General features: G+C 63.1%; 21 protein-coding genes. 11 read left to right on the forward strand and 10 right to left on the reverse strand.

Going from position 1 to position 49,367, the window contains the following annotated elements; genetic code table 11:
* The 3 genes from EGM97_RS25330 to EGM97_RS25340 all read right to left on the reverse strand — a co-directional run.
* On the reverse strand, positions 1–21,876 hold a 21,876-nt coding region (locus tag EGM97_RS25330), incomplete at its 3' end, for a non-ribosomal peptide synthase/polyketide synthase (RefSeq protein WP_477788874.1).
* Between the two features lie 304 nt (positions 21,877–22,180).
* Positions 22,181–23,878, reverse strand: a complete 1,698-nt coding sequence (locus EGM97_RS25335; protein ID WP_238961655.1) for a cyclic peptide export ABC transporter — start codon at positions 23,876–23,878, stop codon at positions 22,181–22,183.
* 34 nt (positions 23,879–23,912) lie between these two features.
* Positions 23,913–24,956 carry a TauD/TfdA family dioxygenase gene (locus EGM97_RS25340; RefSeq protein WP_238961654.1) on the reverse strand — a complete coding sequence of 348 codons (1,044 nt, stop codon included), beginning with the start codon at positions 24,954–24,956 and terminating at the stop codon, positions 23,913–23,915.
* Between the two features lie 336 nt (positions 24,957–25,292).
* Here EGM97_RS25340 and syrB1 point away from each other — a divergent pair, with 336 nt between their 5' ends.
* The 3 genes from syrB1 to syrC all read left to right on the forward strand — a co-directional run bounded on the left by syrB1 (position 25,293) and on the right by syrC (position 29,363).
* On the forward strand, positions 25,293–27,137 hold the full coding sequence (gene syrB1, locus EGM97_RS25345) for a syringomycin E biosynthesis L-threonine--[L-threonyl-carrier protein] ligase SyrB1 (RefSeq protein ID WP_238961653.1): 1,845 nt from the start codon (positions 25,293–25,295) through the stop codon (positions 27,135–27,137).
* Between the two features lie 17 nt (positions 27,138–27,154).
* The gene (gene syrB2, locus EGM97_RS25350; RefSeq protein ID WP_238961652.1) at positions 27,155–28,090 is read left to right on the forward strand and encodes a syringomycin E biosynthesis L-threonyl-[L-threonyl-carrier protein] 4-chlorinase SyrB2; all 936 of its coding nucleotides are present in this window, start codon (positions 27,155–27,157) and stop codon (positions 28,088–28,090) included.
* 61 nt (positions 28,091–28,151) lie between these two features.
* The gene (gene syrC / locus EGM97_RS25355) at positions 28,152–29,363 is read left to right on the forward strand and encodes a syringomycin E biosynthesis aminoacyltransferase SyrC (protein ID WP_238961651.1); all 1,212 of its coding nucleotides are present in this window, start codon (positions 28,152–28,154) and stop codon (positions 29,361–29,363) included.
* 185 nt (positions 29,364–29,548) lie between these two features.
* On the opposite strand, the gene EGM97_RS25360 is transcribed toward syrC, so the two are convergent.
* The gene (locus EGM97_RS25360) at positions 29,549–29,890 is read right to left on the reverse strand and encodes a carboxymuconolactone decarboxylase family protein (protein ID WP_159285738.1); all 342 of its coding nucleotides are present in this window, start codon (positions 29,888–29,890) and stop codon (positions 29,549–29,551) included.
* A gap of 108 nt (positions 29,891–29,998) precedes the next feature.
* On the opposite strand from EGM97_RS25360, the gene EGM97_RS25365 reads away from it, so the two are divergent.
* The 3 genes from EGM97_RS25365 (at position 29,999) to EGM97_RS25375 (ending at position 32,532) form a co-directional block, all read left to right on the forward strand.
* Positions 29,999–30,904, forward strand: coding sequence for an AraC family transcriptional regulator (locus EGM97_RS25365; RefSeq protein WP_238961650.1), 906 nt, complete (start codon positions 29,999–30,001; stop codon positions 30,902–30,904).
* Positions 30,905–30,948: 44 nt separating this feature from the next.
* Complete coding sequence (locus tag EGM97_RS25370; protein ID WP_238961649.1) at positions 30,949–31,635, forward strand: HD domain-containing protein; 687 nt, start codon at positions 30,949–30,951, stop codon at positions 31,633–31,635.
* A gap of 534 nt (positions 31,636–32,169) precedes the next feature.
* Positions 32,170–32,532 carry a DUF6124 family protein gene (locus EGM97_RS25375; protein ID WP_238961648.1) on the forward strand — a complete coding sequence of 121 codons (363 nt, stop codon included), beginning with the start codon at positions 32,170–32,172 and terminating at the stop codon, positions 32,530–32,532.
* On the opposite strand, the gene EGM97_RS25380 is transcribed toward EGM97_RS25375, so the two are convergent.
* The 3 genes from EGM97_RS25380 to EGM97_RS25390 are packed head-to-tail and all read right to left on the reverse strand — an operon-like array spanning position 32,463 to position 34,041.
* Complete coding sequence (locus EGM97_RS25380; protein WP_477788875.1) at positions 32,463–32,933, reverse strand: DUF2790 domain-containing protein; 471 nt, start codon at positions 32,931–32,933, stop codon at positions 32,463–32,465. The genes EGM97_RS25375 and EGM97_RS25380 overlap by 70 nt on opposite strands.
* Positions 32,872–33,342, reverse strand: coding sequence for a cyanase (gene cynS, locus EGM97_RS25385; protein WP_238961646.1), 471 nt, complete (start codon positions 33,340–33,342; stop codon positions 32,872–32,874). The genes EGM97_RS25380 and cynS overlap by 62 nt, the downstream gene beginning before the upstream one ends.
* 39 nt (positions 33,343–33,381) lie before the next feature.
* Positions 33,382–34,041, reverse strand: coding sequence for a carbonic anhydrase (locus tag EGM97_RS25390; RefSeq protein ID WP_238961645.1), 660 nt, complete (start codon positions 34,039–34,041; stop codon positions 33,382–33,384).
* 110 nt (positions 34,042–34,151) lie between these two features.
* Between EGM97_RS25390 and cynR the strand changes: the two genes are divergently transcribed.
* The 4 genes from cynR (at position 34,152) to EGM97_RS25410 (ending at position 37,012) form a co-directional block, all read left to right on the forward strand.
* Positions 34,152–35,039, forward strand: a complete 888-nt coding sequence (cynR, locus tag EGM97_RS25395; RefSeq protein WP_238961644.1) for a transcriptional regulator CynR — start codon at positions 34,152–34,154, stop codon at positions 35,037–35,039.
* A 130-nt stretch (positions 35,040–35,169) separates the two neighbouring features.
* On the forward strand, positions 35,170–35,868 hold the full coding sequence (locus tag EGM97_RS25400; RefSeq protein ID WP_238961643.1) for an AzlC family ABC transporter permease: 699 nt from the start codon (positions 35,170–35,172) through the stop codon (positions 35,866–35,868).
* Positions 35,865–36,176, forward strand: coding sequence for an AzlD domain-containing protein (locus EGM97_RS25405; RefSeq protein ID WP_238961642.1), 312 nt, complete (start codon positions 35,865–35,867; stop codon positions 36,174–36,176). Before EGM97_RS25400 ends, EGM97_RS25405 begins: the two co-directional genes overlap by 4 nt.
* Positions 36,177–36,184: 8 nt before the next feature.
* A complete protein-coding gene (locus tag EGM97_RS25410; protein ID WP_238961641.1) occupies positions 36,185–37,012 on the forward strand; it encodes an AraC family transcriptional regulator in 828 nt (275 codons plus the stop codon).
* Between the two features lie 102 nt (positions 37,013–37,114).
* On the opposite strand, the gene EGM97_RS25415 is transcribed toward EGM97_RS25410, so the two are convergent.
* The 3 genes from EGM97_RS25415 to EGM97_RS25425 all read right to left on the reverse strand — a co-directional run bounded on the left by EGM97_RS25415 (position 37,115) and on the right by EGM97_RS25425 (position 40,254).
* A complete protein-coding gene (locus EGM97_RS25415) occupies positions 37,115–37,726 on the reverse strand; it encodes an aspartyl/asparaginyl beta-hydroxylase domain-containing protein (protein ID WP_047700989.1) in 612 nt (203 codons plus the stop codon).
* Positions 37,727–37,882: 156 nt separating this feature from the next.
* On the reverse strand, positions 37,883–39,253 hold the full coding sequence (locus EGM97_RS25420) for an MFS transporter (protein ID WP_238961640.1): 1,371 nt from the start codon (positions 39,251–39,253) through the stop codon (positions 37,883–37,885).
* Positions 39,250–40,254, reverse strand: coding sequence for a cupin-like domain-containing protein (locus EGM97_RS25425; protein WP_238961639.1), 1,005 nt, complete (start codon positions 40,252–40,254; stop codon positions 39,250–39,252). Before EGM97_RS25425 ends, EGM97_RS25420 begins: the two co-directional genes overlap by 4 nt.
* A 365-nt stretch (positions 40,255–40,619) precedes the next feature.
* On the opposite strand from EGM97_RS25425, the gene EGM97_RS25430 reads away from it, so the two are divergent.
* On the forward strand, positions 40,620–49,367 hold an 8,748-nt coding region (locus EGM97_RS25430; RefSeq protein ID WP_477788876.1), incomplete at its 3' end, for a non-ribosomal peptide synthetase.

Below are 49,367 nucleotides of genomic sequence, written 5' to 3' on the forward strand. Positions count from 1 at the left end.
ATCGGCGCTGAACGGGTCGGCGACGAACTTCTCGGCGGTCAGCTCCGGACGATTCAAATAGCCTTTCGCCACGCCGTCGCCACCGATGTACAACTCGCCCGCCACGCCGACCGGCACGGGTTGCTGGTTGGCGTCCAGGATGTAGACGCGGGTATTGCCAATCGGACGACCGATGGGAATACCGCCCTCGCCCACGCTTCTGATTTCGTGGGTGGTGGTGAAGGTGGTGGCTTCGGTCGGGCCATAGCCGTTGAGCAGGTGCTGCGGCGCGCCTTCCTTCAGCACCCGACCGATCACCGCCGGATCGAGCACATCGCCGCCGACGATCAGGTAGCGCAGTTGCTTGAACACCGGCAGCATGCCGTCGGCATATTGGTGGAACAGCCCGGCGGTCATCCACAGCACACTGACCCGCTGCTCCGTCAGCAACTGGGCAAACCGCGCCTGGGTCAACAGCACATCCTGCTCGACCACCACCACGCAACCGCCGTTGAGCAACGGCGCCCAGACGTCCAGGGTACTGGCGTCGAAGGCCGGGTTCGAGGCGAATGCCACCCGATCCTGAGCCGTGAAATCCGCATAACCGTTGTTGATCACCAGGCGATTGATCGCCCGGTGCGGCACCAGCACACCCTTCGGCGTACCGGTGGAACCGGAGGTGTACATGATGTAGGCGACCGACTCGGGGCTCTGGGACAGGCCCGGATTGTCGGACGACTCGTCCAGCGCCAACGAGTCCAGGTCGACGCGCAGCGCACCGTGGGGCACCTCCATGCCCGTCAGCGTCAGCACCCAACGGGCGCCGCTGTCCTGCACCATGAACTGCTGGCGCTCCAGCGGCGCGCCGGTGTCCAGCGGCACGTAGACCGCGGCGCACTTGAGCACCGCCAGTTGGCTGACCAGCAGCTCGATCGAACGGGCCAGTCCCAGTGCCACGCTGTCGCCCGGCTGCACGCCGAGGTCAAGCAGATGGCGGGCCAGGCCGTTGGCCTTGGCGTTGAGCTCTCTGTAGCTCAGGCAATCCCCATCCTGCACGACGGCAATGGCATGGGGACGGGCCTCGACCTGGTCCTCGAACAGGCCGTGGACAGTGCTGTCCTGCGGATAAGGGCGCGTGGTGGTGTTGAACTCCGTCACCACCTGACGAAGCTCGGCTGCCGACAGAATCGACAAGCTGTTCAGCGAGGCCAACGGCGTCTGCTCCAGGGCAGCCACCAGGTTTTCCAACGCCACGTTCATATAGCCACAGATCCGCTGTGCGCCGATCTGCGGCACCGCCAATACGCTCAGATGGAAGCCTTCGCCCAGGTCGTCCACCGACAGGGTCAGCGGATAGTTGGTGCGCTCTTCGTTGCTCAGCGTCTCGATGCCCTCCCAACCGGCGAGGGCCTGGCTTGAGCTTGCCAGGTCGGCGCTGTGATGGGCGCTGTGGCGATAATTGAGCAGCGCACTGAACAGCGGCATCGGCGCGACCACGCCGCTGCAACGCTGGGCAAGCGCGAGCGAGGCGTGTTCATGGCCCAGCAGGCCGGTCAAGCGGGCATGAATGGCCTTCACGCCGTCACGCACACCCTGGGTACCCACCTCCACCCGCAGCGGCAAGGTGTTGATGAACATGCCCAGCGCCCGGTCGGCACCGTCGCCACCCTGCATCCGGCCCATCAGCACCGTGCCGAATACCACATCGTCCTTACCGGACACCCGGCCCAGCAATTGCGCCCAGGCCAGGTGAACCAGACTGGCCGCACTGACCCCCAATTGCCGGGCCTGAGCCCGCAGGCGCAAGCTCAACGAAGCATCGACCGGCCGACGGGCTTCTTCGACATCCCGTCCATCGCCCTGAACATCCCGGACACCGAATGGCAGGGTCGGCTCGTCCACGTCACCGAGCATTTCCCGGAAGAAACCCTCGTGCTCCTGTTCGCTCACGCCCAGGCGGGCCTGCGCCACATAGTTGCGATACGGCACGGCCGCTGGCAGTGGAGCCGTCTTGCCCAACAGATGCGCCTGCATCTCGTGCTGCACCACTTCCATGGCCGTGTGATCCAGTGCCATATGATGGAACAGCAACACCGCAACCCAACGCCGGTTGATCGTATCCTCAGCAAAAGCCAGGCGCAGCATGGGCGCCCGGGTGATGTCGAGGCGGTAATGCCGCGGGTCGAAACGCTCCTGCAACTGTGTCGCGATGTCCCCCGCCTCGACCGCCGGTGTTACCTCTTCCACCGCCAGCTGCGCGTTGCGCCAGACGACCTGTACAGGCTCATCGAGGCCTTCCCAGACCACGGACGTGCGCAGGATGTCGTGCCGCTCGATGACATGCCCAAGCGCATCCACGAAGGCTGCCAGTCGGTCGCGGTTGCGCAGGTCGAACAGGATTTTCAAGACATAGGGGTCGCCTTGTTCGGCGCTCAAGTGGTGATAGAGGATGCCCTCTTGCAGCGGTGCCAGGGGGTAGATGTCCTGCACGTTGCTCGCGCCGCCCGGTACGGTCGCCACGATACGGTCAATCGCGGCCTGCTCCAGCGTCACCAGCGTGAGCATGGCCGGGGTGATTCGCTCGCAACCGGTGACGATCAGGTTCGTCGCTACATCGACTTCCTTGCCACTGCCAACGGCGGCCGCCAGCGCCGCCAGGGTCGGCTGGCTGAACAGAACGCGCACGTCGGCGCTCAGGCCGGCCTGGCGCATACGCTCGATCAGCGTCACCGCCAGCAGCGAATGACCGCCCAGTTCGAAGAAGTGGTCATGCCGCCCGACCTGCTCGATCTTCAGCACGTCGGCCCAGATCTGCGCCAGGGTGATTTCGACGTCGCCTTGCGGGGCTTCGTATTCGCGAGTGACATAGGCCTCGGCATCCGGCGCCGGCAGTGCGCGGCGATCCAACTTGCCGTTGGCAGTCAGCGGCAGTGCTTCAAGCTGTACATAGGCCACCGGCATCATGTAATCCGGCAATTGTGCGTGCAGGTGATTACGCAAGGCCTCGATGGCTACTTCCGCCTGCGGGTCATGCAGTGTGAAGTACGCCACCAGACGTTTCTCACCCGGTGCATCTTCACGCGCCAGGATGACCGCTTCCCTGATGCTCTCGTGCTCGCCGAGCCGGGCTTCGATCTCGCCCAGCTCGATCCGGAAACCACGGATCTTCACCTGATCGTCGTTGCGCCCCAGGTAATCCACGGCGCCGTCGGCACGCCAGCGCGCCAGGTCACCGGTGCGGTAGAGCACGGCCGATGGATCGGCGCTGAACGGGTCGGCGACGAACTTCTCGGCGGTCAGCTCGGGACGGTTCAGGTATCCCTTGGCCACGCCATCGCCACCGATGTACAGCTCGCCCGCCACGCCGACAGGCACGGGTTGCTGGTTGGCGTCCAGGACGTAGACACGGCTGTTGCCAACCGGACGGCCAATGGGAATACCGCCCTCGCCCACGCTTCTGATTTCGTGGGTGGTGGTGAAGGTGGTGGCTTCGGTCGGGCCGTAGCCGTTGAGCAGGTGCTGCGGCGCACCCTCCTTCAGCACGCGGCCGATCACCGCCGGATCGAGCACATCGCCGCCAACGATCAGGTAGCGCAGTTGCTTGAATACCGGCATCAAACCGGCCGCGTATTGATGGAACAACCCGGCGGTCATCCACAGCACGCTGACCTGCTGCTCCGTCAGCAACTGGGCAAAACGCGCCTGGGTCAACAGCACGTCCTGCTCGACCACCACCACGCAACCGCCGTTGAGCAGAGGCGCCCAGACGTCCAGGGTACTGGCGTCGAAGGCCGGGTTCGAGGCGAACGCCACCCGGTCCTGGCCCGTGAAATCCGCATAGCCGTTGTTGATCACCAGGCGATTGATCGCCCGGTGCGGCACCAGCACACCCTTCGGCGTACCGGTGGAACCGGAGGTGTACATGATGTAGGCGACCGACTCGGGGCTCTGGGACAGGCCCGGATTGTCGGACGACTCGTCCAGCGCCAACGTGTCCAGGTCGACGCGCAGCGCACCGTGGGGCACCTCCATGCCCGTCAGCGTCAGCACCCAACGGGCGCCGCTGTCCTGCACCATGAACTGCTGGCGCTCCAGCGGCGCACCGGTGTCCAGCGGCACGTAGACCGCGGCGCACTTAAGCACGGCCAGTTGGCTGACCAGCAGCTCGATCGAACGGGCCAGCCCCAGTGCCACGCTGTCGCCCGGCTGCACGCCGAGGTCAAGCAGATGGCGGGCCAGGCCGTTGGCCCTGGCGTTGAGCTCTCCGTACGTCAGGCTTCGATCGTCATGAACGACGGCAAGGGCTTGCGGGCTGGCCTGTGCCTGGGCCTCGAACAGGCCATGAACGGTCCTGTCCCGTGGATAGCTGCGTGCGCTGGCGTTGAACTCAATCAGCACCTGTTGGCGTTCGGCCTGGGGCAGCACTACCAGATCTTGCAGGCACGAGGCAGGGTCGGACTCCAACGCCGTGACGAGGCTCTGCAACGCCCGCTCCATATAGGTGCAGACGCGCTGCGCGCCGACACCACTCGTCGCCAGGACGGTCAAGGCGAAAGCTTCGCCCAGGTCATCCACCGACAGCGTCAATGGGTAGTTGGTACGGGCTTCGCCCCCCAGCGTCTCGATGCCTGCCCAGGTTGGTGCTTCACCCTGCGCGTCCAGCTGTTCACTGGAGTTACGGTAGTTCAGCAAGGCGCTGAACAGCGGCATCGGCGCACTTACCCTGCTGCAACGCTGTGCCAGCGCCAACGAGGCATGTTCATGCCCCAACAGCGCGGATAGTCGCCCATGGACGGCCTGGACGCCGCTGCGTACGTCTTGACCGGCAACGCTCACGCGAAGCGGCAAGGTGTTGATGAACATCCCCAGTGCACGGTCGGCGCCCTGGCCGCCCTGCATCCGGCCCATCAGCACCGTACCGAACACCACGTCGCGCTTGCCCGAGACGCACGCCAACACCTGTGCCCAGGCCAGGTGATGCAGGCTGGCCGCCCCCACGCCGGATTGGCGCGCCAGACGGCGCAGACGCAGGCTCAGATCGTGGTTCAGCAGCGCTCTGGCTTCTTCGATGTCGTTGCCGTCACCCTGCACCTGTAGCAGGCCGAACGGTAACGTCGGTTCTTCCACGTCGCCGAGCATTTCGCTGAAGAACGCTTCATGTTCTTCACGGCTCACGCCCTGGCGGGCCTGAGCCACGTAGTTACGATACGGGACGGCCGCCTCCAGTCGCTCGACCTGCCCCAGCAAATGCGCCTGCATCTCGCGCTGTACCACTTTAAGCGCCGTGTGATCGAGTGCGATGTGGTGGAACAGCAACAGGGCGACCCAACGCTGGTTGAGTTTGTCTTCAGCGAAAACCAGCCGCATCAGCGGTGCCTGGGTCATGTCCAGACCGCAGTGGCGGGCATCGAAACGCCGTTGCAGCTGCTCGGCGATGTCACCGGCCTGTGGGTCCAGTTCGAGTTCTTCCCACACCAGCGGCGCCTCGCGCCAGACCACTTGCTGAGGTTCGTCCAGACCTTCCCAGACAATGGCGGTGCGCAAGATGTCGTGGCGGTCGATGACGCCTTGCAGGGCATTGATGAAATCATCGACACGCGGTCTGTCTTGCAGGCCAAACAGGGCCTGCAGGAGATAGGGATCGCCCTGCTCGGCCGAGAGGTGGTGGTAAAGGATGCCTTCCTGGAGCGGCGCCACCGGGTAGATTTCCTGCACATTGCGCGCACCACCCGGCACCGTCGCCACGATGCGGTCGATGGCCGCCTGATCCAGGCTGGTCAGCGACAACATATCCGGCGTGATGCGCGTGCAATCAGGCACAATGCCGTTGGCCGGCACGACGATTTCGCTACACCCGCCCACGGCTGCGGCCAACGCCGACAGGGTTGGCTGGCCGAACAGGACACGCACGTCGGCACTCAGGCCGGCCTGGCGCATGCGTTCGATCAGGCTGACGGCCATCAAGGAATGGCCGCCCAGTTCGAAGAAATGGTCGTGGCGGCCGACCTGCGGCAGACCCAGCAGCTCTTGCCAGATCTGCGCCAGGGTGGTTTCGATCTCGCCTTGGGGGGCTTCGTATCCACGGGTAATCACCGAATCCTGGTCCGGGGCTGGCAGCGCCTTACGGTCAAGCTTGCCGTTCGGGGTCAGCGGCAGTGCGTCGAGGCGCACGTAAGCCATGGGCACCATGTATTCGGGAAGTTGCGCTTGCAGGTGACGGCGCAGCGCATCAATGTCCGCTATTGCTGATTCAGTGAAGTAGGCGACCAGACGCTTATCGCCCGGTACATCTTCACGGGCCAGCACCACGGCTTCCTTCAAGGCATCGTGTTGGGCCAGCCGGGCCTCGATCTCGCCCAGTTCGATGCGGAAACCGCGAATCTTCACCTGATCGTCGTTACGGCCCAGGTACTCGATATTGCCGTCAGGCAGATAGCGTCCCAGGTCGCCGGTCTTGTACATCCGGGCGTTCGGAACAGCACTGAACGGATCCTTCAGGAAGCGTTCGGCGGTCAGGTCGTCGCGATTGAGATAACCGCGGGCCACGCCGGCACCGCCGATGTAGATCTCGCCCGGCACACCCAAGGGCACCGGCTGCCGGTGCTCGTCGAGCAGATAGAACTGGGTGTTCGCGACTGGTTTACCGATGTGCGGAACAAACCCATCTTCGCGGGCCATGGATACCCAACTCGAATAGGTGGTGGTTTCCGAAGGTCCGTAAAGGTTGCACAGGCGCTTGACGGAGGTCTGCTCGAACAACGCTTCCACCAGACTGCGCTTGAGCGCTTCGCCGGCCACGTTCACCGTGTCTACGCCCTCACCCAGTCCACCGGCTTCGAGCAACGCCTTGAGCGCCGACGGCACGGTGTTGATCAGGGTGATGTCGTGCTCGCCCTGGTGCAGTTCCAACACATTGGTCACGACTTCGATGCTGCCGCCCGACGTCAGCGGCGCGAAGCATTCATAGACCGCCAGGTCGAAGTTCAGCGAGGTCGAGAACAGGGTTTTCGACAAGATGTTCGAGTCAAACGAACGGTGTGCCCAGGTCAGGAAGTTCACCGTGTTGCGGTGTTCGATCATCACGCCTTTCGGCAGCCCGGTCGACCCTGAGGTGTAGATCACGTAGGCCAGATGCGACGAGGTCAGCTCAGGCACCTGCGGATTCGACACGGATTCGTCCTGCCACAGTCCGCTATTCAGGTCGATCACCGGCATCGAAGCACCGGCCAGCAATTCAACCGTGGCCGCCTGGGCCACCACCGCCGCCGGGGCGCTGTCTTCCAGCATGTAGGCAATCCGATCCGCCGGATACGCCGGGTCCAGCGGCACGTAACCGCCACCGGCCTTGAGGATAGCCAGCAAGCCCACCACCATATCGAGGCCACGCTCGACACAGATCGCCACCCGTGAATCCGGCTGCACACCCTGCTTGCGCAGGTAATGGGCCAGGCGGTTGGCCCGCTCGTTCAGTTCGCGATACCCCAGGCGCTGCCCGCGGTGGAGCACCGCCAGCGCCTCTGGAGTACGTTCTACCTGGGCCTCGAACAAGCCGTGAACCGTCTGCTTCAGCGGATACTCCGCTTGCGTGGCATTGAAGCCATCCAGTTGCCGGCGTTCGGCATCGCCCGGCAAGACAATTTCACTGACTACGGCGCGGGCATCCGCCACCATTGCCCGCAACATCCGTTCCAGATAACCGAGATAGCGTTCCATAGTCGTCTGGTCGAACAAGGCCGTGGCATATTCCAGGGTCCCTGAAATCAGGCCACCCACTTCACCCAGGTTCAACGACACATCGAACTTGGCGCTACGCCCCGGTGCCTCCACGGTTTCCAGAGACAAGCCTTCCAGCACGAGGCTTTGCCCATCGGCGGCCTGCCACGCCAGCATGGCCTGGAACAGCGGGCTATGGGACAGGCTGCGCACCGGCTTGACCCGCTCCACCACTTGCTCGAATGGCAGGTCCTGATGGGCCTGGGCGCTCAAGGTCTGCGCCTTGACCCGCTGCAGTAGCGTTTCGACACTCGGCCGTCCCGACACGTCGATGGGCACGGCCAGGGTGTTGACGAAGAAGCCGATCAGTTCCTCGACCTCGGCCCGCCGGCGGTTCGCCGTCGGCGAGCCAATGACGACCGTGTCCTGCCCCGAGAGCCGGCCGAGCACGGCAGCCCAGGCAGCCAGCACCGTCATGTAGAGCGTGGTGCCGTGGCGCTGACTCAACACCTTGAGATCCGCCGTCAGCGCTTCATCGAAAATCACCGGCAGGGTCGCACCGGCATAATCCTGCTGCGCGGGCCGCGGACGGTCGGCGGGCAACGTCAACAGAGGCGGCGCGTCTGCCAGGGTCCGTTGCCAATAGGCACTCTGCTCACTCAACACCTCCCCGCTCAACCAGCGGCGTTGCCACACGGCAAAGTCGGCATACTGGATCAGCAGCGGCGGTAACGGATCGGCTGCGCCATGCAGGCAAGCCTGGTAGAGCGCGCCCAGTTCACGGGTCAGCACGCCCATCGACCAGCCATCCGAGACGATGTGGTGCATCGTGACCAGCAGGACATGCGCCTCCTGCGCCAATCGCACGAGGCGACCGCGGATCAACGGCCCTCGTTGCAGATCGAACGGTGCGTGGGCTTCTTGCGCAGCCAACCGGGCCAGCTCATCCTCGGCGTCGACGCGATTGGACAGGTCCTGGAACGTCAGAGCAAAGCCGCTCTCTTCGGCGGCAATGCGCTGCACGACGTCACCCCCGACCTTGTCGAACGTGGTGCGCAAGGCTTCATGACGCGCCACGATCCGGTCCAACGCACCACGCAGGGCCTGCGGCGCCAGCCGGCCGTTGAGGCGAAGTCCACCGCAGATATGATAGGCGGCGCTGCCACCCTCCATTTGCGCCAGGAACCACAGGCGCTGTTGCGCAAACGACAGGGGCAAGGGCTCGTTGCGAGACACCGCCCCGATGGACGGCAATGTACTGGCCGTCGCCTGCGTGACCCAGGCTGACAAGCCCATCAGCACCGGGTTGGCGAACAGCTCCGCCAGGCTCAGTTCCACGTCCAATTGCTGGCGCACCTGAGACATCAATCGCACCGCCAGCAGCGAATGCCCGCCCAGTTCGAAGAAGTCGTCATGACGACCGACCTGCTCCACGCCCAGCAAACGGCACCAGATATCCGCCATGCGGGTTTCCATCTCACCCACTGGCGCTTCGTAGCCGCGGCTTGAATAGGCATCGCTGTCAGGCGCCGGCAGCGCCCGGCGATCAAGCTTGCCGTTGGCTGTCAGGGGCAACGCGTCAAGGCGTACGTAGGCCGATGGCACCATGTGACGTGGCAAGTGCACCTGCAACCGGGCACGCAGGTTGTCGGCCGTCAGGTCCTGATGTTCGCCTTCGTGCGCCGTGTAGTAAGCCACCAGGCGCATGTCATCCGGCGTCTCCCCAAGGGCAAGCACCACCGCTTCGCGCACACCGGGACAATCGCCGAGCCTGGACTCGATTTCACCGAGCTCGATACGCAAACCGCGTATTTTCAACTGACCATCGTTGCGCCCCAGGTAATCGATATAGCCGTCAGGCAAGTAGCGCCCCAGGTCGCCAGTACGATACATCTTCGCGTGCTGCACAGGGCTGAACGGGTCCCGCACGAAACGCTCGGCCGTCAGCTCAGGCCGGTTCAAGTAGCCTCGTGCGACCCCTGCGCCGCCGATATAAAGCTCCCCTGTCGCGCCAACCGGAACCGGTTGCAAGTGGGCATCGAGCAGATAGACCCGGGTATTGCCCACCGGCTTGCCGATATGCAGGGCCCCGCCGGCGTCGATCCGGCCCGAAGTGGCGACCACCGTGGTTTCCGTGGGGCCATAGTTGTTGATCAGCGTGAAGCCCGGATCGACGGGCAGCTTGCGCAGGCGGTCACCGCCAATCAGCAAGGTGCGCAAGCGATCATGACCCAGGTTTCGGCCAAACGCGTATTCGGCAATGGGGGTGGGCAGGAAGCACACATCCAGCGCCTGGGCCTGCCACCAATCGAGCAAGGCATCGACATTGTCACTGCCCGCATGGGCCGGCGGCAGCAACAGCGTGGCCCCGACGCACAGCGCCGGCCAGATTTCCCAGGCGGCGGCGTCGAAACCGAAGCCGGCGACGCTGGAGGTGCGGCTGCCACGTTTCACATCGAACGCCTGGCAATGCCAGCCCACCAGGTTGTTGAGGTTGCGATGCTCGACCATCACGCCCTTGGGCAGGCCGGTCGACCCCGAGGTGTAGATGACATAGACCAGATGGCTCGGATCCAGACCCGGCACCTGGGGACTGGCAACCTCTTCTCCGTCCTGACCGATGTCATGCTCAAGATCAAGTACCGGCACCGTGCCCCCCGCCATGAGGGCTTTGGTAACCGGGTGTACCAGGACCGCTACCGGTGCGCTGTCTTCCAACATGTAGGCGATACGTTCTGCCGGATAAGCCGGGTCCACGGGTACATAGCCCGCGCCGGCCTTCAGGATGCCCAGCAACCCGACGATCATGTCCAGGCCGCGCTCGACACAGATCGCCACCCGGTCATCCGGGCGAACACCCATCGCCAGCAAGCGATGAGCGACCCGGTTCGCCCGGGTGTTGAGTTCGCCATAGGTCAATGCCCGGCCTTCATGCACCACCGCCGTCGCCTCGGGCTGCGCCACCGCCTGGGCTTCGACCTGGCGATGGATCAACGCTTCATCGGCATACACCGCCGCCGTCGCGTTCCAGGTTTCGAGCAATTGCCGGCGCTCGGTCGCAGGCAAGATATCCAGGCTATGCAACGGTGCTTGCGGCGCCTGTTCCAGCGCGTCGGCCAGGCTCTCCAGAGCCCTCGACATATAGCCACAGATACGCTGGGCGCCGATCCGGGACTGGACCTGTACCGTCAGGCTGAAGCCTTCGCCCAGGTCATCCACCGACAGCGTCAGCGGATAGTTGGTGCGCTCCTCGCCGCCCAGGGCTTCGATCCCCTGCCAGGCCGATGACGACTGCAGCGCGATGGGCTCTGCAACCGAATGCCGGTAGTTGAGCAACGCACTGAACAAGGGCGTCGGGGCAGCCACACCGCTGCACCGCTGGGCCAACGCCAGGGAGGCGTGTTCATGGCCCAACAGCCCGGTCAGCCGATCATGGGTCGCCCGTACACCGGCGCGCACATCCTGCTCGCCCAGCCGCACGCCAATCGGCAAGGTATTGATGAACATCCCCAGCGCCCGATCGGCGCCGTCGCCGCCCTGCATGCGGCCCATCAACACCGTGCCGAATACGACGTCCTCGCGACCCGATACCCGGCTCAGCACCTGGGCCCAGGCCAGGTGATGCAGACTGGCGGCGCTCACGCCCAACTGGCGCGCCTGCCGGCGCAGCCGGCGGCTCAGATCTGCGGTGATGTCCTGCCTGGCTTCTTCGATCGTACTGCCGTCGCCGCGCACATCCTGCAAGCCGAACGGCAGCGTCGGCTCGGCGATCCCGCCGAGCATTTCGCGGAAGAATTCTTCGTGCTCCTCGCGGCTGACACCCAGTCGCGCCTGAGCCACGTAGTTGCGATAGGGCACCGCCTCGCCCATCCGGTCGGCCTGACCGAGCAGATGCGCCTGCATTTCGTGGCGCACCACCTCCAGCGCTGTGTGGTCCAGGGCCATGTGGTGGAACAGCAGCGTCGCGACCCAGCGCTGGTTGACGGCATCCTCGGCAAAACGGATGCACATCAGCGGAGCCTGGCGGATGTCCATGCGGTGGTGCCGGGCGTCGAAGCGGGCCTGCAACTGGTCGGCGATATCGCCGTCCTCTTGGCACAGCTCCATCTGCTCGATCCCCAGCACCGCCTCGCGCCAGACCACTTGCACCGGCTCGTCCAGGCCTTCCCAGGCCATGGAGGTGCGCAAAATGTCGTGGCGATCGATCACGGCCTGCAAGGCCTGGGTGAACGCATCGAAGCGTTCGCGGCTGTCAAAGGCGAACTGCGCTTGCAGCACGTAGGGATCGCCCTGTCCGGCTGCCAGGTAGTGATAGAGGATGCCTTCCTGTAGCGGCGCCAGCGGATAGATGTCCTGCACATTGCCCGCCCCGCCCGGTACCGTCGCCACGATGCGGTCGATAGCCTCCTGGCTCAACGAGACCAACGGCAGCATGGCCGGGGTGATGGTCTCGCAACCGGTGGGAATCAGATTCGCCGGGACAGTGACTTCGTTGCGGTCATGGTTGCCGACGGCCTTCGCCAAGGCAGCCAGGGTGGGCTGGCTGAACAGGATGCGTACGTCGGCACTCAAGCCGGCCTGGCGCATCCGTTCGATCAGGCTGACGGCCATCAAGGAATGGCCGCCCAGTTCGAAGAAATGGTCGTGGCGACCGATGTGTTCGACTTGGAGCAGCTCTTGCCAGATCTGCGCCAGGGTGGTTTCGATCTCGCCCTGCGGGGCTTCGTAGCCACGGGTCATCACCGAATCCTGATCCGGTGCCGGCAAGGCCTTGCGGTCAAGCTTGCCGTTGGGGGTCAGCGGCAGTGCGTCGAGGCGCACGTAAGCCACGGGGACCATGTATTCGGGCAACTGCACTTGCAGGTGACGGCGCAGGCTTTCAATGTCCGCCGTTGCCGATTCGGTGAAATAGGCAACCAGACGCTTGTCGCCCGGTACGTCTTCACGGGCCAGTACCACCGCTTCCTTGATGTCGACATGCTGAGCAAGCCGCGCCTCGATCTCGCCCAGTTCAATCCGGAAACCGCGGATCTTCACCTGGTCGTCGTTACGGCCCAGGTACTCGATGTTGCCGTCCGGCAGGTAACGACCCAGGTCGCCGGTCTTGTACATCCGGGCATTCGGAGCAGCGCTGAACGGATCCTTCAGGAAGCGTTCGGCGGTCAGGTCGTCGCGGTTCAAATAACCCCGCGCCATCCCGGCACCGCCGATGTAAATCTCGCCTGGCACGCCCAGTGGCACCGGTTGTTTGTGTTCATCCAGCAAGTAGAACTGGGTGTTGGCGACTGGTTTACCGATGTGCGGAACAAACCCATCTTCGCGGGCCATCGACACCCAGCTCGAATAGGTCGTGGTTTCCGAAGGTCCGTAAAGGTTGCACAGGCGCTTGACTTGGGTCTGCTCGAACAGACTTTCCACCAGGCTGCGTTTAAGAGCCTCACCCGCCACGTTGACGGTATCCACGCCCTCACCCAACCCACCCGACTCCAACAACGCCTTGAGCGCCGACGGCACGGTGTTGATCAGGGTGATGTCGTGCTCGCCCTGTTGCAGTTCCAGCACATTAGTGACCACGTCGATGCTGCCGCCCGACGTCAGCGGCGCGAAGCATTCATAGACCGCCAGATCGAAGTTCAGCGAGGTGGAGAACAAGGTTTTCGACAGGGTGTTGGTATCGAACGAACGATGAGCCCAAGTGAGGAAGTTCACCGTGTTGCGGTGTTCGATCATCACGCCTTTCGGCAACCCGGTGGAGCCGGAGGTGTAGATCACATAGGCCAGATGCGACGAGGTCAGCTCGGGCACCTGCGGATTCGAGACGGATTCGTCCTGCCACAACCCGCTACCCAGGTCGATCACCGGCATCGTTGCATCAACCAGCAAGCCAAGGGTCGCCGCCTGGGCCAGCACCGCCGCAGGGGCGCTGTCTTCCAGCATGTAGGCAATCCGGTCCGCCGGATACGCCGGGTCCAGCGGCACGTAACCGCCACCGGCCTTGAGAATCGCCAACAGGCCCACGACCATGTCGAGGCCACGCTCGACGCAGATTGCCACTCGTGAATCCGGCCGTACGCCCTGCTTGCGCAGGTAATGGGCCAGGCGGTTGGCCCGCTCGTTCAGTTCGCGATAGGTCAGGTACTGTTCGCCATGCAGGACAGCCACATCGAGTGGAGTCCGTTGCACCTGTTCCTCGAACAAGCCATGAATGGTCTGCTCAAGCGGATACTCCGCCTGCGTCGCGTTGAATACCTGCAACACTTGCCGACGCTCTTGTTCGCAGAGAATCTCCAGCTCATTGACGGCCGATTCGGGAGCAAATTCCAGCGCCTCCACCAGGCTCGCCAGGGCGGTATACATATAAGCCCCGACCTGCCGGGCATCGACCCCGCCAGCGGTCTGTACGCTCAGCAGGAAGCCTTCACCCTGGTCGTCCACGGACACCATGCACGGATAGTTGGTCCGTTCCATGACCTCCAACACCTGCATCCCCGCCCAACGGTCGACCTCGTCGCCTTCCGGCAGCGGACTGTGGCGGTAATTCAGCAAGGCACTGAACAGCGGCAACGAAGCCGGCACGCCACTGCAACGCTGGGCCAGTGCCAGCGAGGCATGTTCATGGCCCAGCAAGGCCGTCAGTTGTGCGTGGGTCGCCTTGACCCCGGCACGCACGTCCTGCCCACCGACATTCACCCGCAGCGGCAAGGTATTGATGAACATACCCAAGGCCCGATCCGCGCCCTCGCCGCTCTGCATGCGGCCTAGCAGCACGGTCCCGAAGACCACGTCTTCACGGCCGGAAACCCGTCCCAGCACCCTGGCCCACGCCAGGTGATGCAGGGCCGCTGCACTCACGCCCAACTGTCGCGCCTGCTGCCGCAAGCGCCGGCACAGGCTCGGATCCAGGTCCAGCTTTACCTCCTCGATGCCCCGGCCGTCACCCTGCACCTCTCGCAGGCCGAATGGCAGGGTCGGCTCCTCCACGTCACCGAGCATGTCGCGGAAGAAGCGCTCGTGCTGCTCGCGACTGACGCCCAACAACGTCTGCGCCACATAGTTGCGATAAGGCATGGCGGCACCGAGGCGGTCGGCCTTGCCTTCGAGGCACGCCAACATCTCCTCCTGCATCACATCGAGCGCCGTATGGTCCAGGGCAATGTGATGGAACAACAGAATCGCGACCCAGCGCCGATGGTCTTCGTCCCAGGCACAGGCGAGACGCATCAGCGGCGCCTTGCCCAAATCCAGGCGACAGTGCCGGGGGTCGAACAGCGCCTTCATCTGCGTGGCGATGTCGCCATGGGCCGGATCGAGCGTCTGCTCTTCAAGCACCAGATGAGTGCTGCGCAGCACCACCTGCAAGGGCGCTTCAAGGCCCTCCCAGAGCAAGGCGGTCCTGAGGATATCGTGCCGATCGATCACGGCCTGCAACGCTTGCACGAAGCCGTCGAGTCGGGCCCGGCTGTCCATGGCGAACGCGGCTTGCAACAGATAGGGATCACCCTCTTCGGCGGCGATGTGGTGATAGAGGATGCCCTCTTGCAACGGCGCCAGCGGATAGATGTCCTGCACGTTAGCCACACCGCCCGGTACGGTGGCGACGATGCGGTCGATGGTTTCCTGATCGAGCTCAACCAGCGGCAACATCGCCGGCGTGATCCGATCGCAACCGGCGACAATGCCGTTGGCCGGCACCACGACATCGACACGAGCGCCCACAGCCGCAGCCAGCGCCGCCAGGGTGGGTTGACCGAACAGCACCCGGACATCGGCACCCAGGCCGGCCTTGCGCATCAGCTCGATCAGTTTCACCGCCAACAACGAGTGTCCGCCCAGCTCAAAGAAATGGTCGTGCCGCCCCACCTGCGCAACGCCGAGCACGTCAGCCCACAACCGCGCCAGCGTGTTCTCCAGTTCCCCTTGCGGCGCTTCGTACGCACGGCTGGCGAAGGCATCCGCTTGCGGGGCCGGCAACCCACGACGGTCGAGCTTGCCATTGGGCGACAGCGGCAGTTTTTCCAGGCGTACGTAGGCCGCCGGGACCATGTAGTCCGGCAGCAGGGCTTGCAGGTGCGCACGCAAGCCATCGGCCCCCACCGAGACATCGGCCGCCTGCACGGTGATGTAGGCCACCAGGCGTTTCTCGCCAGGACTGTCTTCACGGGCGACCACCGCCGCCTCTTTTACCTCGGCGTGCTGGCAAAGCCTGGCCTCGATCTCGCCCAGTTCGACGCGGAAACCACGGATCTTGATCTGATCATCGTTGCGCCCCAGGTACTCGATATTGCCGTCGGGCAGGTAGCGGCCCAGATCACCGGTCTTGTACAGGCGCGCCTGTCCATCGACGGCGAACGGATCGCGGATGAAACGCTGCGCGGTCAAGTCGTCGCGGTTCAGGTAGCCACGGGCGACGCAAACGCCGCCGATATGGATCTCGCCAGCCACGCCGACCGGGACAGGTTGCAGCTGTTCATCCAGCAGGTAGATACGGGTATTGGCCACTGGCCTGCCAATGGCCGGCAGCGTCGGCCACGCCGCGACATCGTTCGGCAACGTCAACGCGGTGGTGACGTGGGACTCGGTCGGGCCATAGTGGTTGTGCAGGCGACAGCCGTCCAGGCGCTCGAACATTGCGCGGATTTGCGGCGTAACGCGCAATTGCTCGCCCGCCGTGATGACATCTCGCAAGCCACAGGCCGACAGCGCGGCATCCCCCTCACCGGCCACCGCTTCGGCCAGGGCCTGCAAGGCGATGCATGGCAGATAGAGCCGTTCGATTCGCTGTTCACGGATGTGCTGGAACAGACGATGGAAGTTCAGTCGGGTATCGGCATGGATCAGCGACAGCTCGCCGCCCGCGCACAGCGTGCTGAAGATTTCCTGGAACGCCACGTCAAAACCCAGGGCAGCGAACTGCAAGGTACGTGCGGCAGCCCTTCCCTGTTGTTGCGATTGCTCGATCTGCCACTGCATCAGGTTGACCAGGGCACGGTGCCCCATCGCCACGCCCTTGGGCTGGCCGGTGGAACCCGAGGTGTAGATCACATAGGCCAGGTTGTCGCAGGTCAGTCCGTTCGTCTGCGCATCCGGGTTCGAAGACGGCTGGCCGCCAATGCCGGCGGCGGCACGCTCCTGGGCATCGAGCAACAGTACAGGTACGCGCAACGACGGGAAGCGTGCGTGCAAGTCACGTTGGGTCAACAACGCCTTGGGCGCGCTGTCTTCCAGCATGTAGTCCAGGCGCTCCGCCGGATAAGCCGGGTCCAGCGGCACATAAGCGGCACCGGCCTTGAGGATGCCCACCAGCCCCGCCACCATCTCCAGGCTGCGCTCGACACAAATCGCCACGCGGTCATCCGGCCGGAGACCCAGCCCGATCAGGTGATGGGCGATCTGGTTGGACAGTTCATTCAGTTGCGCATAACTCAGGCACTGACCTTCACAGGTCAGCGCGATGGCGTCTGGTCGAGCCCGGACCTGAGCCTCGAACAGCTGATGGACCAGCAACCCGGCGGGGTACGCGACGTCGAAAGCATTGAACGTCTCCAGCAACTGCCGGCGCTCGGCCGCGGGCACCAGGGCCAGGCCGTGCAGCGGTGCGTTCTCGTCCTGGTCGAGTGCGTCAGCCAGGGCTTCGAGCACCGTGCACATGTAGCCGCAGACGCGTTCGGCACCGATCCCTGCAACCGCTTGCACGGTCAGCCCGAACGATTCGCCCAGGTCATCCACCGACAGCGACAACGGATAGTTGGTCCGTTCTTCACCCCCGAGGATCTGCGCCCCGGCCCAGATACGCGCCTGACCCGCCTCTTTCGGGGCCTGGGCGGCGACGGCAGTCTGACGGTAGTTCATCAGCGCACTGAACAACGGCGTCGGCGCTGCCACGCCACTGCAACGCTGCGCCAGCGACAACGGCGCGTGTTCGTGACCCAGCAGCGTCGCCAGGCGCCCGTGGGTCGCCTTCAGCGCGGCCAGTACGCCCTGGTCGCCCGCTTCGACGCGCAATGGCAGCGTGTTGACGAACATGCCCAAGGCATGTCCGGCCTCCTGCCCGCCGTGCAGGCGGCCCATCAGCACGGTGCCGAATACCACGTCCCGGCGACCGGACAAGCGACCCACCACCTGACCCCAGGCCAGGTGATGCAGACTGGCGGTACTCACACCCAGGCGACGTGCCTGGGCACGCAGGCGCCCGGCCAGCCCGGCATCCAGCGCCAGGGTGGCTTCCTCGATGCCGGCGCCGTCGCCCTGCACATCCTGCAGACCGAACGGCAGCGTGGGCTCGTCCACATCCCCGAGCATCTCGTGGAAGAACGCCTCATGCTGCTCCGGATGGCTGCCCAACCGGACCTGGGCCACGTAATTTCGGTACGGCACCGAGGGCGGCAGCGCGGCCGAACGGCCCTCCAGGTGCGCCTCGATTTCCTTGCCCAGCATGCCGAGGGAGGTGGCGTCATCGATCAGGTGATGGAACAGCAACACCGCGACCCAGCTGCCATCGGCGGCATCTTCAGCGAAGTGGATGCGCATCATCGGCGCCTGGCGCAGATCGAAACGGGTATGGCGTGGATCGAAACGGGCCTGCAACTGTCCGGCCACATCCCCTTCGGCCGGCGAGAGATCAAGTTCCTCGACCACCAGGCGGGCTTCGCGCCAGACCACCTGCACCGGCTCGCCCAACCCTGCCCACACCACCGAAGTGCGCAGGATATCGTGTCGGGCAATCACTGCCTGCAGGGCGTGCGCAAAAGCCTCCAATTGCTGACGACTGCCAAACCGCAACAGCGCCTGCAACAGGTACGGATCGCCTTCGTCGGTCGCCAGGTGGTGATAGAGGATGCCTTCCTGCAACGGCACCAGTGCGTAAATGTCTTGCACGTTGCCGACGCCACCGGGCACCGTGGCGATGACGCGGTCGATTTCTTCCTGGGTCAGGCTCGCCAGCGGCAGCATGTCCGGGCTGATGCGCTCGACATCCGGAGCAATCCGGTTCGGCGGTATCACGATGCCGTCGCTGTTGCCCGTGGCGGCCGCCAGGCTCGCCAGGGTCGGCTGACCGAACAGCACCCGCACATCGGCGTGCAGGTTGACCTGGCGCATGCGCTCGATCAGCTTGACCGCCAGCAGCGAATGGCCGCCCAGTTCGAAGAACCGGTCGTGCCGTCCCACCTGCTCAATGCCCAGCAGTTCGGCCCAAAGGGCCGCCAGGGTGATTTCCACCGCACCGACCGGCGCTTCATAGCGACGCCGGGCAACAGCGTCTGAATCGGGGGCTGGCAGCGCCTTGCGGTCCAGCTTGCCGTTGGTGGTCAACGGGAAGGCTTCGAGCAGCACAAAGGCGCTCGGCACCATGTAGTCTGCGAGCGAACCCAGCAGTTCGGCGCGCAGCTCGGCCGCCGAGACAAATGCGCCTTCTTGCGCGACGACATAGGCCACCAGGCGCTTGTTCCCCGGCTCGTCCTCGCGAGCGATCACCACTGCTTCACGCACCTGCGCACACGCCAGCAGCTTTGCTTCGATCTCGCCCAGTTCGATCCGGAAACCCCGGATCTTCACCTGTTCGTCGTTGCGCCCCAGGTATTGCAGTTCTCCGTTGCTCAGCCAGCGGCCAAGATCCCCGGTGCGATACAGGCGTGCATTGGCGCTGCGCTCGAACGGGTCGGGAAGGAAGCGCGTTTCGTTGAGCTCCGGCCGGTTGAGATAACCCCGCGCCACACCGGCGCCGCCCACGTACAGTTCACCCTCCACGCCCTTCGGCACCGGTTGGCCGTGCTTGTCCAGCAGATACAGGCGCAAATCGGGAATACGCTTGCCAATGGGGCTGACGCCGGTCAGTTGCGCATCCGCCGCACACAACGCACGGTAGGTCACGTGCACGGTGGTTTCGGTGATGCCGTACATGTTGACCAGTTGCGTGCCGGCATTGATTGCCCGGGCATACCACGGCTTGAGGATGCCGGTTTCCAGCGCCTCCCCACCGAAAATCACTTGCCTCAGGCTGTGGCGCAGGTCGCTTTCTCCCTGGACGGCGATCAGCTGGCGGAATGCGCTCGGCGTCTGGTTCAGTACCGTGACACCGGCCTCGCACAACAGCGCATAGCAGTCCTGCGGCGAACGGCTGACCAGTTGCGGCACCACCAGCAGGCGGCCGCCGTGGGTCAATGCGCCCCAGATTTCCCAGACCGAGAAGTCGAAGGCGAAGGAATGGAACAGTGCCCAGACGTCCTGCGGGCCGAAGTCGAACCACGGCTGCGTGGCCGAGAACAGCCGCGCGACGTTGCGGTGCTCCACCATCACCCCCTTGGGCAGGCCGGTGGAGCCGGAGGTGTAGATGACGTAGGCCAAATGGTGCGAAGCCAGGGTGCCGATGTTGGGATCGTGCCTTGGCTGTTCGGTGATCCTGGCGGCGTCAGGCTGATCGAGCAGCAACACCGGGACGGACACCTCCGGCAATTGGGATTCGAGCGATGACTGGGTGAGCAACGCCACCGGCGTGCTGTCGTCGAGCATGAAGGCCAGGCGCTCCTGGGGATAGGCCGGGTCCAACGGCACGTAACCCGCGCCGGACTTCAGGATGCCCAACAGGCCGACAATCATGTCCAGGCCGCGTTCGACACAGATCGCCACTCGATCATCCGGGAAAACCCCCAGGGCCAGCAGACGATGGGCAACCTGGTTGGCCCGCACATTGAGCTCGCGGTACGTCAACGTCTGGCCCTCGCATACCACCGCCACCGCCGCAGGCTGTGCAGCGGCCCGTGCCTCGAACAGGCCGTGGATCGTACGGTCATGTTCATACGACCGTGGATCACCCGCGCTCCAGGCCTGGAGCAGGCGGGATTCGGCCGGCGTCGGCAGGACAAACCCATGGACCGGCAGCGTGTCGTCGTCCAGCCCTTGTTCCAGCACGTGCAGGAAGCGCTCAGCCATCGCCTCGACTTCATCGGCCTGCAAGTACGCCTGGTTGTAGATCCAGTGTAGCCAGGCAGTGTCTTCGTGAGGGTTGGTCCTGAGGTGGATGGCCAGGGGCATCTGTTCCTGGCCGTTGGAACTCTTTACCGAATAAGCGGTGGCGTCGCCGAACCGGTACAGGTGGTTCTCCTCTTCATAGGAGAATGACACGTCGAACAGCTGTGCCCGATTATCACGCCGCAGTTCCAGGGAACGATGGATATCACTCAAGGGAAACCGCTGGTAGCGATAATCCTGCTTGAGTGCCCGCGCGACTTCACGGATCAACTCGCCGAACGACAAGTCGTCGGCGAACCTCAGACGCATGGCGCTGACCTGGGTGAACAAGCCCACGGTTTGCTTGAAGGTGGGGTTGGAGCGATTGAGAATCGGCAGGCCGACCACCAGCTCGTCGCGTTGGGTGGTTCGGACAAAGTACACGTACAGCGCGGCCAGCAGCACCGGGAAACGCGAAACCTGATGGCTGAGCGCCAGGGCGTCGATCCGCTCGTTCAGTGTCTGGGGGAATGACGTCATGGCATGGGCGCTGGGCACCACGGCTTCGGCGTGACGATCACGATAACGGGCGGTGAACAACGGCTCCGGTACGTCCCGGTATTTGTCCAGCCAATAGGCCTGGTCCCGCAGATAGCGATCCGAGCCGTGATAGCGGGCATCCTCTTCGATAAACCCGGCATAGGACGGTGCCGACAGGTCAGGCTCGCGGTTTTCCTCAAGGGCGCTGTAGATCTCGCTGAGCGAGGCAAGCATCAAGCCGATGCCCCAGCCGTCCTGGATGATGTGGTGCAGGTTCACCACGAAATAAAACGAAGCGTCATCGAGCTTGACCAGATAGAAGCGGAACAGCGGGCCCTTATCCAGCGCAAAGGGAACTTCCAGCCCCTGCTGCACCCAGGTCTGGGCCGCTGCCTGCGGTTCGGGACGATTGGAAAAGTCGATCAGCGGAACCCGCACATCCAGGGATTCCACCAACGTCTGCATCGGCACGCCGTCGCCGCCGGCGTCGCAGTGCAACACGGTGCGCAGGGCATCGTGCTTGCGCACCAACAGGGCCACCGCCTGCTGCATGCGCTCAGGATCGACAGCACCGCGGATATGGACATAGCCGCCCATGGTGTACAGGGCAGAATCGCCCTTGGTCATCTGGTCCAGCCAGATATCCCGCTGGGACGCCGTCAGTGGATAGGTAGCCGCAAGCCGCAGGGACTGGTTCATACCCGGCCCTCCGGAACTTGTACACCGGCAGGGCTGGAATTGTGGTTGGCCGAAAGATCGGTTGCGACAGCGACGTCCACAGCAAAGATAAATGTCATACGTTCCTTCTCAGAAATTTGTCAGTGCTGCCCGGACAAACAACCGGCGCAGTACGGGTCGAACGGGTGAATGGCGGATGCGTGACATCGCCACCCGACGGCGGATCCGCGGTGTCGGGTGGGGTCAGGTCAGGCGTTTATCAAAGGTTTGCGCAGGGCTCGCCGCGACAACATCGCCAGCCGGAGGGCAATCTGGGGGCGCTCATTCAGGCTCGCTTGTCGCGAATGGCGCAGTTGATATCGGAAACGATCTGCCCGTCCGCCAACTTGATGATGCGATCGGCCAGTTGGAAGTACTGATCATCGTGAGTAATGATCAACACCGTCTTGCCGCGGCGCTTGAGGTCGGGCAGCAATTCCTCGTAGAAGAACTTCTTGAACGGCGGGTCCTGGTCGGCGGCCCATTCGTCGAGCACGTAGACCGGGCGGTCCTCCATGTACGCGCACACCAGGGCCAGGCGTTTCTGCTGGCCATAGGACAATGCCTTCATGGTCGAGTAACCGAGTCCTTCGATCTTGATCTTGTCGGCCAGCCCGAGGGTTTCCAGGTACTTGCTCGCCAGGACCGGGTTGCCGTCCTCTTCGTCCGGACCGATCAAGCGATTGAACAGATGGAAGTCGGAGAACACCGCGGAAAACAGATCGCGGTAGTCACTGCGGCTTTCATCGGTGATGGCGACCCCGTCAAGCAGCACCTCGCCGCTTTGCGGGACGTAAAGCCCGCAGAGCACCTTGGCCAGGGTGCTTTTACCGCAGCCGTTGCCGCCGACGATGTAGATCAATTCGCCCGACTGCACGGTCAGGTCGATAGGCCCCAGGGAAAATCCGCTGTCGGCCTGCACGTCGTGATAATGCATCTGCACGCCTTTCAACTCGATGCTGTCCCAGGACTTCTTTTGTTCGAGCAGATGCACTTTCGGCGTTTCGGCCACGACGGGATCCGGGTGCGGATCGTTGATCGCAAAACCGAACTCGGCGAGACGGGTGCAGGCAACACGCCCCGCCGCCAGCACCGGCATCGCCCCCACCAGCAGCGAGAGCGGCCCCATGATGTAGAGCACCGCCAGCACGCTGGCCGTCATCACCTTCGGATCGACCGCACTGACCAGTGGCGCGGCAAACAACAGGCAACCAATCAGCAATGACAAGGTGAACTGACCTACGTTGTCGGCCGCGGTGTACCACAGGCGCTCGACGAAGTTGTAGCGCGCCACCCGAGTCGAAGAGGCTTCGATGGCGGAGCGGCCGAACCAACGGCGGCGGATGCCGTTGAGTTTCAGTTCCTTGAGGCCGAACACCAACGCATGGGTGTATTCGTTGAATGCGGTGAACTCGTCGCGCACCCGGTTGGTGGACCTGACGCCGCTGGCGAAGAAGAACAGGTAAAGACCCACCCCCAGGATCATCAGCGAAACCGTCAAGGCCAGGACCACCCATGACAGGTAAGCCAGGTAGGCGATGCCGAACAGGAACACCGTCATTTCCACCAGCACCGTGGGCATCACCACCAATGTCGTATTCAGTTGCGGGATGTCATTGGTCAGCATGGTCAACACGTTGGGAGGGCCGCGCCGGTCCACCTCTTCCAGCGGCGTTGCGAGGATCTTGCGGCACAGCGCGATGCGCAACCGCGTCATGATCCGCATGCTCGCGTAAGCCGGGAACAATGCCGCGCCGTTACGCAGGATCAGCGCCGTCGCGCTGAGCCCGACGAACCAGTACAAGGCCTCCAGGCGTGGCCCATCGTTATGGATCGCCTGGTTGATCACACTCACCACCGCGATGGACGCAACCCCGCTGATGACACCGCAAATCAAGGTGAAGAGCGTCAGCCAGGGATGGTTGCGCCACAGCAGGCGCATGACCGAACCCGGCCGGGTTTTCTTCGCTTTCTGGTCTTTCATGGGTTGCTGTCCTCGAATGGAGTCACGCGATGGCTCACGCCGGTTGCCAGACGTCGCCCCTGGCGGTCATCTCGCCCATGGCCACGACGATCAACCGTGGCTCTTCGTATGGATCCCGTGCATGGGCTGCCAACATGTTGTCGAGCATCACGACATCGCCCTTGCGCCAGTCGAAACGGACGGCGCAGGCCTCGTAGATATCGCCGACCAGCGCCATGACGTCGTCCTCGATGGGCGTGCCATCGCCATAACTGACCATGCGCGGCAGCCGGTCGGCGCCGAACATGTCGAGCAGGTCCTCGCGCATTTCTTCGCCAAGGCAGAACGGATGGTGCAGCTGTACCTGGTTGAAAAACGCCGGTTCGCCGGTCACGGGATGACGGATCACCGCCGGGCAGAGGGTGCGAACCTGGAGCGTGTCGTGGTCGAGCCATTCGAAATCGGTGCCCTGTTCCCGGCAACGCTGTTCGACGGCAGCGCGGTCAGTGGTGCCGAAGAACGACTCCCAGCTCGGCTCGACCCCGGCCGTGAACGTGCGGCTGTACATCAGCCCTTTTTGTTCGAAACGTGCCACCACCTCGGCCGGCAAACGTTGCAGCACTTGCCGGATGTCGGCCAGTGGCGTGGCGCCCCCCACTCGCGAAGGCTGCTCGCAGTAAAACCACTGCTTGCGCGGCCAGCTTTCCAGGTGCGAGCTCTCGTTGTGGTACAGGATCATTTCCCGTTCGGGATAAGGCGTGGAGCGATAGACGTTGCGTCCACCCTCCTTCTTCGGCAAGTCACCGTAGCTGCCATGCAGCCCCGGCGACAGGGCCTCGGCGAACGCTTCGAAGGCGGGTACCGAGGCGAGGTCGAAACCGCGAAACAGCACCGCACCATGCCGACACAGCAACGCCTCGATGGCCTCGCGATGACGGCCGGCCCACGCCGACGGATCCAGCCCGGGGTCGACAGGTTCGATGACCACCGGCAGATTCGATCCATCGGCAAGCAGCGACAGCCTGACCGACCCGTCGAAGTCCGCATCGAGCAACGATTCATCGCTGATGGCGGACGCAGTGTTTGTGTGAAAACTCATGAATGACTCCTGAACCACGGACCCCACGGATCCACGTCGTATGGGGCAAAACCAATACGCCCCGCTGTCGGGCAAGGATAAAAACATTGATCCGGCGGGATGTCTGGCACCGCAAACCGGGACAGACCCGACGCACCTTGGCGCTGCGTTCCTGCCAAAGCGATTTGTCCCCATTTCCCGCGACAGACGCCGGCACGGACTCGGTGCTGAAATGCGGCAGCTGCGAATCGCACAGGCGCATCAAACGATCCCGTGGGCCGCAGTGACGTCTCGAGTGCAACGGTTTTCGCAAATGCGCAAATACGCTGCACCTGGCAATTAACAGGAGCGTTAGTCATGCCGATTAAGAACACTGGCGGATCGGTCTACCCCGCGCCAGCCCCCCTCACGCCCGGTGCATTCCTGCATGAAATCTTCACCGCCCGGGCCCGTGAGTTTCCCGAGCGAACGGCGGTTTCAGACGCCACGCGCTCGTTGAGTTATGCGCAACTCGATGCGGCTTCGTCGCAGTTGGCCGCCCGTCTTCGCCAGGAAGGCGTCAAGGACGGCATGCTGGTCGGGATGTGCCTGGCGCGCAGCGTCGATCTGGTCATCAGCCTGCTGGGCATCCTCAAGGCCGGCGGCGCCTACGTCCCGGTCGATCCGCAATACCCCGGCAAGCGCGTCGAACACATCGTGCGCGACAGCGGCATGAGCCTGCTGATCGGAGAGCTCGCCGAGCTGGCGCAGAGTCCTTCCGTGCGCGTCCTGTCCCTGGCCGATCTGCTGGCCGGGCCGGCGCTGGAACCGATTGCCGAGGTCGACCGCCGCAACCCCGACCAGGCACCGGCCTACGTCATCTACACGTCCGGCTCCACCGGCGAGCCCAAGGGTGTGCTGGTGGCCCACGCCAACGTAAGCCGCCTGCTGGAAAGCACCCAACGTGAATACGCTTTCAACGAGCAGGACGTCTGGTCAATGTTCCACTCCATTGGCTTCGACTTCTCGGTGTGGGAAATCTGGGGCGCCCTGGCCCATGGCGGCCACGTGGCCGTCGTGCCTTACGACGTGACGCGTTCGCCCACCGCCACCCGTCAATGGCTGGTCGATCGGGGCGTGACCGTCCTGAGCCAGACCCCTTCGGCCTTCCGTGGCCTCGATGAAGCGGACCGTCAGGCGAAGGCACCATTGGCGCTGCGCTACGTGGTATTCGGCGGCGAAGCGTTGCCAGCCACGGTATTGCGCCCTTGGGTCGAACGCCATGGCGATCAGAAGCCGGCTCTGATCAACATGTACGGCATCACCGAAGCCACCGTTCACACCACCTTCAAGCGCGTGCTGGGCCAGGATCTGGAAAGCGCGGCCATGGTGTCCATCGGTGCGCCCCTGGATGGCTGGCACCTGAACCTGCTCGACGCCGACCAGCAACCGGTGCCCCAGGGCACTGCCGGGGAGTTGTACATCGAAGGTGCCGGTGTCGCACTGGGCTACCTGAACCGTCCGGCCTTGAACGCCGAGCGTTTCGTGCAATTGCCTGATCGTCCAGGGCGCGCCTATCGCACCGGAGACCTGGTGGTATTGGGCGATGATGGCGAGTACCGCTACGCTGGCCGTTGCGATGAGCAACTGAAGATCCGCGGTTTCCGCATCGAGCCCGGAGAGGTCGAAGCCTGCCTGCAAACCAGCCCTGCCGTGGCCGCCGCCCATGTGACCGGTCACGATTACGGCGATGGCGACTGGCGCCTGGTCGCCTACGTGGTACCGGCCCAGGGCGTGAATGCCTGGACCGAGCAGGTTCGCAGCGAAGTCGCCGCCCTGGTGGCCACCAACCTGCCGGACTACATGCGTCCTTCGGCCTACATCGCCTTGGCGCAGCTGCCGGTCACCGACCACGGCAAGATCGACAAGAAACGCCTGCCCTCGCCCGAATCCGTCGAAGCCACCGTGCAGCACGTGGCCGAAGGTCTTACCGAGCAAGAGCAGTTCGTGCTCAAGGTCTGGTCCCAGGACCTTGGTCTGAAGAACATCGGCCTGAACGATGATTTTTTCGATTTCGGCGGTACCTCCCTGGCCCTGATCCGCTCCCTGAGCACCTTCAAGGCCCATTACCAGGTCAACCTGGACCCGGGTGTACTGGCCAACGGTGCGACCGCCAAGGTGTTGGCCGATTGCATCCAGCGCTCCCTTGTCCAAGCCCATTGACCGAAAAGGAAAAGCCCATGAGCAAGAAATTCGCCTTGACCCCCGAAGAACGCGCGTCCTTCGAGAAGAACGGTTTTATCGGACCTTTCGACGCCTATTCGCCAGAAGAAATGAAAGAAGCCTGGAAACGTACCCGCCTGCGCCTGCTCGACCGTAGCGCTGCCGCCTACCAGGATCTGGATGCGATTTCCGCCGGCACCAACATCGCCAACTATGATCGCCACCTGGATGACGATTTCCTCGCCAGCCACATCTGCCGCCCTGAAATCTGCGACCGCGTCGAAAGCATCCTCGGCCCGGATGTGCTGTGCTGGCGCACCGAGTTCTTCCCCAAATACCCGGGCGATGAAGGCACCGACTGGCACCAGGCGGACACCTTCGCCAACGCCTCGGGCAAGCCGCAGATCCTGTGGCCGGAAAACGAAGACTTCGGCGGCACCATCACCGTCTGGACCGCGTTCACCGACGCCAACATCGCCAATGGTTGCCTGCAGTTCATCCCCGGCACCCAGAACAGCATGAACTACGACGAAACCAAGCGCATGGCCTACGATCCTGACGCCAACAACAGTTCGGTGGTCAAGGACGGCGTACGCCGCGGTTTCTTCGGCTACGACTATCGCCAGCTGCAGATCGACGAGAACTTCAAGCCTGACGAATCCTCCGCCGTGCCGATGCAGATGAAGGCCGGCCAGTTCATCATTTTCTGGTCGACCCTGATGCACGCCTCCTATCCCCATAGCGGTGAGACCCAGGACATGCGCATGGGCTTCGCGTCCCGTTACGTTCCGTCCTTCGTGAAGATCTATCCGGACTCCGACCACATCGAGGAGTACGGCGGTCGCATCAGCCTCGAGAAATACGGCGCGGTCCAGGTGATCGGCGACAAGACCCCGTCCTACAACCGCCTGGTCACCCACACCACCCGAGGCAAGAAATTCGAAGCGGTCTGATTTTTTCAGTGCCATACGACAGTTGGCATGAGCAACGTGCCTGACAGGAGTCCCCCAATCCATGACTATTTCCACCGACGCAGCCACGCGCCTGTGCGAGACCGTGAGGATGCTTAGGCACCTTGCCATCCATCTGCCCGATCCCATTTGCCTGAGCTTTCTCGCTCGGGCAAATGAGCCGTCACCCGACCAGGCCTCACCCAGCGTGAGGGCCACGGAACGGGCGGTCAGCGCCGCCTTCGCACGCATCGGCGTCAAAGCCGTGCAATACGTGCATGATGGCGAGGCGCAACTGTCGTCCTTCGAGATGTTTATCAGCAAGAAAATCTGCCAGGCGCTGGATTACTCCTATGACCACTTCGACGAGTTCGACAGTGTCAGGGACTTCGGGCGTCTGGTCAGACACTTCGATTTCAGTGGTGCGGTGCCAGAGGTTGAAACCGTGCACCTCATCACCCGAGACAACGTCGCGTTGTCGGTCCATGCCAGCATCAACCGACAGCGCCCGGCGATTGTCCTGGCCCTGCCCTGCGGCATGCCTTTCGATCTGTGCCGCGACTGGTTCAATGCGCTGAGCGAGCGGTTCTTCGTGGTCACCTGGGAAACCCGGGGGCTGTTCGGGTCCTGCACCTCGTTCGATCAGTTGTCGGTGGACACCGACGCCCAGGTCGGCGACCTGATCAACGTGATGAACCACTTCGAACTGTCCAGCGCGCACCTGATGGGTATTTGCGGTGGCGCGGTGATCGCGTTGAGCGCTGCCGCCATCCACCCCGAGCGGGTGAACTCCCTGAGCCTGTGGCACGGCGACTACAACCTGGGCGACAACAGCCTGCGCACCGCTCACCAGCAGAATTTCGAATGGCTGATGGAGTCGGCCGCTGTCGACCGAAACGAGGCCAGCGACCTGCAGGCATTGTTCCTGGACCAGGCGACACTGGCGACCATCCCGGACTCGATTGCCCACGCGGCGCTCTACCCCTACGTCAACGAGGAACTGTTCTATCGTTATGCGCGGCTCAACGATGCGTTGAACAAGACCGAGCTGCAGTCACGGTTGGGACAAATCAACGTGCCGACACTGGTGGTCGCCGGCGACGCCGACGAAACCACTCACATCGGCGGCTCTCAGCGCATTGCCGAATCCATCAGCGACGCCATGCTGCATGTGGAGAGCAACGGCAGTCACCTGGCATTCTTCGAATCGACCCACCGCTCGAAACAGACCGCGTTCCAATTCCTCGAATCGACGCTGGAGTCGGTGGCTGTTTGAGGTTCTCACCCACACAGGGTGCCGGCCCTTGAGATCGGCACCCCGTGGTCTCGATTGTCAGTGAACTCGCAGTCTCATCGTAGTGGATTACCTGCGGCGTTGCGTCGGGGGCCCCAAGATCCTGCAGACATTAAAAAGCCCCGATACCACACGGTACCGAGGCCAGGCGCCTGCACCAGCAGGCGCTATTTTTTCAGCGAGTCGTACGCTTCCAACGTGCGTAACGAATAGATGTAGGCAGCGCCCGCGTTGAGCGAAACCGCGGTCGCCAACGTAGCCGCCACTTCTTCGCGGCTCGCTCCAGCCTTGATCGCCGCGTCCGCATGGACGGCGATACATCCGTCACAGCGGGTGGTGACCGCGACGGCAATCGAGATCAACTCTCGGGTTTTCGCATCCAGCACATCGTTTTCGGCAGAGGCCTCGCCAAGGGCCATGTAAGCCTTGACCATTTTAGGGTTGCTCCTTCCGAGCGCACCGAAAGCCTTCTGGATGGTGGGTAGCAGTTCGGACCAGTTATTGAACATCGCATGACTCCTGAGCAAGTTGGTGTACTGTTTCGACAGGCTCAGTTTCCCTCCAGGGCGTGATTCGGTTTTGTCCAATCCGCTCAGATTTTTATGCGAAGCGCTCAAATGAATTCGATCGATAAACTCATCAGCTTGGCCAATGTGCGGGGCAGCGTGGATCTGCGGTGTCAGTTCCAGGGCGATTGGGCACTCGATCACCAGCAGGAAGCCTTGGGAAAAGCGCCTTATCACATTGTCCTGGCGGGAGAATGCCGAGTCGAATTTCCAGACGGCCAGCGCCTGCCGATGCGAGCTGGAGACATTCTGCTCCTGCCCCGTGGCGCACCGCACCTGCTGCATGGTCTTGGAAAAACGGCTGAGCCGGGTACCCCGAGGCTGGCTTCCGGTGGAACGCTGCCGCTTTACCGCATTGGCCGCGGGAGCACGGACCTGGACATGCTTTGCGGAAGCTTCCACTACAATCGTGCCTCCCTGTTATTCAGCGCCCTCCCCGAGCACCTCGTGATACCCAGTGCGGCTCTCCCTGCGAGTGCCCCCTTGCCGGCACTGGTCGACATGTTGCGAGGTGAAGCCGATAACGATCAAGTCGGCGCACACTTTTTACTCGATGCCTTGTCCCAGGCGCTGTTCACCTTGATCCTGCGCGCTCACCTCGCAAGCCACGGCCAACACACCGGCACCCTGGCCCTGTTGGCCGATAAGCGGCTGGGCCGGGCCTGGCAGTCGATGCTGGCCGAGCCGGGTCAGGAATGGACAGTGGATGCGCTGGCCGAGATCGCGAGCATGTCCCGCGCAACGTTCATGCGAGCGTTCGTGCGGGTAGCCGGCGTTTCGCCTTGGGTCTTGTTGACGCAGGTTCGAATGGAACTGGCTTTCAGCCTGCTGGGCCATTCGCATTTGGGACTGGCTGACATTGCCTCCCAGGTGGGGTATCAATCCCAGGCGGCTTTCAGTAAGAAGTTCAAGGAGATATACGGTGAGGCGCCGGGGCGGGTACGGCGTGGGATGTAATTGATCGCTTGGGTGGAACGCTACATTAATGCGCTGGAGCAGCAATGACGAGACAGTCAGAAGGAAGTGGGCTATTTCCAGCCTGGGCACACGGCGATCTCGACGCGCCTGAGGCACTGGGTTTTACCGCCTGGGCTCGCGTCTGGACGGGGCTTGGCGTCAGAGACGCGTCACAAGAAACGCACGAACAACTCATTCGACACTACGACGAGCCACACCGCGCGTACCACAACCGCCAGCACTTGGCTGAGTGCCTACAGGTGCGTCGACTCGTCAACGCTGCCTGCCAGGCCCCCGCCGAAGTCGACCTCGCGCTGTGGTTCCACGACGCGATCTACGACCCCCTTCGCAGCGACAACGAGCTGCGCAGCGCCCAATGGCTGGATGAGGTGGCACGTGATAGCGGCCTGGACGACGAAACCCGCCGCAGGCTTTACGACCTGGTCATGGTGACGCGACACGACAGCGCCCCGGCGTCGGTAGATGAGGCGGTGTTGGTGGACACGGATCTGGCGATCCTTGGGGCATCGCTCGAGCGGTTCGAGGAGTACGACCAACAAATCCGCCGCGAGTACTTGCACGTGCCGATGTCTATCTATCGCCAAAAGCGACGCCAGATCCTGGAGGGCTTTCTAGCGCGCGGCCGTATTTATACAACCGCGCCCTACTTCGACGCGTTCGAGCAGCAGGCACGAGCAAATCTTGCGCGTGCCATTGATCGCCTTGACTGAAATCGGGGCCACGTAAGAGCAAAGGGGGATTGCCTTCGTCGTCACCTGAGCATGATGACCCGTTTAATGCCTACGTCCACAGCCGGGCTCCAGGACAGGAACGCGCGGCTAGACGCATTTCGCGGCTGGTAGCATCGGCCAAAATCGGACAGAGACAGAAAGATAAATCCGTCCCCCTTTTCGTTGAGAACCTCCCTCCTACAGCCCCCACCTACACCGTCTATGAAGCTACAAATCCTTGCGCCTTTGCCTACAACTACGCCAGAATCCGCCCGCTTGTGCGCCTTGTCCCTGGGTTCTATTGTCTGTCCTGCCACTGCTCATCAGTGGTCGGGTTTAGTAGCCCGGTTAAGGATACGGTCGCATGAGTCTCATCAGTCGGGCATTGCCCGCACTCGATGGTGGCTGTGCGCATGGCGCCTTCGGGCGCGCCGGGTTTTCCGTTTTCCTACCGGTCTACTAACTTGCGCACAGCTGCCTCCCTTTCGTTTAGTAGCGAGACGGTAGCGGCCTACTAACAAAGGAAACGTGAAAATGTTCAAAGCAACTCCAAATCCCCCAGATGCAGACCCCACACCGCAATCCGCAAAATCCAAAGCCAAGCAGCAAGAAGAAACCACCAAACGCGTGCTCGATCACTACTTGCTGCCGAAGCCGGATCAATCCAAAGACGAACCGAAACCGGGGCAGGTTTTCACCGTTGTGAAAGGCCTCGATAACGAATGCATGCTCGCTAACCTCAGTGAAACGCTGGCTTCGGCCGATGCCATGGTTACTGATCTGGCGTTTGACCTGGATGGTTCGCGACGTCATTTGGCGCTGGGGATTCAGCAGTTGATTGAGCTGAGTTCGTTGTTGGCGAATCGGGTGTTGGATAATGTAGAACCGCGACAATAGTATTTATTTCCTAACGAGAAACCCGACGTCTTGGAATCGTCATAAGTCATCTGCATCGGTACTACATCGCAGACATCTGGTACCTGAGTAATCGCCACAACGTGCGCGATATCCAAGTTCTGAGAATACCGATAGGGCTCGACCGTAAGCTGTGCGATCTGAGCCTCCTGCTCATCGGCCATAGCAACAGAACCAAAGCAGCCCAGGAATAGAACGAGTAACAGTTTCATAGCAATCACCTTTTCGAGGACGTGAAAGAGCCAAAGCACGCAAGCGGTGCTCAGCCGTAATAAAAGTCGGGGGTAGCCCGGTCGCCGTCGGGCGCCGGGCCGAGTTACATCAGAAAGGCTTGGTAGGCAGATACTTGCCATCCAGCGTGATGACTGCGCGGTGGCCGCCATCCGGATCTTCGACTTTCTTGATGTCCAGCTTGAAGTTGATGGCGCTGATGATGCCGTCGCCGAACTTTTCGTGAACCAGCGCTTTGAGGGTGGTGCCGTATACCGAGATCATCTCGTAGAAACGGTAGATGGTAGGGTCGGACGGTACGCCGTCAAAAAAGCTGCCGCGAATTGGCATCGTTTGCAGCAAAGCGATTTGGTCAGCATCAAGGTCGAGCTTCCTGCCCACGGCATTTGCGGCGTCAGATGGCAATGGGTGCTGGCCAAGCAGGGCTGCTGTCACGAAAGCTTCGGACAGGCCGGTGCCTTCAACAATCTCGGCGAATGAGAGGTCTTTGCGAGCCTTGGCCAAAATGATGGTCTCGGTCAGTTCCTGACGAGCGGTGCGAGTGGCTTGGGTCTGGATCATGATGAATCTCCTGATGAGTAAAAGGTGCCTGTAGAGGTTTCAGGCAACGTGCCTGGCTTGTTGGGAAACGGCGTAAACGTCCAGGTTCTCTGCGAGGGACACGAAGGTCCCGGTGCTGCCATCGAAGGCGTCGATACGCCCACTCTCGATGTCATAAATCCAGCCATGCAGGGTCACGCGGCCTTCTTCAAGAGCCAGGCGAACGGATGGGTGTGTCTGGATATTGGCCAGTTGCGCGATGACGTTTTCACGCACCATGGAAGCGACTTTGGCTGGCTGATCCGGGTGTTTGCGAGCATCGTTAACAACCTTGGCGGAGTCCGCGTACCGCAGCCAGCCGGCCACGGCGGGCATGTGGTCCAGGCACTTGCAGGTGGCGATGGCGGTCATCGCGCCGCAATCGGAGTGGCCGCAAATCACGATGTCCGCGACATTGAGTCCGGCGACCGCATATTCGACAGAGGCCGAAACCCCGCCCGGCTCCGGGCCATAGGAAGGCACGATATTGCCGGCGTTGCGGATGACAAACAGATCGCCAGGCTCGCGCTGGGTGACCAGTTCAGGCACCAGTCGGCTGTCAGAGCAAGAGATGAACAGTGCTTTCGGGCTCTGCTGGTTGGCCAGGTTTTTGAACAGTTTGACCCGCTCAGGGAAGGCGTTTTGTTGGAATCTCAGAAAACCGTCGATGATCGCTTTCATGGTTGCTGTCTCAGTGTCGCTGGGTGTGAGACAAACATTAGGCAACGCATTACATAAGGTAAAAGTCTCATTTATTATGTTGTAGATCAGATTATCTTATGAGTTAAGCCATGCTCGCTCGACACATTCAGTATTTCCTTGCGGTTGCGGAACACCTCAGTTTCACGAAGGCTGCAGCGGCGCTGCATGTATCTCAGCCAGCCCTTTCGCAGCAGGTGAAACAGCTGGAAGAGAGCCTTGGAGCCCAGCTCTTCGACCGCTCAGGACGCACAACACGTTTGACTGATGCCGGAGATGTCTATCTTCTCTATGCGCGCCGTGCCTATCAGCAATTACGGGAAGCGAAAAGCGCCATCCATGACGTGAGCGACCTCAGCCGTGGCTCATTACGCGTAGCCGTGACACCGACGTTCACGACCTATCTGGTGGGGCCCCTGATCGAGGCATTTCACTCCCGGTACCCTAAAATCACCCTCAACCTGAAAGAGATCTCCCAGGAGCGCATCGAGGAGTTGCTTTTGTCAGGAGAATTGGACCTGGGGATCGCGTTCGATGAAATAAATACGTCGGACATCGAGGCCATCCCCTTGCTGAAAGAAACCCTGGCTTTAGTGGTGAGCCGCAGGCACCGCTTGGCCGCGGAACGGTCCATTGGATTGCAGGAGCTGAGTACCGAGTCTCTGGTCCTGCTCAGTACGGAGTTTGCCACTCGCGAACAAATCGACCGCTATTGCCGCAAACACGAGATTCGCCCCCAAGTGCAGATGGAGGCCAATGCGCTCGGCGCCGTAATCGAAATCGTTCGCCGGACGAATCTGTCGACGTTATTGCCTGCCAAAATCGCGTTGGCCCATGACGATCTGATGGCCCTTACACTGGAGCCAGAACGCTTGCAGCGAACCGCCGTTCTAATGCGGCGAAAGGACGCCTTTCTGAGCGCGGCGGTGCGAGTTTTCATTGAGCTGGCTAAAGAAGTATCCAGCGATCTTGATGAGTGAGGCTGTGCGCGACTTCGCTGAAGATTGCGGCGCTCAAGCGCCCAACGCCCCCAAACAGCAATATCGTTCAATACCACGGCCGCACAATCCAAGATTCTGAAACCCCGTTCATCATCGAAGTGCACCGCTCATGCGTTCCACCCTTTCGCCTTATCAAGCCTTCTGGAAAGGCTCGATGGCTGTGATTCCATTGTCCCTGGCTTGCGCGCCCTGGGGCTTGCTGGTCGGATCATTGGCGATCGATGCCCAGATGACGCCTCTGGAAAGCCAAGGCTTCTCGGCCATCGTTTTTGCCGGTGCCGCCCAGCTCGTCGCCATTGGCATGATCAAGACAGGGGCCAGCCTGTCCTCGATACTTGTGACCACCCTTCTGCTGACGTCACAACACCTGCTTTACGGTTTGCACATGCGCGCCACCCTGTCCTCGCTTTCTTCGCGATGGCGAATAGGTCTCGGCTTTCTTCTGACCGACGAGTTTTTCGCGCTGAACAGCCAGTACGATCAAAAGACGTTCAGCCGCTGGTTTGCGCTGGGGGTCGGCCTCAGCTTCTACCTGGCCTGGAATGTGTTCACCCTGGGAGGGATCCTGCTGGGCCAGCGCATTCCGAACCTTGAGTCGCTCGGGTTGGAGTTTTCCATCGCGGCAACCTTCATCGCGTTGGTCACCCCAGTGGTGAAATCGGTCCCGACGATAGTGTGCGTGGTCGTATCCCTGGCCTGTTCGGTGCTGCTCGGTTATTGGCGTTGGGAGTCTGCGCTGGTGGTGTCGGGGTTGGCTGGCATGACGGCGGGCTTCGTGTGCAAGCGGCTGCTGGAGGGACGCTCATGATCCTCGCCGTTATCGTGGGGATGGGGGCGGTTGTCTTCCTGAATCGCTACCTGTTTCTGGAGCCACGCTTACCGTTTAGACTGAACCAAGGCACCCGGGATTTCCTTTCCTTCGCGGTGCCAGGGATGCTGACCGCGATCTGCGGACCCATCATTTTCCTGCCAGGCCATACGCTGAGCCTGAGCGTTTTGAATCCGTACTTGCTGGGTGGTCTCTGCACCTTGGTTCTCATGCTCTGGACGGGACGGGTGCTGACGAGCGTGCTGGTCAGCATGGGCTGTTTCTACCTGTTCAGGTCAATACTCTGAGGTGAACCGTGGCCAGCAAGATTGAAAACACGCGTTTCTGGCAAGCCTCAAGCCTGGGTGGCGTGGAATTGCTGCACGCTCAATATTACCAGCAGCGCTTCACCCCCCACGTTCACGACAGTTTTGTCATCTCGGTCATCGAGTCGGGGGCGCAGCGGTTTCGGCATCGCGGCAGTGAACACGTTGCCCCCATCGGTTCCGTGGTCCTGATCAATCCGGACGAGCTGCATACCGGTGCCACCGCCCACAATGAGGGATGGCGCTACCGAGGTTTTTACCCCACGTTGACGCAGCTTGCCGAGGTCCTGGCTGAGCTGGAGCTACGCTTCAACGGCTCTCCCCGCTTCGTCAGCAGCGTCGTGACCGACTCCCAAGTGGCGCGGGCGTTCAGTAATGTTCATTCGTTTGCAGAACATGAGGCTTCGGCATTGCTGCAGCAAACCGCCTGGAGGGAAGCCGCGCTGATGCTGTTCCAGCGGCATGCCGGGATAGGCCCGGTCGCTGCGCCAGGGAAGGAGCCGGTAGCGGTGCGCAGGGCCAGGGAAATACTGCTTGAGCGCCTGGCGTTCCCCCCTTCGCTAGAGGAGCTTGCCTCCAGCGTCGGTCTCTCCCCTTTTCACTTTGCCCGAGTATTTCGCAAAGCAACCGGCCTGCCTCCCCATAGCTGGGTCACGCAAAAGCGCCTGGCGTGTGCGCAAATGTTATTGAAGCAGGGCATTACTCCATCAAGGGTCGCCGCGGAACTCGGCTTTGCTGATCAAAGCCATCTCACCAGGCAGTTCAAACAGGCTTTTGGCATAGGGCCGGGTGCTTACCGGTCTGCCGTGGTGAGGTAACGCAGGAACGACGCTGCCATTTCAGGGAAAGCCTGCTCGCGATGACGTCGGCTGACGCCCATCTTCCACGAGCAGACTTGCACCCGCCCAACCAGGTGGACCTCATGCCGCCATGTGCTTCTCGCGATAGAACTCAAGATAAAGCACGGTACGGTGAGCCCGGGAAGCATTGACGGCGAAATGGTCGAGGGAGCCGTCGAAAATCACCAGGTTGCCGTTAGTGCTCTGGTTGAAGCTGCCATTGACATTGAGGTAGGCGTAGTTCTGGGTGGTCGGCGCATCGATGGTCAGTTGCATGTGCAACAAGCCTTCTTCCCAGGTGCCGGTATGGGAGTGGGTGCCGAGGAAAACGTTGGGCTCCATGCGCAGCAAGGCGCAGAGTTTGATCCCCGGAATCTTGCTCAACAGGTCGATGGTCCCGGGCATGGCGGCGCGGGCGTAGGGGATCGGCGTGTCATAGGCGACCAGGCCGTATTGGGTCCACTCCGGCATAACATCCATGTCATCCCCCCAGCCCCAGAGCCAGCCATACTCGCCGCCGGCTTCCATGTGCGCGGTGACCTCGTCGACGATCTCAGTGATCGACTTGCCCACGCGATTGATGGTCAGGGTCGGTGCGTCGAGGGCCAGGAATTCTTCACGGATCACTTCCCAATTATCGGCAAGGTTCTTCAGGTGCGGAAAACGGCTGGAATCATAAAACGACGGGCGCATAGGTGCTCCTTTTCTGGGTGAGGGTTGTCGATTCCGATGAGGTGGCGATACCGTCCTGTCCGTTCGGAAACGGGCGGCAGCAGCGTCTGCAAAGGTTGACCCACCGGGCTTGGCCTGTCTGTCACGGGAATCCGGTACAGCAGGCCAGGCCAGGCATTACAGGGGTTCGACCTGGGGGCTGGCGGCCACTGTGACGATGGTCCCGTGAGTCGGCGACTCGTCCAGGCGCCGCATCGGCCCGTAGAGCAGGACGCTCAGGGGCAGCAGTACGAACAACGCGCCGGCCACCACGAACAGCAGGCCGACGCCACGTCCCGGCCCTACGCCGAGCCAACGTCCGATCGAGTCGGCATACAGGCCACCCGGCATCAGCGCCGGCTGGAACCAATGGTCCACCAGGAAGCCACCGACGATGACAGACAGGCTGGTACCCGCGATGGTCAACATGCTGATCAGGGCAAAGACACTGGCGCGGCTGCCGGCGGGAATCCGACGCATCCACAGCGAGTTCACGCTGGCATCGGCGATGCTCGCCATAGTGATCGCGACGAAAGCCAGGGCACAGTAGGCAACGGCGTGGGAGACCACGCCCAGGGCAACGACGCACCCGGCCAGGAGCAGATCGGCCACCGCCACCAGCGCCATCAATCGCCTGGGATTGCCCATGGAAATCAGCAACCCCGCCCCGGCCAGGCCACCCAGGGCAGCCCAGGTATAAGCCATCCCCAGGGTCTGGCTGCCCAAGGTCGACAGCAGCAACGGCGTCATCATCAGGGTCGCCAGTGCCAACACCGCGCCGCGCATCATGGTGTACACCAGTAGCCCGGCCATCAGCCGCTCGGCAGCGAAGAACCTCAGTGCTGCGGCGACATTGCCCAGGGCGCCGCCAAACACACTGCCTTTGACGGCGCTGTCGTGATGGACCGAAGCCACCCGCGCGTGGGAAAACGCCTTGATGACCAGCAACGTGCCGGAGCAGAACGTCAGCAAGTCCACCGCCAGGATCGTCACCAGCCCCGCCTTCGCCATGATCGCCCCCGCCAGCAGTGGCGCCACCAGGGCCGAGGCATTCTTGCTGATGCTGACCAGGCCGGAGGCCCGGGTGAATTTGTCCGGAGCGACGATCATGCTCACGGCAGCCTGGTACGCCGGCTTGCGGAAGGCCCCGACGATCGACGCCAGGCAGTTGAAGACATACAGGTGCAAAGGCTCCAGGCGCTCATACCACAGCAGCGCCATGACCCCCAGCAACAATACTGCCAGGCTCACGTCACAACAGACGATGATGACCCGGTGGCTGATGCGGTCGGCCAACCCTCCCGCCAGCGGCAGGAACAACACCGCCGGCAATGTCGCCGCCAGCACCACATTGGCGAACGCCACCGCCGAGCCGGTGTGGGTATACACCCAGACGCCCAGGGCGAACTCCATCAGTGCCGTGCCCACTACGGCCAGAGACTCGCCGCACCAGAGAAAATAGAACCCGCGCCCCAGATCGAACCCCCGACGGCCGCCCGCCAGGCTCATGTGCGCACGTCGCGCGGCGTGGCGACACCCATCAGCTTGCTCATCAGCCGATAGGCCAGGGAATACGCCACCGCACCGAAGACCAGGGGCGCGTATCGGGAGAACAGATAGGTGCGCAACACCCGCCGAGCGATGGGCGAGCTGATGTCGCCACTGACGTGCAGGGGCGTCGGGAACGTCGCCGCGACCGTGGCGCCGAATGCGTCGTCCACCGACTGCACCGCATGCCACCAGTAGACCGGAATGTACAGCGCATCGCCCGGCTCCACCACCGTGCGCAGGGCATGCAGATCCCGCGTACCGGGGAACCGCCCGGTGTCAATGTCGTACAGATAACCCGCCTCTTCGATCACCGGGCGCAGCGCCCGCCAACTGGTCTCGTCCGGCGGCAGCAGCAAGACCTCCTTAGCCCCCACCACCTGCGCCATGAACGTCTCGTCGGTCACGTGAAAGTGCCAATCGGTGTAGGAGTTGCGGTACAGGAAACTGCGATGGGGAGGATAGGCCCGGGACTTGCCCAACTGTGGCATGAACGGCAAGCCGCCCACGTCCTCCTTCATCGGCTCGATGGCCGAGCCCTCGGAGAAGCGACAGCTGTCGGCCACCAGCGGCCCATCGCCTTCGCACAGGTCGTCGAGAAATTCGTGGAACGGCATTTCCCGGTAGACCGTGTTGGCGTACTCGGTCAGCTCGGCCTTGACCTTGGGATTGGACCAGCCAATGACCTCGGAGACGATTTGCGAACGGACCACCACCGCCTGGTTGCGCGAGTGAGCCTTGAGGTAGTCCAGGCGGTTCCACTTGTGAAACGCCGGCCAGTGCCGCACCGCATTCTTGATCAGGCAGGGGCGGTTGCGATTGACGTAGCGGCGGGTGAAATCCTCCTTGGAAATCGCCAGCGCATCGATCACTTCGACCGCACCTGCATGGGGATGATTGGGAAAACGGGACAGGCTCCAGAACTTGGATACCGGGCGATCCGATTCGGCGATCAGTGGCATTTCAGACCCTCGCAAGCACACTCAGGGTCGTTGGTATAACAGAGTCACATGACCACGCCCAAGCGCCGCAAAGCCCGGTTTCCCGCCGTTGTCCCTGCTTCCCATGACAGACACCGCGCAACGGATCCTCTAATTTTTTCCCACCTTGTGAAGGGATATCAGGCGCGGTCGGAAGGCAATGCGACCCATCGAAAGGCCACGACACGCCCCGCGACGACGCCATCGCACCAGGCCTCTGTCCACCCGCCCCGATGCCCCTCCCCACAACCATTTGCATCCCGCCGATTGGCAGTCGCCCAGGCCTCCATGCACCGCCATTCGAACGGAGACAAACCTCAATTGATTCTGCCTGCAGGTGCTCCGAAATGGATTCGTCGACCCAAATGTTGCCCACGCAAGACTGCGCCACCCACGAACTGGCCTCTGTCCAGCAGGGCATCTGGCTCGACCAGATCGCGCACCCGGACCTGCCCTACTACAACATCGGCATGTCCCTGGAGATCAAGGGCGAGATCGACATCCCGCTGTTCGAGAAAGCCATCGAGCTGGTTGCCAACAACCACGACGCACTGCGCCTGAGTTTCAGCCATGAGGGCGGCATGGGCCGCCAACGGGTGCTGCCCGAGGTCAAGGTCAAGATGGAGGTGGTGGAATTCACCGAAGCCGAAGCCGACGCTGGCCTGGCCATGGAGTACCTGCGCAAGGCCTTCCGCCAGCCGTTCGAGTCGCTGACCGGCCAACTCTGGGAAGCACGCATGGTGCGCTGCGGCCCGAACCGTCATTACTGGCTGAACCGTTACCATCATCTGGTGGCCGACGGCATCAGCGTGGCACTCATCGGTCACGCTGTGGGAGCCGCCTACAACGGCCTGCTGGCAGGTCACGAGGAGGTGCAAGAAGGTCACTCCTATCTTTCGTTCCTGGAGGACGACCGGGCCTACCTGCAATCGTCCCGTTACGAGCGCGACCGCGAGTTCTGGCAGGAAACCTACGCCCAACTGCCGCCCTCGCTGCTGCAACGCCGGGCCGACTTCAAGACCGGCCAGGCCAATGAGCTGGCCCCCAGTGCCCAGGTCCAGGCGATGCTGCCCCGGGCGCTGTACAACGCCCTGACCCAGTTCGCCAGCGAACGCAGCCTGTCGGTGGCCCATGTACTGATCAGTGTGGTCGCCACCTATTTCTGCCGCACCGTGGGCGTCGATGAAATGGTCATCGGCATGCCCGTGCACAACCGCACCAACGCTCGCACCAAGGAAACCGCAGGGATGTTTTCCTCGGTCAGCCCCATTCGCCTGCCCGTCGACCTGGACGCTTCGCTGCTGGACTTGATGAACACCGCCGGCAGCCAATTGCGTCGCTGCTACCGCCACCAGCGGTTCCCGATTGCCGAACTCAATCGCCTGCTGCGTCTGGCACAGACCGGCCGCCGGCAGCTCTTCGATGTTTCGCTGTCGTTCGAAAGCCTGGATGGGGACGATCAGTTCGGTGGCACCTCGTCCACGGTGATCACCATGGACAACGGCTACGAGCAGACGCCCATGGCGATCTTCGTGCGTGACTACCATCCTTTCGAAGACGTGCACCTGGACTTCAACTTCAACACCGCCTATTTCAGCGTGGAAGAAGCCCGGTACCTGCAGGATCGCATTGTCTCGATGCTCGAAGCGGTACTGGAGCAGCATGACACCCCGGTGGGACGCTTCCCGCTCATGAGCCAGGCCGAGCGGCGTCACTTGCAGGTCGACTTCAACGCCACGGCCCGCGACTACCCCCGCAATGTGCTGATCCATGAACTGTTCGAGCAGCAGGCCGAACGGCGCCCGGATGCCTGCGCGGTGCGCGGCGACGGTGGGCCGTTGCTCAACTATGGTCAGCTCAACCGCCAGGCCAACCAGCTTGCCCATCGCCTGATCGAACTCGGCGTGAAGCCGGATGACCGGGTGGCCGTGTGCCTCAGGCGCGGGGCGGACATGGTGGTTGCCCTGCTGGGCATCCTCAAGGCCGGTGGCGCCTACGTGCCCATCGACCCGGATCTGCCGAGCGCCCGCCAGGCCTACATGCTCGACGACAGTGCGCCCCGCGCCGTGCTGAGCAGCCAGGCGCTGCGCGAACACCTGCCGTCGATGAACGTGCCGGTACTGGCGCTCGACGATGACAAGCGTGTCGCCTACCCCGAACACAACCCTGACCCGCAAGTCCTCGGCCTGACGCCGAAGCACCTGGCCTATGTGCTCTATACGTCCGGTTCCACCGGCATGCCCAAAGGCGTGATGAACGAGCATCTGGGCGTGGTCAACCGCCTGCTCTGGGCGCGGGACGAGTATGGCGTCGACGCCAGTGACCGGGTCCTGCAGAAAACACCGTTCGGTTTCGACGTATCGGTCTGGGAGTTTTTCCTGCCGCTGCTGGCCGGTGCCGAACTGGTCATGGCGCGTCCAGGCGGGCATCAGGAGCCGGACTACCTGGCCTGGGTGATGCGCGAGGCGGGCATCACGATGCTGCACTTCGTGCCGTCGATGCTCGATCTGTTCCTGGAACACCGTGACAGCCAGGACTTCCCGGCGTTGCGCCGGGTGCTGTGCAGCGGCGAAGCCCTGCCTCGCAGCCTGCAACGTCGCTTCGAAGGCCAACTGGCCGGTGTCGAATTACATAACCTGTACGGGCCGACCGAGGCGGCCATCGACGTCACCGCCTGGCACTGCCGCCCCAGCGATCCGGGAGAGAGCGTGCCCATCGGCAAGCCGATCGCCAACATTCAGATGCACGTGCTCGATGCCCGTGGCGAGCCCCAACCACTGGGCATCGCCGGGGAGATCCACATCGGCGGCATCGGCGTCGCCCGAGGCTACCTGAACCAGCCGGAACTGAGCGCCGAGCGCTTCATCGCCGACCCGTTCAGCAGTGACCCGAATGCACGCCTCTACAAGACCGGCGACCTGGGTCGCTGGCTGGCCAATGGCGCGCTGGAATACCTGGGCCGCAACGACTTCCAGGTGAAAATCCGCGGCCTGCGCATCGAAATCGGTGAAGTCGAAGCGGCCCTGGCGCTGTGCCCAGGCGTCCGCGAGGTGGTGGTGATCGCCCGCGAGGACAATCCCGGCCAGCCCGACAGCAAGCGGCTGGTGGCCTATCTCTGCGGCGAGCCGGTGCCGGTCGCGCAACTGCGCAGCACGCTGCTCAAACACCTGCCCGAATACATGGTGCCCAGCGCCTTCGTCCACCTGGACGCCCTGCCCCTGACCGCCAACGGCAAGCTCGACCGCCGCGCCCTGCCCGCTCCCGGCCTGGAAGCCCTGGCCAGCAAGGCTTACGAGGCACCACAAGGCGACACCGAGGTCGCCATTGCCGAGATCTGGAAAAACCTGCTGCACCTGGATCAGGTCGGCCGTCACGACGGTTTCCTCGAACTGGGCGGCCATTCCCTGCTGACCGTGCAACTGCAAGCCCGCCTGCACCAGGACCTGGGGGTCGAGATCGACCTGCGCACCCTGTTCGCCCAGACCTCCCTGAGCGAACTGGCCCGACACGTGGAACAGGCCGGCACCTCGCAGCTCCAGGCCATTGCCGTGGTGCCCCGCGACCAACCGCTGCCGCTGTCCCTGGCCCAGCAACGCCTGTGGTTCCTCGACCAGCTGGACCACGCCGCCAGCGTCGCCTACCACATGCCTGCCGCCTTGCACCTGCGCGGCCATCTGGATCGCATCGCCCTGCAACGGGCCCTGGACCGCATCGTCGCCCGTCACGAAAGCCTGCGCACCACGTTCCAGCACATGGACGGTGAAGCCCGCCAACGCTTCGCCCCGGCCGACATTGGCTTTACTCTGATCGAACACGACCTGCGCGCGCTGGACACCGACGCCCGGCAACACGCCGTCGAGCAACTGACCCAGGACGAAGCCCGCGAAGCCTTCGACCTGAGCCAGGGCCCGCTGATTCGCGGACGCCTGCTGCGCCTGGCCGACGACGACCATATCCTGCTGGTGACCCAGCACCACATCGTCTCCGACGGCTGGTCGGTGGCGGTGTTGATCGGGGAGTTCAACGCCCTGTATGCCGCATTCTGCCAAGGCCTCGACGATCCGCTGCCACCCCTGGCGCTGCAATACGCCGACTACGCCGCCTGGCAACAGCAGCACCTGCAAGGCGAACGCCTGCAAGCCCAGACCCGTTTCTGGAAAGAGCACCTCGACGGGGCCCCGGCCCTGCTGGAACTGCCCGCCGACCATCCACGGCCCCAGGTGCAGAGCTACCGGGGCGCCGCCCTGGCGCTGCAACTGCCTGCGCCGTTGAGCGCCAAGCTGCGCCGCTTCAGCCAGGAACAGGGCCTGACCCCGTTCATGACCTTGCTCGGCGCCTGGTCGATCCTGCTTTCGCGCCTGAGCAACCAACCGCAGGTCGTGGTCGGCACCCCGGTCGCCAACCGCACCCGCCGGGAAACCGAGGCGTTGATCGGCTTCTTCGTCAACACCCTGGCCCTGCGCATCGACGTCCAGGCCCACAATCGCGTCGATGAACTGCTGCAACGGATCAAGGCCACCACCCTCGACGCCTACAGCCATCAGGACCTGCCTTTCGAACAGGTCGTCGAAGCCCTGCAACCGGAGCGCAGCCTCGGCCACAGCCCACTGTTCCAGGCCATGCTGGTGCTTGGCAACACCCCTCACGACCAGGCCCTGGCCCTGCCGGGACTGAACCTGACCCCGCTGGCCCAGCCCACCGGCACCACCCAGTTCGATGTGAGCCTGTCGCTCAACGACGACGGCGACGTCATCAGCGGCCAGTTCGAGTACGCCACCGACCTGTTCGAGGAAACCACCATCGCCCGTTGGGGCCGGCATCTGCTGCACCTGCTTGAGGCGATGCTGGACGATGCCAGCCAAGCGCTGGCGACCTTGCCGTTGCTGGACAACGCCCAACGGCGCGAACTGCTCGGCCGCTTCAACCAGACCCACGCAACGTTCCCCGAGGGGCAACTGTTGCAGGAATGGTTCGAGCAACATGTGCAGGCGCAACCTCAAGCCATCGCCGTGCAGGCCGAAGACGTCAGCCTCAGCTATGCCGAACTCAACGCGCGGGCCAACCGTATTGCCCATCGCCTGATCGCCGCCGGGCTTCGCCCGGATGAGCGGGTGGCGCTGCTGGTCGAACGCAGCCCGGAAATGATCGTCGGCATGCTGGCCATCCTCAAGGCCGGCGGCGCCTATGTGCCGCTGGACCCGAACTATCCGCAGGATCGCTTGCAGCACATGCTCGACGACAGTTCGCCACGGGTGCTGCTGACCCAGGGCGCCCTGGCCGAACCCTTCCAATCGCTGCAAATACCGCAACTGCTGCTGGATGACGCCACAGATGGCGACGACAGCAACCCGCGCATCGAAGGCCTGACTTCACGGCACCTGGCCTACGTCATGTACACCTCCGGCTCCACTGGCAAGCCGAAAGGCGTGATGCTCGAACACCGTTCGGTGTGCAACCAGATCGGCGCCCTGCAGGAACGCTACGGCCTCAATCCAAAGGATCGCATCCTGCAATTTGCCAGCATGACCTTCGACATGTCGGTGGAAGAGATCTTCGGCGCCTTGCTGTCCGGCGCCACGCTGGTGCTGCGCAGCGACGCCTGGATCGCCGGCACGGCGGCCTTCGCCACGCTGTGCGAGCAACACGCGATCAGCGTTGCCAACCTGCCGACCGTGTTCTGGCAACAGGTGAGCCGGGACGCTCACGTCGCCCTGCCCACTTGCCTGCGCCAGTTCATGATCGGTGGAGAAGCGGTGGGCAAGCAGGCGGTCACCCAATGGTTCGCCCGCGCCGGTCACCGTCCGGCGCTGTTCAACGCCTACGGCCCGACCGAAGCCACCGTGAATGCGTCGATCCGCCGGATGGAAAGCGACCGGGACGATTTCCGTTCCATCGGCAAACCGCTGCGCAACACCCAACTGCACGTGCTCGACGCCACGGGCAATCTCGCGCCTTTGGGCGTCTGCGGGGAAATTCATATCGGCGGCGTCGGCGTCGCTCGCGGTTACCTCAATCGCCAGGAGCTGACAGCCGAGCGTTTCATTGCCGACCCGTTCAGCACCGATCCGCACGCCCGCCTGTACAAGACCGGCGACCTGGGTCGCTGGTGCGCCGATGGCACCCTTCAATACCTGGGACGCAACGATGACCAGGTGAAGATCCGCGGTTTCCGTGTGGAGCTTGGAGAAATCGAAGCCGTCCTTGCCCGCTGTGCCGGTGTGCGTGAAGCGGTGGTGGTCGCCCAGGAAAGCAAGCCGGGCCAGTCCGACAGCAAGCGCCTGGTCGCCTACCTGTGCGGTGAGCCGGTGCCGGTGGAACAACTGCGAGCGGCATTGCTCGCGGCGCTGCCTGAGTACATGGTGCCCAGCGCGTTCGTACAGCTGGAGGCCATGCCTTTGACGCCCAACGGCAAGCTGGACCGTCGCGCCCTCCCCGCACCGGGCCAGGAAGCGTTCGCCAGCCGCGCCTACGAGGCGCCACGGGGCGAGATCGAGCAGCTTGTCGCGAACGTCTGGCAAGAACTGCTGGGTCTGGAACAGGTCGGTCGTCATGATCGTTTCTTCGAGCTTGGCGGGCATTCGTTGCTGGCGGTGAGCCTGATCGACCGCCTGCGCCAGCATGGCTTGAGCGCCACGGTGCGCACGGTGTTCACCTCCCCCAGCGTCCGGGAAATGGCCCAGGCCCTGGGCCGCAGCGATGAAACACCGTTCCTGGCGCCGGCCAACCGCATCCCGGCCGACTGCACGGCCCTGACACCGGACATGCTGCCTTTGGTCGAGCTGACCCCGGCCCAGCTCGACCGTATTGTCGCCGCCGTGCCTGGCGGTGCCGCCAATATCCAGGACATCTACCCCCTGGCCCCGCTCCAACAAGGCATCCTGTTCCATCACCTGCTGGGGCATGAAGGCGATGCCTATCTGGTGCGCTCGATGATCGAGTTCGACAGCCGCTCGCGGCTCGATGCCTTTATTGGCGCCTTGCAGCAGGTGATCGACCGCCATGACATCCTGCGCACGGCCATGCATTGGGTCGGCCAGCCACAACCGGTCCAGGTGGTACAACGCCAGGCAACGTTGCCCGTACAACCCGTCACGCTGTCGGCCGATGAAGATCCGCGCGTCCAATTGGAACGCATGAGTGACCCACGGCATCTGCGCCTGGACTTGCAACAGGCGCCGCTGATGCACGCCTGCATCGCCGGGGATCCACACTCTGAACGCTGGTGGCTGAGCCTGCTGGACCACCACATGATCAGCGACCACGTATCCCTGGCGATCGTCCTCGAAGAGGTCCAGACCTTGCTGCAGGGCGAGGCCGCAAGCCTGCCGGCGCCGATGCCCTACCGGGAGTTCGTCGCACAGGTCCTGGCAACGCCGCCCCAGGCCCACGAAGCCTACTTCAGCAGCCGGCTGGCGAGCGTCGACGAACCCACGGCGCCCTTCGGCGTACTGGACGTTCAGGGCGACGGCAGTCAGGTCACGGAAACCAGCGTGCGACTCGAACCCGCCCTGAGCCAGCGGATCCGTGCCCAATCACGCACCGCTGGCGTCACCCCGGCGGTGCTGTTTCACATTGCCTGGGCCCAGGTACTCGGGCGCTGCACCGACCGTGACGACGTGGTATTCGGCACGGTGGTCGCGGGTCGCCTGCAAGGCACGATGGGCGCCGACCGGGCACTCGGCGTATTCATCAACACCCTGCCGGTGCGGGTGCGACTGGCCGGGCTCGGTGTCGGCGCGCTGGTGGATGAAACCTATCGCGACCTCAGCGAACTGTTGTCCCACGAGCAGGCTTCCCTGGCCCTGGCCCAGCGTTGCAGTGGCGTCGGCGCGGGCTTGCCGCTGTTCACCACGCTGCTCAATTATCGTCATCAGACCGACGGTGGCTCGCTCGCCAACGAAGGCCAGGTGCTGGCCTGGGACGGCGTGCGCTTCCTGAGTAACGAAGCACGCACCAACTACCCGATCGAGGTGGCCGTCGCGGATGAAGGCGATGACTTCTCCATCACCGCCCAGTCCATCACCGGCATCGACCCACAACGCATTGCCGCCTACCTCGGCCAGGCCGTGGCCGCCCTGGTCGAAGCCCTGGAACAGGCGCCCGAGCGCCTCGCCAGCAGCCTGGAAGTGCTGCCTGACGCCGAGCGGCAATTGCTGCTCAGGGACTTCAACCGCACCGCCACGGATTTCGGACCGGCCCAGCCGATCCATGCCCTGTTCGAAACCCAGGTGCAGCTCAACCCCGACGCCGTCGCCCTGGTCTGCGAAGACCGTCAGTTGAGCTATCGCCAGCTCAATCGTCGCGCCAACCACCTGGCCCGCCAGTTGCTCGCCCTGGGCGTGCAGCCCGACCAACGCATCGCCCTCTGCGCCGAGCGCAGCCTGGAGATGATCGTCGGCCTGCTCGGCGTGCTCAAGGCCGGTGCGGCCTACGTGCCCATCGACCCGGCCCATCCCGCCGACCGCATGGCCTTCATGCTCCAGGACAGCCAGCCGCAAGCGCTGTTGACCCAAGCGGCGCTCTCCCTGCCCTCCGGCGACCTGCCGCTGTTGCTGCTCGACACCGACGCTTCCTTGCAGGCGGCGGACGATGCCGCGTTCGACGCCAACCCGCAGGTACCGGGGCTGACGCCGGAGCACCTGGCCTACGTGATCTACACCTCCGGCTCCACCGGCCAGTCCAAGGGCGTGATGGTCGAGCACCGTTCGGTGTTCAACTTCTGGCAGGTGATGACCCGCACCACCCACCGGCATTGCCCAAGCCCGGCCACCGTGGCCCTCAATGCCGGCTTCTTCTTCGACATGTCGATCAAGGGCATCGCCCAGCTGTTCTCCGGCCATCGCCTGGTGATCATCCCGCAACTGATCCGCGCCAGCGGCCAGGAACTGCTGGACTTCCTCGAACAGCACCAGGTCCACGCCTTCGACTCCACCCCGTCGCAGCTCGACACCCTGCTCGCCGCCGGCCTGCTGGAACGCCAGCGCTACCAGCCGGTCAGCGTGCTGCTCGGCGGCGAAGCGATCAATGCCGCGACCTGGGAAAAGCTGCGCAACTGCCAGACCATCCGCTTCTACAACATGTACGGCCCCACCGAA

Origin of the sequence: Pseudomonas sp. AF32, from assembly GCF_022342325.2 — a bacterium.
In the GTDB taxonomy this organism is placed as follows: domain Bacteria; phylum Pseudomonadota; class Gammaproteobacteria; order Pseudomonadales; family Pseudomonadaceae; genus Aquipseudomonas; species Aquipseudomonas uvaldensis.

Bases quoted from the DNA above. Each gene is read 5' to 3' on its own strand.
- EGM97_RS25420 (WP_238961640.1), bottom strand. From the start codon at position 39,253: ATGAGCCTGGCGGGCGGCCGTCGGGGGTTCGATCTGGGGCGCGGGTTC.
- EGM97_RS25365 (WP_238961650.1), top strand. From the start codon at position 29,999: ATGAATTCGATCGATAAACTCATCAGCTTGGCCAATGTGCGGGGCAGC.
- EGM97_RS25405 (WP_238961642.1), top strand. From the start codon at position 35,865: ATGATCCTCGCCGTTATCGTGGGGATGGGGGCGGTTGTCTTCCTGAAT.
- cynR (WP_238961644.1), top strand. From the start codon at position 34,152: ATGCTCGCTCGACACATTCAGTATTTCCTTGCGGTTGCGGAACACCTC.
- syrC (WP_238961651.1), top strand. From the start codon at position 28,152: ATGACTATTTCCACCGACGCAGCCACGCGCCTGTGCGAGACCGTGAGG.
- EGM97_RS25400 (WP_238961643.1), top strand. From the start codon at position 35,170: ATGCGTTCCACCCTTTCGCCTTATCAAGCCTTCTGGAAAGGCTCGATG.
- EGM97_RS25375 (WP_238961648.1), top strand. From the start codon at position 32,170: ATGTTCAAAGCAACTCCAAATCCCCCAGATGCAGACCCCACACCGCAA.
- EGM97_RS25390 (WP_238961645.1), bottom strand. From the start codon at position 34,041: ATGAAAGCGATCATCGACGGTTTTCTGAGATTCCAACAAAACGCCTTC.
- EGM97_RS25370 (WP_238961649.1), top strand. From the start codon at position 30,949: ATGACGAGACAGTCAGAAGGAAGTGGGCTATTTCCAGCCTGGGCACAC.
- cynS (WP_238961646.1), bottom strand. From the start codon at position 33,342: ATGATCCAGACCCAAGCCACTCGCACCGCTCGTCAGGAACTGACCGAG.
- EGM97_RS25415 (WP_047700989.1), bottom strand. From the start codon at position 37,726: ATGCGCCCGTCGTTTTATGATTCCAGCCGTTTTCCGCACCTGAAGAAC.
- EGM97_RS25380 (WP_477788875.1), bottom strand. From the start codon at position 32,933: ATGGCGGCCACCGCGCAGTCATCACGCTGGATGGCAAGTATCTGCCTA.
- EGM97_RS25425 (WP_238961639.1), bottom strand. From the start codon at position 40,254: ATGCCACTGATCGCCGAATCGGATCGCCCGGTATCCAAGTTCTGGAGC.
- EGM97_RS25360 (WP_159285738.1), bottom strand. From the start codon at position 29,890: ATGTTCAATAACTGGTCCGAACTGCTACCCACCATCCAGAAGGCTTTC.
- EGM97_RS25340 (WP_238961654.1), bottom strand. From the start codon at position 24,956: ATGAGTTTTCACACAAACACTGCGTCCGCCATCAGCGATGAATCGTTG.
- EGM97_RS25335 (WP_238961655.1), bottom strand. From the start codon at position 23,878: ATGAAAGACCAGAAAGCGAAGAAAACCCGGCCGGGTTCGGTCATGCGC.
- syrB2 (WP_238961652.1), top strand. From the start codon at position 27,155: ATGAGCAAGAAATTCGCCTTGACCCCCGAAGAACGCGCGTCCTTCGAG.
- syrB1 (WP_238961653.1), top strand. From the start codon at position 25,293: ATGCCGATTAAGAACACTGGCGGATCGGTCTACCCCGCGCCAGCCCCC.